This is a genomic window from Dellaglioa algida DSM 15638 (assembly GCF_001434695.1).
In the GTDB taxonomy this organism is placed as follows: domain Bacteria; phylum Bacillota; class Bacilli; order Lactobacillales; family Lactobacillaceae; genus Dellaglioa; species Dellaglioa algida.
On sequence record NZ_AZDI01000001.1, the window covers coordinates 230686 to 288356 of the forward strand.

Sequence of the window (57671 nt, forward strand, 5' to 3'; positions counted from 1 at the left end):
GGGTAAATAACCAGCATTTAATTCAAGATAATTAGATACGAAATCATAGTTATCCGACAACTTTGGAAAACCTTGATCGAAAAAAGCATTGTTTGCAAATTGGGCCACTTCATCCGTACCGTGATCATTTCGTTCGGTCATTAAAAATTGATAGAATGTTTGTCTCATAAATATTTACCTCATTTAATTTAAAGGGATAGAAACATTGAATTTAAAAACATTTGTTTTTAAATCAATTTTCGTAGCACTGGCTTGTATACCATTTTCAATATCTAACTTTTTTAAGTTAAGCACAATTGTCTGATTTTTACTATCAATTGTAATCCAACTTGGTAGATCATATGCTTTTTTTACATAATTCATGATGAATTTTTTGGGAACAGGTAACGCACCCACGGCGACTGACTTCGCTTTTAGTACGATATCACCACTAGAAGTTACAATTGGGTCAGAATATAATGTGAATGAAACATCTTGACCCAGTACTTTTGTTGTACCCATTAGGATAGCAGACTTATCTACCAAAAATCGATATTTAATTGACTGCCCTTTCTGGATTGATTTTAAATAATAATTGATTGTCCCGTTTAATTGATCTTTATTCATCTCAACGCTTAGATTTGTTCTCTTTGTCGCCTTTGAATTGGTTTGAGTTACTAGTGCTTTTTGGTCTTTAGATTGACTCATAGCGCCAATTGATAGGTAAAGTACCGTCCCAATCAATAAAGAAAGTAGTACGATGAATGCGATTTTCCATGCGTTAATATTTTTTTTCGTTTTAAGTTTAATCTGCTCTGATCTCTTAGCCATAAGTCTCCTTATTATTTAAATAAATGATTTTCTTGCATTGATTTATAGAGTAATTCGGTCATTTTTTCGTAACCTTTATTATTCGGATGAAAATGATCCGTTACAGAAATGTAATCATTTTTCTCGTCCTTTTCCTGTAGAACTTTTTCAAGGTTAAGTCCGGATAAACCAGACAAATCAGAACTATCAGCAGTTTTAGTTAGGGTACTTTTCTTACCGTAATATTGGCCTTCAGAGAGTTGTTTTGCAACATCCACAAAGTAGCTATTTCCATCAGTTTTAATCACTTTCTTGGTTGTATTATTCCAAGATTGAACAATCGTCGTCATACTACTCATACTAGGGAAATAAACGTAAAAAGGATTATAAACGCTAATAGTATAAATAGGAGCATCTGGATTATATTTTCGAATTTCCTTAAATAATTCTTCTAATTTTTTTAGATACGTCACTTCCTCATTATTAATCGCTTTAGTTAACTTTGACGCGTCATTTGATAGAATATTTTTTTGAATAACCTGTAGTAAATCGTTACCACCAACTGTTAAAGTGATTGCTGTCGCTTTTGACAGTGCTTTTTGCATTTCAGGTTGTTGTTTTAAGCGATCATAGATTTGATCACTTCGATCTCCTGACAAACCAAAGTTAGAGGTTGTCGTTTTCATATTTTGATTGTCATCAATTTTTGCACTTATTAATGGTACAAAGCCACCCTTATTGGTTGTATCACCCACGCCTTCGGTTAAGGAATCGCCAAGTGAAACTAATTTCATGGTTTGTTTTGTATGTGGCACCGTAATCACTCCTTTATTTGAAAAATGACCTGTTATTAACCACATACCACTGAATACAAGGCCACTTAAGACAGCGATACTTAATATGGTAATAATCAAACTTTTTAAAAATTTCAAAGAATCATTCCTTTTCTGGATTAAAAAAACTGGACAAAAACAGTTGTTTTTGGACCAGTTTAACTATCAATTTTTAGATTTTAAGCTTTTTCAGCATAGAACATAACTGCGAAAGCGCCTGGACCACCATGGGTTGCAATAATAGGCGCTGTTTGTCGAACTAAAATATCAATTGTAGGAACTGCAGTTTGTAATAAGTCACGAACTTCAAGGGCTTTTTTTTCATTTCCTGCGTGTGAAATACCAACTGATTTAACATTTGGCGTTGTTTTTAATTCTTCGACTAACTCTGAAACGAATTTATTTACCGTCTTCATACCACGGCCCTTATTTTTAATTTTTAATTCGCCGTCAATCATTTCAAGAATAATTTTCATATTTAATACGCTTGAAAGAACACCTGTTAATCTTGATATACGCCCGCCCTTGACCATATTGTCTAAAGTCATGACAGCCATATATAATTTCGAATTTTCACGTATTTCAGCTATTTTTGTTATGATATCGGCCATAGATGAACCAGCATTTGCTAGTTTAGCGGCAGCTAAAACTTGAAATGCCATGCCTCTGTCAGTAGACCGTGTATCAATAACCGTTACATCAGATTGACTCATTTGTGCGGCTTGTTCTGCAGTATGGACCGTGCCACTAATTTGATCAGTCATGTGAAGTGAAAGAATTTGACTACCGTCCTCACCAATTTTGTCGAACGTTTCTACAAAAGTTCCGATTGGAGGCTGACTTGTTTTAGGTAACGTTTTTGATGATTCCATTTTTGTTTCAAATTCATCATTTGTAATTGATTCACCCTCAACGTAAATAGTGTCATCTATCATGACACTTAATGGGATAATATTAATATTGTTTTCTTTTATTTCAGCATCTGTTAGTCCAACAGATGAGTCCGTTATTATTTTAATGTTTGTCATGTTTCTTCATCCACACTTTCTTAACAAAAGTTTTTAATCATGGTACAATAATGACACTATAAACTTTTCCATTTATAATGTCTAGTATATCAGAGATACTGGCTTATTTCACATAGAAATTGATGACTGAGGTGTTTTTTTGAAACAAAATTATAGTAGAAGATATCTTATCTTGAATGAGGTATTGAATGCCATAACTCATGGTATTGGACTTGGCTTAAGTATAGCCGGATTAATTATCCTTTTGATTAAAGGTGCTCATAACGGTAGTGCATTAGAGATAACGTCGTACGCAATATATGGCTCATCATTAGTGTTACTCTACCTAACATCTACATTATTTCACAGTTTGATTTTTACACGAGCAAGAACTGTTTTTCAAATATTTGATCATAGTAGTATCTATATATTGATTGCGGGTACGTATACCCCATATTGTCTACTGGCCGTTAAAGGTGCATTGGGATGGACATTGTTTGGTATTATTTGGGCCATGACCATTCTAGGAATTATCTACAAATCAATTTGGTTAGGCCATTTTAAAGCTATTTCGACAATTATTTATTTAATTATGGGATGGCTTTGTATTAGCGCAATGATTCCCCTTTACTCTAGCCTGGGAGCTACTGGATTCTGGTTACTTGTTTCAGGTGGAGTTGCATTTACGATTGGTGCGGGTATTTACAGTATCAATGGTATTAAGTATTTACACGTCGTTTGGCATTTATTCGTGATGCTGGGTACGGGGTTAATGTATTTTTCAATTTTATTGTACACTTAAGCGCGTAAAAAATGAAGTCACCCTCGTTAATCTGAGGATGACTTCATTTTTATTTTCTATTATAAATTCTAAACTCATGTTGATATTTATTTTTCTCATCGGTTTGACCATCAATTTTTTCAACTAATTGCCAATCATCATAGTTTATGGGAACCATCGTCACATCGCCATCAAAAATAGCGTGAATCTTCGTTTGATACAGGCGGTCGACATTTGAGTACATTTCTTCAAATAACGTTGCACCACCAATAACGAAGATATCATCGGAGAATGTTTCTAGTAAGGAATTTAACTCTGGTATTGAATGAACAATTTTTAAGTTGTCCGTTTCAACCAAATCTGATTTACTGGATACGACGACATTAACACGATTAGGTAAAAGACCGGGAAAACTTTCAAACGTATTCCTACCCATTACTACTACCTTATTAATTGTCATTTTTTTAAAAAATTTCATATCATTTGGTAAGTGCCATGGTAATTTACCTTTATACCCAATGTGTTGTTCATCATCTTCAGCCCAAATAAAATTAATCATCTTCTGATCTCCTTATCAACTTTTAAACCGCGACAGGTGCCTTAATTGGTGGTGCCGGATTATATCCCTCAATCTTTATATCAGACATATCATAATCAAAGATACTTTCCTTATCAGGGTTTAACCATAGTTTTGGCATTGGTTGAACTTCACGAGTGAGCTGTTCTTTCACTTGTTCCATGTGATTGCTGTAAATATGCGCGTCACCCAAGGTATGGATAAATTCGCCAACCTCGAGTCCAACTTCTTTGGCAATTAGATGCGTTAATAGAGCATAACTTGCAATATTAAATGGCACTCCTAGAAAAACATCGCCACTTCGTTGATATAGTTGGCAGCTTAATTTACCATCCGCCACGTAAAATTGAAATAAGGTATGACAAGGAGGCAGCGCCACGTTTGGTACGTCTTCTGGATTCCATGCCGATACAATCAATCTTCTAGAATCGGGCGTTTTTTTGATTGCTTCAATAACATCCGAAATTTGATCAATTGTGTCACCTTGTCTCGTTTTCCATTCGCGCCATTGGCTACCATAAACGTCTCCAAGCTCACCAAATTTTTTAGCAAATTCATCATCTTCAATAATTTTATCGCAAAAAACCTTTTTCTGAACGTCATATTCTTTCTTAAATTCGGGATCAGAAAGAGCACGACGACCAAAATCAGTCATATCTGGCCCCACATAGTCATTACTCTCGATATAATTTTTAAAAGCCCATTCGTCCCAAATATGATTCTTATGCTTTAATAAATATTGAATATTTGTATCGCCCTTTAAAAACCATAACAATTCACTTTTAATTAAACCAAATGGCACTTTTTTAGTTGTTAATAATGGGAATCCTTGGCTTAAATCAAATCTCATTTGGTACCCAAAGAGACTTTTAGTCCCTGTTTGAGTGCGATCAGTTTTGTCGTTTCCATTTGCTAAAATATCACGTTCGAGTTGTAAATACGTTTCTTCCATGCGAAGATTACCCCTTTTCTGCATATTTTCCTAAGTAGTCCCAACGATTCATTTTTTCTTCAATTTCAACATCTAATTTATCGATTAAAACTTGTAATTCACTTAGTGCAACGAAATCATTACCGTTTGTTTTTGCCATATCATTTTCAGCTTTTTCTTTAGTCGCTTCTAAGTCATCAATTAATTGTTCGATTGTTTCAAATTCTTTTTGCTCAGCATAAGTTAACTTTACTTTTGAATCGTCATCTGAAATAACGTCACTTTCAGCGGACTTATTTTTAGTTGTGACTATTGTATCATCTTCCATCGAATTGTTAGCAAGATATGCTGTAAACAATCCTGTATATCGATTAATCTTTGCGTTACCTTCAAAAATAAGAAGTTGATCCGCAACTTTATCTAGGAAGTATCGATCATGGGAAACAGTGATAACAGCCCCATTAAAGGATTCAAGGTAGTCTTCAAGTACCGTTAATGTTCCAATATCTAAATCATTAGTGGGTTCATCCAGCAATAGGACGTTAGGTTGTTGCATTAATAATTTCAAGAGATAAAGTCTTCTTTTTTCTCCACCGGACAGTTGTCTAATTAACGTTCCATGCATGAATCTAGGGAAAAGAAATTGTTCTAAAAGTTGAGTTGTACTAATTCTTTCACCATGTTTATTTTCAACATTTTCGCCAATTTCATTTAAATAGCTAATCATTCTCTTATCTCCGGGAATTGGTTCAGTTTGTTGCTGGTAATAACCTAACTTAACTGTTTCACCCATCAATAATTCACCAGAATTAAGGGGTAACTTACCAGCTATTGCATTTAATAAGCTTGATTTACCGGCACCATTTTTACCAGTAATCCCAATTCGATCACTCGCTTGAATTAATTCACTGAAATGATCAATAATTTTATGATTCTCTAAAACAAGGCTAGCATCTTTTAATTCGATAACCTTTTTGCCAAGTCGTTGTTGTCCTAATCCAATTGACACGTCTTGATCAATTTGAAGTGAATTCATATTTTCCTTTAAATCATTAAAACGATTAATTCTAGCCTGCTGCTTTGTCGATCTAGCTTTTGCACCAGTTCTCATCCAGGCGAGTTCTTTTTTGTATAACTGTTGTTCTTTATGTTCAGCGGTAACTTCTTGCGCTACTCTCTCTGCTTTTTGAGCCACAAAATCTTGATAGTTACCATCGTATGAGTATAATTTTCCGAATGATAACTCCAAAATTTGGTTAGCAATCTGATCTAAAAAGTAACGATCATGAGTAACCACAATCAGTGCGCCTTTATATGTTTTAAGGTAACTTTCTAACCATTCAATTGAGCTAAAATCTAAATGATTAGTCGGTTCATCTAAAATTAATAAGTCTGGGGCTTGAATCAATACTTGGGCTAACCCAACTCGCTTCTTCTGTCCACCAGATAAGGTTGCAACTTTTTGTGTTAAGTCGGTAATCTGCAGTTGAGTTAAAATTGTTTTAACGTCGTTATCGGCATTCCATGCATCTTCACGATTCATACGGTCTTCCGCATCCGAGTAACGCTGTTGTAATTTTTCGTCTTCAGGATGCTCACTATATGCCGTTAATGCTGCTTCATAGTGACGAATAGTTTCAAAAACGGGTGAAGCACCCTCAAAAGCGGCCTCCATAATCGTCATTTCATCATTTAATTCAGGAATTTGCTTTAGATAACTCATGCGGTAGTTATTTGGTTTGATTAAATCACCTGAATCAGCTGGATCAAGCTCAGTTAGTGCGTTCAATAATGTCGTCTTCCCTGAACCGTTAGTCCCAATTAAGCCAATTCTATCTTTTTCATTAACGATAAAATTTAAATCATCAAATAATGTTTTCTCGCCATACGTTTTCTTTAAATGTTCAACTCTTAATGTTTGCATATAATCACTCTCTTATCTGATTTGATTCTCTTTTATTTCATAGGCTAAATTTGAATTAATCTTCTAAATTAATCTAACTCCGACGCTAATCGTTCAGCTAATTTTAATAATTGAGTCGATTCGTTTGGTATTTTTTCCATTAATACTTGATGTTCTAATGTGGCTAAAATACGACCTAATTTTTCACCAGGTTGAATGCCAACTTCTTTTATCAGTTGCCCACCATTAACAAGCATTTCTTTTTTAGACTTAATTGGTAGTTGTTCATAGTCGCTTTCCAGGATTTCAATAGGTATATTACGGTTAAATATTGTTGCAATTTCGTTGGCAGTTAACAGTAACTCTAGACCTGTTTCATACATAAGTTCTCGGTCAATTGTTTTATCTAGAATACTATTTAGAGCCCTAATGGCCACCTGCACATTTGAAATTAGTTCATTTGAACTCTTCCAAGCAACTAAAAAATGGCTAATATCGGATTCCGATACTTTTAATACATGAATGACTAGCGACCAAGCGGCAGCTTCCGACGAAAGTTTAATTGAATCTAAATACGCCATATTAGTTAGTTCGGACATATAATTATCAAATTCAGGACAGTATCTTGCTAAATCAGCCGTCATAAAATGTTGTAATCCCGTTTTAGGATTTTTTCCTAATAATAATTTTACAAATTCAATATGAATACGTTCAATCGCAATTTTTTTCAAAAGTGACGCATGTTTTTTTAACGCAATTGTTGTTTTTTCTTCAATTGAAAAATCTAATTGACTTGCAAATCTAATTGCCCTCATCATTCTTAAAGCATCTTCATTAAAGCGCTCGTCTGCTTCTCCCACGGCCCTGATAATATGATTTTCTAAATCCTGTAATCCATCAAACAAATCAATAATTCGGCCTTCATGAGTCATTGCTAACGCATTTATTGTAAAATCACGGCGTTTTAAATCTTCTTCTAATGAACGGACGAATTCAACGTGATCCGGACGCCTAAAATCCTGATAGGTTGATTCTGTTCTAAATGTGGTGATTTCGTATCCTTCTCCATGATCTAAAACCATAACGGTACCATGCTGAATACCAGTATCTACGGTTTTATTGAATATTTCTTTGATCTCTTCCGGGTAAGCACTTGTTGCGATATCAACATCATGGATTGGTAAACCAAGAATTGTATCTCGAACGCTTCCGCCAACAAAATAGGCTTCAAATCCAGCTTCTTCAATGGATTTAATAACTGGTTCGGCTTTAAGAAATTCGTCTGCAAGGTTGGATACTATCATAATAGATTTTCCAATCCAACGAGTAATTCCTCATGTGTACCAATTTTTTCAACGGCAACGGCAACACCGGACATGAATGATATACGATCGAATGAATCTTGACGAATCGTTAACGCTTCACCATTTCCGCCAAATAAAACCTGTTCATGAGCAACGTAACCCGGTAGGCGAACACTGTGAATCCTCATACCCTCGAATTCTGCACCTCTTGCGCCTGGTAAAGTCTCTCTTTCATTCGGATTACCCTGAACTTTAGGTTGACGAACTTTAGCAATTAACTTCGCAGTATTCAAAGCTGTACCACTAGGTGCATCTAATTTTTTATCATGATGCATTTCTATTATTTCAACGTCGGGTAAGTACTTAGCGGCTTGTTGCGCGAATTGCATTAATAAAACTGCTGAAATACCAAAGTTAGGTGCAATTAATCCGCCTAACTTTTCGAGTTTAGACAATTTTTTTAGCTCAGTTAAATTATCTTCCGTTAAACCCGTAGTACCAACAACTGGCGACATATGTTTTGAAATAGCAAATTTAACATTTTCAAACGCGGCACCAGGTATTGTAAAATCAATCCAAACATCGGCTTTTATATTTATTTTTTCTAATTCATTAAATACAGGTACATTCTCTGACTTATATTCAGCAATTTCATTTATATTTTTTTCCGTAGCAGATGTACTGTAGACACCAACTAATTCAAATAATGGATTTTCTAAGATCATATTTGTTGTGGTAGTCCCCATTCGTCCTTTGAATCCAGCAACTAAAACTTTAATCATAGTAATCCTCCTCATCTTTAATTAATACATTCTAGTTTAACAGATTTATACTAGATTTAAAATGCCAGTGAACAGACATTTCTCAATAATATGGTATGATATTTATAGTGAATTTATTTTAGGAGGTGGCTCTAATTTTAAAAAATGAACGAATTAAAATAATGGATTTAATCATGATTGCGCTTGGATGTTGTTTCTACGCATTCGGACTCGCAACTGTTAATATAACGAATCATCTGGCCGAAGGTGGTATTACTGGTATTACCTTAATCTTACGTTTCTGGTTTCATATCGATCCAGCCTACTCAACGCTTGCTATTAACGTCCCATTAATTCTTATTGGCTATCGATTTCTAGGCAAACGATCATTAATTTATACTATTTATGGAACGTTAATGCTATCTTTATTCTTATGGATTTGGCAACGCGCACCGGTTCAAATTAATGTGAATAACGATTTATTTTTGGCAGGTATTTTAGCAGGTGCTTTTGGTGGAATTGGTTCTGGATTAGTGTATCGTTTCGGTGGTACAACGGGAGGCACAGATGTGGTCGCTCGAATTTTAGAGAAAACACGCGGTGTTCAAATGGGGAAAACAATTCTTGCCCTTGATGTTGCTGTCTTGGTGGTATCTCTAAGTTACCTTGATCTTAGACATATGATGTATACCCTACTGAGTTCATATGTTTTCTCAAGAATCGTTAACTTTACACTTGAAGGTAGTTATTCTGGACTTAGCATATTAATTATTAGTGACAAGTACCAAATTATAACTAACGAGATTTGGAGTAAATTGGAACGCGGTGTCAGCTATATTAATGGTGAGGGTTCTTATTCTCATCAGGACAAGAAAATGATTTATGTTGTCATAAATCGTAATGAACTTCATCAATTAAAAGAAATTCTTAAAAATCAGGACCCTAACGCTTTTGTTTCAATTAGTAATGTAAATGAGGTCTTGGGTCAGGGATTTAGTTTTGATCGGCAACAAAAAAATAAGATAAGCCAGATTTTTAATCAGTAACAGGGTTTGCGCACTGCGTTCTTTGCAGTGCGTATTCTTTTTAATCGTGTTATAGTTAAAGTAACTTATTATTTATTACTTAGGAGGTTTTAAAATGAGTTATCCTTACGAAGAAGCATTCAATTTATCTTTACTCACCCGTTCTCTATCGAATGCAACAATTATGGAATATAATCATGATCTTAGCGACTTTTTTAATTTTCTACGCCACTTTAATGATGCTTACCTTGAAAATAGTAATGTTGAAACTATTCTAGAATCAGACGTCAGACAATACCTATCAATGCTGCAGGTTCAAAGAGAAGTTAAGAATTCAACGTATACAAAAGTTTTATCTCATCTAAACGGTTATTTTAAATACTTATTCATTCATCAAATAAATACACATATCCCAACTTTAATGTTGAAAGGCAAAAAAAATGTCCAAAGTTCTGTCCCGACTTTTGATTGGTTATTGAACTTTGACTCTTATCTTTTAAATTCAGAAATTAGTTATTACTCGAGACTCGTATTACTAATGACTCGTCACTTCTATAAAATTTCAGAAATTTTACAACCTGGTTTTTACCGTACTTTCAAACTACGTTCTTTCTCAGAATCAGAACGCTTATTTCTGAATCAATTTGACGTGCATATTAAGACTCTGCAAGACTTACAGCGGTCGGACGATTCCTTTCTAAAATTACGTCAAAATATTGATTCCCCATTATTATCTTTACCCGGTTTACATAAATTTTTAAAAAAAGATTTACATTTTATTGCTCCCAACATTTCTCCAAGCTCTTTATATCAATCGGCTATATGCTTTTATATTCTCACACATAATATGACAACAGATACTGAATTCATGAGGACTTTAAGGCTTGATCCGAGTTCACTGTTATATTACCGCCATTTAATTATCGAGCAAAAACTAACCATTTAGATGCAAAAAAGGAACTAGAAAATTTCTAGTTCCTTTTTGAAAACTAAGTTTTGTCTATTTTGTTCAATAAACTGATAACCATTTCTTTTTGCCACATTCATACTTTTTTGATTGTCCATATTTAAAATTATTTTTAATTCTCTAATTTTATAGTCTCTCGTTGATAACTCCTCAAGATTTTTCAGCGCCGATGACCCGATCCCTTTCCCTACTGAATCCTTATCTAACCAATAACCCACCTCTGCGGTTTCCGATTTTATCTCATGTAAATCAATCATACCAACAAAATTTTGATTGATTACTATGCCAAATGTAAGTTTAGTTGAATCTTTCAGAGAATTTCGTAAAAAATTAGTCTCGTCTGCACTCGATTTCATTAATCTAACCCAAGGAAGCCAATGTTTTAATTCAGAACGATTACGGTCAACTAAATTAAATATTTCATCGCTATCTTCTAATTTTGGTGTGACTAACTGAATCTTTAACATTTAATCCCCTCCTCAGAGCACAACTATCCGTTAAAAGTAGCTTATCTCGCCTTAACTAGATAAGTCAGAAAAACGTCCATACCTAGTAGCATGAACGTTTTTTCTAATCGTTTATATCGTTTTGAATATCAATAATTTCTTGATCATCGGGCACTAATGCTAGATAATGTTTAATTGCATCTTGTAATTCTTCTTGTCGACCATTTTCTCTAAAAACAAATATAACAGATCTTAGAAAATCACTTTGATTAGTAAAGTATGGGTATGCCTCCAAATAATTTTCTTCAGCTTTCTCATAATTTTCAAGTCTTTCATATGATATCGCTAGATTCCAGAATATTTGAGGATCTACATCACCATCGCTTTTTATGTCTTCTAACAATTTTACGTCTTCGTCATCGCGTTCTTGCTTAACTAACAAGTTACTCAATTGAAGTAATATACCCGTATTATCAGGATTTATGTCGATTGCCTTATTTAAATACTTCTCGGCTTGCTTCTCGTCGTCCAATTTTAAAGCCACAACGGCTGCTTGTTCGTATAATGTATCATTTACCTCGTCAACGGACAAACCTTCTTGATAGACAAGTAAGGCATCATTCAATCTATTCTCATTTGACAATGCTTGACCAAGAATTGGATAAAGCGACGTGTAAGATGAATCTTCTTCTTTTAAATCATATAGAATGTCAATCGCTTTTTGTTGATCGTTCAATTGTAAATATGTTAATCCCATTTGTAATTTAGTATCGGAATCCATATTTTCTAAATGTATTTGTTCCAAGTACGCCATTGCTTTTTCAAATTGTCCACTATTTGCATAACTAACACCAAGTCTTTGAACCAAGTTAACCTGCGAAAGCTCAGTTTGTCCCGCCTTGATTAATTCAAGGTAAAATCCAATTGCTTGACTGAATTGTTTGGTATTGAAGTACAATTCACCTAGAGCAAATTGAATGACCTCTTCATCCGGAGCCAATCTAAATGCAGTCAATAGCTTATTTTCACTAACTTCAAACATACCCTGCGTTTGATAAAGATCAGCCGCAACCATCAGCGATTGTAGATAAGCATCTGAATCCTCATCAATTTCCGATAAATAATTGAGTGCCTCATCAGATTTACCCTCGCTGATCGCAATATCTGCCAAGAAAGTCCGTAATGTGTCTTCTTCCGGATATTTTTCAAGCAATCTTTCATAGGTACGTTTTGATTGTGCTAAAAAGCCCAAACTATATAATTCTTCTGCCAAACTAAATAACGTCGCATCGTTATCTTTTCTTAACGCCTTGGCAAACTCCTTCATTGCTTCGTCTATTTGACCTTCGTCCAAGTAATCTAACATAATTTCTGAATGTGTCATTAATTAACTTCCTTTCACTTCGTTGTCGAATCAATACGAATTAGTTTAATCTATCATGCACACAATAGCCAGTAATTACTTACATGACTATTGTCTATAAAATAAATTATAGAATGAAAAAGCTAGTACAAAATGAATTGTACTAGCTTTTTCTAAGTATTATTTAACTGAATCCTTTAAAGCTTTACCTGGTTTAAATGCAGGTACTTTACTTGCAGGGATTTGAATTTCTTCACCAGTTTGTGGGTTACGACCTTTACGAGCAGCGCGTTCGCGTACTTCAAAGTTACCGAAACCGATTAATTGAACTTTTTCGCCTGTAGCTAATGTGTTTTGGATTGAACCAAATACAGCGTCAACTGCAACTGTAGCATCTTTTTTCGTCAAACCTGTTTCTTTTGCAACATTTTCGATTAATTGTGCTTTGTTTGCCATAATGTTTCACCTCCCCTAAAATGTGTCCAAATATCCAAGGATATTCAGCTATTATTATTAAAATAAATAATAATAACAGAACCAGAGATTACTCTACTAATTCTTTATTTAAGATACCACACAAAACGTATTACATCAAGGTATTTAACCCTTTTTGAAGAAAAAAAGATATAATGATAGCGTTTTATCTATCCTAATTTATTTTCTTCTTCTTTCAATAACATGAATTGGAGTTCCTTCAAAATCAAATGACGTTCTAATCTGATTTTCTAAGAATCGTTCATATGAAAAATGCATAAGATCTGTATCGTTAACGAACACAACAAACGTAGGTGGTTGAATGGCTACCTGCGTTGAATAGTAGATTCTTAAACGTTTACCATTATCAGTTGGCGTTGGGTTATGCGCTACGGCATCCATAATCACATCATTTAATACTGATGACGTTATACGACGACTATGGTTCTCATTAACACGTTTGATTAATTCAGGTATCTTAGTCAAACGTTGTTGCGTAATTGCTGACACAAAGATAATAGGTGCATAACTTAGATAAGCAAATTCTTGACGGATATTAGCTTCAAAGTCAGATAATGAATGATTATCTTTTTCAAGCGTATCCCATTTATTAACGACAATAATAATACCACGGCCTGCTTCATGAGCGTAACCAGCAACACGTTTATCTTGTTCGCGAATACCTTCCTCAGCGTTTAACACGACCAAAACGACGTCTGATCGATCAATAGCACGCATGGCACGTAAAACGGAATATTTTTCAGTATTTTCGTAAACTTTTCCGCGTTTTCTAATACCGGCAGTATCGATCATTGAGAACATATCGCCTTCGTCTGTATCAAAAGCCGTATCAATCGCGTCTCGTGTTGTTCCTTCAATGGGTGAAACAATCACTCTATTTTCTCCCAAGATAGCATTTACTAATGAAGATTTACCAACATTAGGACGGCCAATTAAACTAAATTTAATTCGACTATCATCTTCATCTGGAACATTTTCGGGAAATTTCTTTGTGATTTCATCCAATAAATCACCGACACCAAGCCCATGACTCCCAGAAACTGGGAATGGTTCGCCGAATCCTAATGAATAAAAATCGAAAATATCTTGTCGGGATTCCGGATTATCTACTTTATTAACGGCTAAAATGACTGGTTTATCCGAACGATATAAAATTTTAGCAACTTTTTCATCGGCATCCGTTACGCCTTCTTTAACACTCACAAGAAAAACAATAACATCAGCTTCATCAATCGCAATTTGTGCTTGTTCAGTAATTTGCGTTAAGAATGGTTCATCACCAATATCAATACCACCGGTATCAATTAGACTAAACTTCTGCGCTAACCACTCACTATGTGCATAAATACGATCTCGTGTAACACCCGGGGTATCTTCAACAATTGAAATTCGTTCCCCGGCTATTCTATTAAAAACTGTGGACTTCCCAACATTAGGACGACCAACAATTGCTACAACAGGATTTGCCATAGACGGTACCTCACTTTCTGAATATCTCTTATAATAATAAAAACGACTGAACTACAGTTCAGTCGTTACTTAAAATAATATTTTAATTATTTGTTAGTATCTGCATCTTCTAATGCTTTACCTAAAATATCTCCAAGTGTGAAACCAGTACTTTCTTCTGGCATACCACTCATTGTTGATTTAGGTGCTTTAGCTTTTGGTGCAGCTTTTTTAACTGTTTTTTTCTTTTCAGGTTTTTCTTCTGTTGCTGGTTTTTCTTCAAGAGCTTTAATTGATAAAGCTAAACGATGTTCTGCTGGATGCACTTCAAGTACTTTAACTTGAACAGCTTGACCAGTTTTTAGAACTTCACCTGGCGTTGCAATATGTGTGTAAGAAATTTGTGAAATATGAACTAATCCTTCAATTCCAGGCATAACTTCAACAAATGCACCAAATGTTGTTAAACGTTTAACAGTACCATCTAAAACATCATCTACATGAATGTCATTTTCAACATTATCCCATGGTTGAGGTAATGTTTGTTTGATTGACAATGAGATACGGTTTTTATCTAAATCAATTGCCAATACTTTAACTTTAACTTCTTCGCCAACAGATAAAACGTCTTCTGCTTTTGAAATACGGTTGTATGAAATTTCTGAAATATGAACAAGTCCATCAATACCACCAAGGTCAACGAATGCACCAAAGTTAGTTAAACGAGCCACTGTTCCAGTTACAACTTCACCAACAGTTAAAGTTTTGAGTGTTTCAGCTTTTTGAGCATCTCTTTGAGCTTTAACGATTGCTTTATGTGACAAGATTAATCTATTTTCAGTTGGGTCAATTTCAATAATCTTGAAATCTAATGTTTGGTGATTGTATTTTGATAAATCTTCAACAAAACGATCATCAATCATTGAAGCAGGTACGAATCCACGTACACCGGCATCAGCAACCAATCCACCTTTAACAACTTGTGTGATTGTAGCTTCGATTGTAGCATCATCGTCAGCCAATTTTTGTAAGTCATTCCAAACTTCACGTTCAGCAATTCTTCTTTGTGATAGTAAGTAACTACCACCTTCTTTATCGCCACCGATACTTGAAATAACAACTAAATCCATAACGTCACCAATTTTGACAACGTCTTCTGTTTCTTCGCCAGCTTTAAGTGCTAGTTCTTTTGCTGGAACGACACCTTCAACTCCGGCACCTTCAATACCAACAATGACTTGTTTAGCATCATCAATAGCTAAAACTTCACCTTTTATAACAGAACCAACCTTAACTTCACTCACACTATTTAGTGCTTCTAGTAAATCATTATTTTCTTCAATATTACTCATGGACAATGTCCTCCTTAGCGAATAAACTCTATTTATTATTTTAGCTGAAATGAAGAGTAATTACTAGTACTAATACTCATTTTTCATATTTTATTTTATTATTTGTTAATTATTTCCATAATTTTCTGTACAACGCCTTCAATATTCATTGAAGTTGTATCTACAAGTATAGCATCTTTTGCCTGTACAAGTGGGGAAATTTCACGTGTAGAATCTTTTCTATCCCGTTCGGCAATTTCTAACTCTAAAATATCGAGCGCCGTATCAATACCTTTAATTTGGTTTTCTTTGAAGCGACGAAGTGCACGTTCTTTAACACTAGCGACTAAAAAAATCTTAATCTCAGCATTTGGCAGTACCGTCGTACCAATATCACGGCCGTCCATAACAATTGAACCCGCATCAGCAATTTCTTGTTGACGTTTTACTAATTCCTGACGGACGCCTTCTTGAGCAGCAACCGTTGAGACATTATTAGTTACTTCTGGTTGACGAATAGCCTGCGTGATATCTTGATCATTTATAAAAACTAATTGTTCTGGAACGGCTGGTTTAAATGAAATTGTCGTCTTTTTTAATAAGTTAACTAACTCATTATCATCATCTAACGAGATATTTTTTGCCATCGCTTCAAAAGTGATTGCTCGATACATTGCGCCTGTATCACAATAAACATAGTTTAATTTTTTTGCAACCAACTTGGCAACAGTACTCTTACCTGCCGATGCCGGCCCGTCTATCGCAATTTGGATATGTTCTTTCATCTGTTGATTCCTCCATAAAAATAGGATTGATTAGATATCAATCCCATATGTATTATTTAACTCTTATTTGTTGTCCTGCACTAATTGCCGAACTAGCAGTTAATCCCGGATTCAATTCCAAAAGTTGATCTATACTCAAGCCGTTATTTACCGCAATACGATAAATACCTTGTCCCGCTTCAACGGTTACACTCGAATTTGATGATGAACTAGATGCACTTTCAGAACTTGACGAAGCACTAGATGCAGATTCAGAACTTACTTTTGATTTCGATTCTGATTCCGCCTTAGCCTTCGACTCTGAATCCGATTTTGCTTTAGCTTTCGATTCAGAACTTGCTTTTACTTTAGATTCTGATTCCGCTTTAACTTTTGATTCAGAACTTGCCGTATCATCCGTCTTAGCTACAGTCTTTTTACTTGAAGAGCTTTCGCTTGTTGCGACATCTTCTGGCTGATATACCTTGTTACTTTCAACAATATAAAAACCAATTGTTCCAACAATAATGGCTACAAAAACAACTAATAATCCTGTGGTCAATAACGAACTATTCTTACTCTTACGTCTGTTTGCTGATCGAGAATAATTCCCATTGTCATCCCTATCATCTTCAAACGATTTTTCCCACGGCTTTTTCTCTGAATTATCTTTTTTATCACTCAATTTTTCAATCCTCCTAAAAACAATTACCATTATTTTACCATAACAATCCAAATTATTCTCAGGATTTTTGAAATAATTTTGTCATAATTGTTTCTGACGATTGAATTAATCGTTTTTCATCGGTTACGTTTCTCCTTTTTTCCAGGCCAATTACCTCAAGTGTCTTTTCAGTAAAAACGACTGAACAACAGCTTTTATCGTGTTGTACTACTTTTGATTCACCAAAATGTCTTAAAATTTCTTGTTTTCGGCACTGATTGGAATCAATAAATGCCATCATGCTTTGTAACCCAATCTCTTTTTCGATTTTTCTTTGTCTGAATAGCGCTTGTACCTGATCAACTGTGTCATGCTTCTCATAATAATAATCTAGCAGCTTACCTTTTTCTTCACCGAGTCCAACTAATTCTGCATGTTTTTTAAAATATAGCTTAATAAAATCAGCATCCGGAATCGTTAAATCGATTAATCTCCTCTGTAAGAACAAATCGTTTACTTGAGAGAATACTATTGCAATACTTTGTTGCCCATCCCGACCAGCTCGACCAAATTCCTGCACGTAGCTTTCAAAATTAGCGGGCATATGGTAATGAATGACATAGCGAATATCCTTCTTATTGATTCCCATGCCGAAAGCACTCGTCGCACAGATAACATCAATTTGATTCATCATAAATTGTTGTTGCACTATGTACCTTGCCGTATCAGTTAAATCAGCATGATACGGTTCAGACTTCAGTTTCGTATGCTGGTTTATTAACTCCGAGATTTCATTTGCTTTTTTCTTACTCGAGAAATAAATAATCCCAACGCCATCCAACTTGTTTAACAATCCTAATAATTGTTCATTTTTTTCAAATTCATCATTTACTTTTATCGTGCTCAAAAAAATATTTTCCCGATTAACTGATCTAATAATTTTATTAAAAGAACGATTTGGCATTATTAATTGTGCGACAATATCATCTTGAATTCTTGGTGTTGCCGTTGCCGTTAAAGCCAAGATAAGTGGTTCACCAAGTTCAGCAATGACATTATTTAAGTTTAAATAATCGGGTCTAAAATCGGGTCCCCAAGTTGAAATACAATGTGCCTCATCAACAACAAACAAGGATACGTTAATGCTTTTTAATGCATTGGTAACCTCAACCTGACTCAACATTTCGGGAGATAGGTAGATAAATTTGTAAGCATTAATATTTTTTAATACATATTTTTTTTCAGAATAACTTAATAATGATGTTAAGCCAATCGCTACGCCATTTCCACGAAAATTAAATTGGCTAACTTGATCTTGAATTAATGATAATAACGGTGAAACAATAAGCGTTGTTCCATTCATAAGATAACCGGCCAATTGGTAACATAGCGATTTCCCAGTCCCTGTAGGTAGTACTGAAAGCGTATCATGTCCTGACAAAACGGTTTTAATTGTCTCTTCTTGCCCCGACATAAATGACTCAAACCCAAAATATTCCGACAATTTTTCTTTTAAATTTATTGTTGTCATCCGTTTTTACTCCTATAAATTTGATACAGGCGATAATCAAAAAAATCAATTTCCGGTATTTTTTCTTGTATTTCCTGAAAAGAATATTGATCAATATTTCCGCCAATTATCTTCGTTAAAATACCAACTAACTCGCTAGTCAAAAATAGTTGGTAAGGAAATTTGTCATCAAACATTGCTAGTTCAAGTAAATGTTCGTTTATTGTACTTTTCTTTAATTGTCTTTTTCTAGCAATATTGTTAACGGACAAACCTGCATTTATAAACTTCATCGTATCTTGCGCGCTTTCGGAAATGATTCCTTTGTTTCGAATTAACTGAACCAATTCTTTAAACACACTTTGTTCTTGTTGTTCTATCCAACTCGCAAAATAATTCATTGTATCACGATATATTAAGTCGGTCTCTATTTCTGAAAGGGTCAACTCAATTGCTAACTGTTTATTAGTTAATCCATTAAGTTGGTGTCCAATCAATTTATTCATAAAAATTAATTCTGCGTTTGTATCCAGTTCTTTGATAAAGAGTTCTAATTCTGAATGGACTTGGCTTACTAATTTCTCCTTAACATTATTAGAAAGCCATCTCTTAATATTAAATTTAGTTAACTCAGATGTCATTATGGGATAGTAATGTCGATTAGTAAAACTGAGCTCAGATATAACTTGAATAGCTAAAGTAAGCGTCTCTGACCACTCATTCAATCTATATTGGTTCATTAACTTAGGATATTTAACTTGATATAGGCTTTTTTTTAATTTCTTTTTCCGTTCTAATCCTAAACTGGTCAGCTTAACTCCTACCTCATTCTCATCAAGTAATTTATTTTTTTGTAATTTAACAATATTTTCCCGAAATAGCATATTCGAAAATTGAGGATCCATTCCAAAGTAGTCTAGTAAATTGTAACGCATACCCCAGTATATATTTGAAACTGTATTTCGTCCTATGATAATACTATACACAACGTTAGGACGGCGAGGATCCTCTTGAAACATTTGCAAAATATAATCTTCAATCATAAATTATCATCCTTTTAAAACAAAATAGGGAAGAATCCTTTAAGAATTCTCCCCTATTATACTATATTTTTTTATACTTTTTATTATTCAGTTGAACCCAACTATACATTCTGCGGTACAGGACACTAAATACCCCAACAACTAAAATGCCCTTTATAATATTAAAAGGAATGACGCCGATAACAACATACTTCGATACTGACATACCGATATCCATACCAATAACATTTAAGTACACCGGTAAGATGACAAAATAATTCGCAATAGACAACAACACGGTCAGCACTAGCGTACTTGTTAAAATGGCCAATATACTCTTCCAAATTGTGGGTTTAATACCACTACCACCTTTAAGAATATAATAAGCTGGAAATGAAACTGCCATTGATGCTAAGAAATTAGTTCCAACACCTATCAAACTGGCAATATCCGTCCCGGTCGAAACAAGATACAATAAAGACCGGACTATAGCTACCATTACGCCACCCAATGGACCCAAGATGAAGAATCCAATTAAAATAGGCAAATCGCTAAAATCTATTTTTAAATACGGGATCAGCGGTATTACCGGGAAAGATAAAAACATTAATACGTACGAGATAGCGGCTAAAAACGCCGTAATCACAACTCTGAAAATTGGTGAACGATTCATACTAGAAAACCTCCTGGAAGGCCATCTTCAATGAAGAACCCTTTAAATAAATAAAAAATGAACGCCATTAATCAATGAAGATTAACAGAGTTCATTTGAAATTACTTACTCAAATAAGCCCTATCTTCTTTATCCAGACTTTAACTGTCGATACTGGAATTTCACCAGTCCAGCCACATATGTAATGTAGGTCGCGGACTATCACCGCCGGTCGGGAATTTCACCCTGCCCCTGAAGACGAACCAAATATTTTATTACGTTATAGAATATAACATATGATAAAAAGAGTTACAATTATTTACGCTCGGCGGTACTTTTTAGCGCGTGAACCTCTTCTTCAGAAAGTTCACGATATTGACTTGACGTTAACCCGTATAAGTCCAAGAACCCATAAGTTTCACGTTTTAATTTTTCGACTGGATGACCAATTTCGGCCATCATGTTCTTTACTTGATGATTTCGGCCTTCATGAATCGTCAATGAGACAATCGCTTTTTGCTTATTTTTATCCGCTGAAATAATTTTAGAATGAGCAGGTGCCGTTTTCTTACCGTCGATAACAATTCCTTGACGTAAAGCTTTTAGGTCATCGTTAGATGGAATTCCATTTACTTTTGCAACATAAGTCTTATCAATTTTATATTTTGGATGAGTCATCTTGTTGGCTAATTCACCGTCGTTTGTCATTAAAAGTAGTCCCGATGTATCATAATCCAATCGACCTACTGGATAGATTCTTTCCCTTACGCCAGGAAAGTAATCCGTTACAACCTTACGATCTTTATTATCCTTAACGGAAGAGATAACGCCTCTTGGTTTGTAGAATAAATAATAGACTAATGGTTCCTCATTCAAGCGAATACCATCAACTTCAATTTTATCCTCACTCGTCACTTTAATGCCTAACTCATTTGCGACCTTGCCATTTACCTTAACGTGGCCTTCTGAAATCATTTTCTCAGATTGTCTTCGAGAGGCAACTCCCGCTTGCGCCATAACTTTTTGTAATCTTTCTGCTTCTGCCATATTATTCCTCGTCTTCTTGTAATTTTTCATTAAAATTAGTTAAAAAAAGCTGCCCAGGATCTAAGTTAAAATCCTGATTTTCATCAATTACTGGAAGTTCTTTAAGTCCATTTAGTCCAAAGTAATTTAAAAATTGAATTGTCGTTTTATACAAAATTGGTCTTCCTGGGGCATTAAGACGTCCGCTTTCGCCAACTAGATTTAACGCAATCAATTTTTGCAATGAGCCTGAACTTTGAACACCCCTAATTGTATCAATTTCAAGCCGCGTTGTGGGTTGCTTATAAGCAATAATTGCTAATGTCTCTAAGGCCGCCGTGGACAGTTTTCTTGAATTAGGGTTTTCAAAATAATTTTTAATTAAACTGGCTAGTTCTTTTTTTGTTACTAGTTGCCAAAAATCGTCATACTGGATTAACTGTAAACTAGAGTTTGAATCATTTACATACTTAGTAGCTAATTTATCAAGTTGTTCTTTAACTGCTGATTTCATTAAGCCAGTTAATCTAGATAATTCTGATAGAGATATGCCCTGATCCCCACTCACAAATAAAAGTCCTTCAATATTTGCTAAATGACTCACTCTCGTACCTCCTAATATTGCCTTACACTTCCACTTTTATGATTTGAATCATTTCGTAACTATTAGTTTGCTTCAATTTAATTTGATCCAATTTTGACAGCTCTAATATTGCTAAAAAAGTGAGCACAATTTCGCTAACTACCATCGGGTGCTCAAAAAGATCATCAAAGGTTAACCGTCCATTCGAACACACTAAGATTTGTTCGATTTCTGTTATTTTATCAGCAAGTGAAAATGATTGTACATTGATTTTCTTTTGAACGGGTTGTCGCTCAACTTGTTTTACCAAAACCCTCTTAAAAGCGTTTTGCAGAACATCTAGGTTCAAACCGGGAATAACAAGTGGCTGTTCATCAACAACTTCTTTTGGTGTACAACTTTGTTCCTTCGAAAAATAATCCGAACGGTTACTCGCCATAGATTCCAATTTATTAGACGCATTTTTAAAATGTTGATATTCAATTAATTGCTCAACTAAATCAGTCCTTGGATCAATTTCGTCCTCCACTACCTCAGAATCAATCACAGGTAGAAGCATTCTACTTTTAATTTCCATTAAAGTTGATGCCATTACTAAATATTGACCGATTGCATCTAAAGGCATTTGCCCAGTTCTATTAATAATTGACAGATATTGATCAGTTATTGACGAAATCTGAATATCATAAATATCCATTTCGGCATCCTTAATTAAGTGCAACAACAAATCAAGTGGGCCTTCAAATGATGCCAATTTTAACGTCACATGGTTAATCGATTCACCCTTTTGACTCATTTTTTTGCATTTCCCATTTTTCAATTAATTTTGTTGTATCAATCGTTCCCATAATTTTTCTATCGGGGTACAACGCCAAGACCGCGTCTAAAATTAAAAAACTAACCTTCTTATGTCTTTCATCCGGACTCAATGAGATTGCTCGAACTACTACAATATTCCCATCATCTTCTATACCAACTACACCAGTAAAGTCACCATCTTCATTTTTCCAAAGATACAAATCTCGGTTATCTATATCTAGGTAACCCTTAATTGCTGAATTAATTCTGGTAACATCTTTCAGGTCAGGTATGAATGATAATAGGCCCATCGCAATCTTCTCATAATCGTTCTTATACTTAATAAGCATTATTGATCTCCTTTATGCATGACATCTTCACGAAATACCTTATCATACGAAACATTTCTAAACAAATAAATTTAACGTTACATGAATCGCAACGTCTCTTATTCTTTTGATTTTCTTTGACAATTCATGCATACTCCGTGAAAAGTAAGTCTATGATCTGTTACTAAGAAATGAAATTGTTGAGAGACTAGTCTCTCAACGTCTTCTAACAAATCTTCATGAATCTCTTCAATTGAACCACACTGAGTGCATAAAAGATGGTGATGAAAATGCTGTTTATCATTTATGGTTAAATCATATCTAGCCATGCCATCCTCAAAGACTATCTTATCAATGATGTTTAACTCAACCAGTACATCTAACGTTCTATACACTGTTGCTAACCCTATTTCAGATGATTCTTTTTTCACAAGGGCAAAAATTTCTTCCGGGCTTAAATGTTCATTAACGCGTTTGTAAATAACGGCTATAATAGCTTGACGTTGAGGTGTCAATTTAAAGTTAGACTGGTGAATTTTATTTTCAATGAAGTTTATTTGTTGTACTTTATCCACCAGAATCCCTCACTATCTATTGATTTTCTATATCGTCAATTGATTCATCCGCATTGTTTTCAAGTTCCTCAGGCATTTTTATTAAAATAAGTTTGCCGTCTTCTTGTTTAACATAACGTCCTTTTAATAAATGACCAACTGCTCTTTTAAATTGTCCCTTGCTAATGCCAAAATATTCTTTAATATCTTCTGGATCACTTTTATCAGTGAATGGTAAACTTTGATCGTCATTATGCGTCAACGCTGCAACCAACATAGCCGCATCGTCGCCAATTGCTTCATAGGCGCGTGGTTTAATAGACAAGTTAATTGTGCCATCCGTTCTAATTCCAATCACACGACCTTCTAAGACTTGTCCTAGTCGGGGTTCGTTAAATCGTTCTGAAGGATGAATAAAACCTAAGTAATCATCATCCGTAATGACAAACGTACCAATCATTTTCAAACGAATAACCGTAAATTTCATATTCTTATTTTTTAAAGAATCATCAGGCTTTTTAGCAATCTCGCGGAACATTTCTTCATCCGCAACATCACCCCAAATACGATCTTTAGCATCTATTTTAAGACCGACCATTAATCGATCACCGGCTTTTGGCCAAAGTGATTTCATTTCTGGTAAGTCATCTAGCGAAACTGCTACATCTTTATCTGGCAAGCCGATATCAACAAAGACACCTAAATCTCTCCTAACCTTAACCACATCTCCAAAAGCGTATTGATCTATACCTGCTCTAGGGATAGTTGTTGAAAGACTTAAGTCGTGGTCCTCATTTTCATAAACAAAGCCTTTAACCATTGAACCATTTGTCAATTGACCATTTGTATCATCTTTTAGCAAATGCATTGTTGTGCCATCTTTTTGTACTAAAAACTCTGTGTCGTTCTCATCGGTTACCATTGCGGTAACAATTTGTCCCATAATTGAACTCATTTATTTCTCCATTTCAAAAAATCTTATTTATTTTATGCCAATTTATTTATATTCATAAAATCACTATATGACTTCATTTTACCTGATATTAGGCTTAATAGCCAATTGAATAAAAATATTGAGTAATAAAAAAAGCGGCTAGACTTATGAAGTCTAACCACTTTTTCAGTGTGAAATTGATACAAGATTCGGTTTATCATGGCAACTAATGTCACCGAAAAACTCAAAAACTTGAATCTTGATACAATTAATCTACTAATTGAACTTTCAAACTGTTTGTTGTACCTTTTTCACCAACTGGAAGACCAGCAGTAATTAAGATAAGGTCGCCTTTTTTAGCAAAACCTAATTCTTTAGCTTTTTCAGTTGCTAAGCTAAACAATGCATCTGTTGATGCTGGTTTTTCAGCGATAATTGGGTGAACACCCCAGTTAACTGATAAACCATGACGAGTTTGTTCGTCAAAAGTAATTGCTAAGATATCTGAATCAGGACGGTATTTAGAAATCATACGTGCAGTTTGACCCGATTTTGTAGCAGCGATGATTGTTTTGATACCTAAGCTATCAGCTGTTTCAGCAACTGCACGGCCGATAGTTTCTGTAACGTCACTCTTATCGAATTCATTTAAAACAAATGAACCATGAGCGCGTAAAGCATTTTCAGCTTTTTCATCAATACGAGCCATTGTTGCAACTGATTCTACAGGGTAGTCACCGTTAGCACTTTCACCTGAAAGCATTGTTGCATCTGTTCCATCAAATACGGCATTAGCAACATCAGAAGCTTCAGCACGTGTAGGACGTGGATTTTCTTGCATTGAATCAAGCATTTGAGTAGCAGTAATAACTGGTTTGCCCAAAGCATTACATTTTTTGATTAAATCTTTTTGAACTAAAGGTACATTTTCAGCAGGAATTTCAACACCCATATCACCACGGGCAATCATTAATCCTTCAGAAACTTCCATGATAGCATCAATGTTATCAATACCTTCTTGTGATTCAATTTTAGGGAAGATTTGAACATGTTCCATCCCTTTTTCTTCAAGTAAAGCACGGATATCTAAAACATCAGCTGGTTTACGTACAAAACTAGCAGCAATGAAATCAATATTTTGATCTAAACCAAAACGGATATCATCTGAATCTTTTTCAGTAATACCAGGTAAGTTAATTGATACACCAGGAGCGTTAACACCTTTACGTGAACCTAAACGACCAGCATTCATAACAGTTGTTACTAATTCTTTAGCAGCTGTATCGATTTCGTCAATTCTCATATCGATAAGACCATCATCAAATAATACGTGGCCTCCAACATGAACATCTTCGATTAAACCTGGGTAAGTAACAGCAATCTTTTCATGTGTTCCTTCAAGAGAGTCATCCATTGAAATACGAACGATATCGTTGATTTCAAAGTTGATTTTACCTTCTTTTTGAACAGTAGTACGGATTTCTGCACCCTTAGTATCAAGCATGATACCAACCATTTTACCAGTAATTTTTTCTGCTTCATGAACTAAAGTCATACGACCTAAATGTTCTTCATGGTCACCATGAGAAAAGTTGAAACGGAAAACATTAGCACCGGCTTCGATTAATTTAACAATTGTATCAAGATCTGAACTGGCTGGACCAAGTGTACTTACGATTTTAGTTTTTTTCATTATATTATGATCTCCTCTTAGTTTACTTATTATTTATAAATAACGATATTATAATTATCTAGGTGTTGATAGTCGTGCGTTTAAGTCTAAAAGACTTAAATCAGTATGATGTTTATGTTCTTCAAGCGTTGCAACGATATCTTCAGCAACTAATTCGTTGTTTTGAATACCGATGGCTAATCCGCCCTTACCTTCCATGAGAAGTTGAACAGCATAATCACCAAAGCGACTTGCTAAGACACGATCTTTGGCAGTTGGTACACCACCACGTTGTGTATGACCCAAGATAGTCACACGTGTTTCAAAATTACCGTATGTGTCCAATTCGGCAGCAAAATCGCTAGCGCCCATAACACCTTCGGCTAATACGATAATTCCTGAATCCTTGCCATGTTCACGGTTATTGTTGAGTTTATCCGCAATTTCTTGCATGTTATACCCCTTTTCAGGAATAACAATAATATCAGCGCCACCGGCAATACCAGACCACAAAGCGATATCTCCAGCGTTTCTACCCATAACTTCAACGATAAATGTACGTTGATGTGAACGAGCAGTGTCGCGAATACGATCAATTGCATCAAGAGCTGTATTAACAGCTGTATCAAATCCAACTGTAAAATCTGTATCAGGAATATCATTATCGATTGTTCCTGGAATACCAACAGCATTAAATCCACGTTTTGTGAGTGCAAGAGCACCATGATATGAACCATCCCCACCGATAACAACTAAAGCATCAATACCGAACTTCTTAAGTTGTTCGATACCCTTTAATTGCCCTTCAGCAGTTGCAAATTCAGGATAACGAGCTGAGTACAACATTGTTCCACCACGTTGAATAACATCATCAACGTCAGCATATTCAATTTTATGAATATCCCCGGCAACTAAGCCTGCAAAACCATAGTTAATACCATATGCTTCTAATCCTTCACCAATTACACGACGTGCAACAGCACGAACTGAAGCGTTCATACCTGGCGCATCTCCACCACTTGTTAAAATACCAATGCGTTTCATTTCTTCACCTCAATAAGTAATTTAAGTACATATTTCACTCACTATGTTAACACTTTTCAGAAAAGTTGTCTTGTTAAATGTGAAAATATTTTCAGTATTTTCATGAACTGATTATTTAATGACGACATTTTCAGAACCCAACGTTTTTGTAAGCGCTGTATGTGTTTCTTCATCATCCCTCAACCAATAAGTTCTATCCAAACTGATTTTTCGATTGTCTTTTTCGTAGTATAAAATGACAGGTGTCTGACCCAATCGTTTTTTCATTATTTGCATTAATTCTTCTATTTTTTCATTAGTCGATTCTTTAGAAATTTTTAGAAACCATTTTTTTTGTGTCAATTTAGCAAAATAGTCATCTGCTAAATCAATGTTTTTCACAATAATTTGCAAACCTCTGTTTGTCTCAACATCCCCTGACACGACGACAACTTTATTTTTTTCAAGTAATGATTCTTTTTGTCGAAATAAATCAGGAAATATTGTTAAATCTATTTCACTTGTTTCATCTGAACCATTCAAAAAGGCCATTTGTTGGCCTTTTTTCGTACGAATAACTTTAATCTTAGTTAAGTTAACTAAAATAGTAACGCGCGTTTTTTCGTTTATTTCTGAAATTTTTTGTATCATAGTTTGACCCACTTGTTTACGATATTTTTCAATTGGATGCCCAGATAAATATGCCCCCAGATATTGGGATTCTTTCTCTAACCGAAACATCAGTGGAAAATTTGATTGTCTCGCTATTTTAGGCGTTAATAGTTCAAATAGATTCGTATTATTTCCACTTAAATCAATACTACTAATCAATTCTGGCAAAGCGCCAACCAGCTCTGCACGATTGTAGTCAAATTGGTCAAAGCAACCAGCATAAATGAGCGCTGCAATATTTTCTTCATTCAAATATTTCTTATCTATCCGGTGTAGAAAAGCCTGAAAATCTATGAAAAGTGCTTCTTGACGTAAATAAATAATATGCTCAATAAAATCTTTTCTAAGTCCCTTTATACTACCTAATCCGAACAAAACAATATTGTTCTGTAAACTGAACCCTGCCTCACTAAGATTAATATCAGGTAATTTAATAGTTACCTGATATTGTTTGGCTTCGACAAGATATTCTTTTATTTTTTGCGGATTGTTACCCACAGAATTCAGAATTGCTTCGAAAAAGGCCGCCGGGTAATTGGCCTTGATATAAGCTAATTGAAATGCAATTTTACTATAAGCGACTGCATGTGATCGATTAAATCCGTAGTTAGCAAATCGCTCAATATATTGATAAACAACTTCAGCAACGGATTCTTGTATACCATTTTTACGTGCTCCTTGAACAAATTGGGTACGCATTTCATCGATGGTTTTCTTCTTTTTCTTACTCATCGCACGACGTAATAAATCAGCTTCGCCCAACGTAAAATTACCCATTTTTGATGCAACTTGCATGACTTGTTCCTGATAAACTAAAACGCCATAAGTTGGTTCAAGAATTTGCTTCAAACTATCATCTGGAAATGTTATTTGTTCAAGTCCATGTTTACGCGCAATAAATGTATCAATATTCTCCATTGGACCCGGACGATATAATGCATTCACGGCAGCAACATCTTCGAAAGACGTCGGTTGTAACTTTTTCAAAACGTTCTTTATGCCGCTTGATTCAAATTGAAAAACACCCGAAGTATCGCCCATTCTAAAAAGAGCTAACGTTTTTTCGTCTTCTAGATTGATAAGCGCGGGATCAAAGTTGACCTGATAATTTTTCTTAACCTGCTTAACAGCTTGATCTAAAATGTTCAAATTACGTAATCCTAAGATATCAATTTTTAATAACCCAACATTTTCAACTAAATCTTTGGAGTACTGCGTCAATAAAATATCGTCACTCCCATTTTGTAAGGGTGCAACTTCCCGCAAATCAATTTGGCTGAGTACAACCCCGGCCGCATGAGTCGAATAATGTCTGGGTATTCCTTCAATATGCTGAGCAATTGTAAAAATACCTTTATTTTTTGTACTATCATTGACTAGATTACGTAATTTTTGAGATTGTGCTAACGCATCCGACAATGTTATTTTCAAGACATTTGGTATCGCATCACTCCAGCTTTTCATTTCAAATGGCGATATACCGAAAACACGACCAACATCCCTTAAAGCTTGTTTAGCTGCCATCGTTCCAAACGTAATAATTTGAGCCATATGGTAATGGCCGTATTTTTGATGCAAGTATTCAAGAATCATTCCCCGTTTGTCATCAGGTATATCCAGATCAATATCTGGCATTTGCACTCGTTTTGAATTTAAAAAACGTTCAAATAACAAGTCGTATTGGATTGGGTCAACATCTGTAATTGTTAAAGCATAAGCAGTGAGGGCACCAGCAGAGGACCCTCGTCCAGGACCGGTAATAATTTGCTTTGAATGTGCATAGTTCATGATATCCCAAACAATTAAAAAATAGTCTTCGAATCCCATCTCTTGAATAACGCCTAGTTCAAGATCTAATCTTTGTTTATACTCATCGGGAACCCCATTCGGAAATCGTGCGTTTAAACCCGAATTACTAAGTTTTTTTAAATAGCTATGAGCCGTCTCATTGTCTGGTAAAGGATATTCTGGTAGTTTGGGTTGTGAAAATGTCAACTTTAGAGATGTCGCATCCGCCACGTTTTGCGTTTCCTGAACGGCTTCTACCATGGATATTGCCTGATAATTATCCATTATCTCATTTGGATTTATTAGCGAGTATGCCCCTTGTACCTGTTCACCCAGTTGATCAGCCGGAATTGTCTCCCCGTTACTAATTGCCTTTAATACGTCAACATCGGATTGGTTTTCGGGATTGAGGTAACTAACTTCATCTAAGGCTATCACTCGCATATTGTAGCTATCAGCCAGAGCCTTAATTGATTGTGCAGTGATTGTATCCATTCGATGTGATAATCCAATTCGGACATTTTTTGAACCCATTAAGCTTTGATATTTAGCTAATAAGTCTTTCACATCAGAAATTTGACTTTGTTCAATTAAATAACTAAATTCGCTTTTCTCGTTAGGTGACAAAATAAATAATCCATCTAAATAATCAGCAAGGTAATCAAAATTTAAATATCCTTCACTTAGGGTCATTTTTAAAGTTGATAATCGCATTAAATTCTGATAACCTTGCTTATTTTTAGCAATAAAAGTCAGTTCGTACTCCTGATCCGTTTCAATTAAACCAGCAATATCTAATGTCAGTCCGATAATTGGTTTAATCCCAACTTTCTGACAGGCATTATAAAAATCAATTGCACCATACAATACATTGTTATCTGTTAGAGCGATTGTTTCGTAGCCTTGCTCTTGTGCTTTTTGAACCAAATCATTAATTTTAGTGGTGCTTTGTAATAAGCTAAATGAACTTTTAACTTTTAACGGCACAAACATAATGACCCTCCTTTTTATGTATCTATTACTGCTATTATACAAAACTTTCTAACAATACCCAACAGACACTAAAAAGCTTTTGCAAAAATAAATATTTGTGTTAAAATTACTTTTGAATGTGAGGTGCTGTTATATGATGAAACAATTAACAATTCTCTTTTGGGGCTTCATTTTTGGTGAAGTAATTGGCTATATCGTAAGCTCATTAACTGGTACGCTCTTTGCTCCAGTTTTACAAATCGGTATTATCTTCGCAGTTGCTGGCTCAATTGTCGTGAACTGTCTCTACGCCATAATCAAAGATCCTAAATCTGATAAATAAAAAAAGATAAACTAATTAGTTTATCTTTTTTTATTTATCTTAAAATGACTATTTTGTTTCTTCAGATACTAATTTTACAATTTCCAACACAACATCTGTTGCCTTTTCCATCGTTTCTACTGAGACAAACTCAAATCGTGCGTGCATATTTTCTGCTCCAGCAAACAAGTTTGGTGTTGGTAATCCCATAAATGAAATTTTCGAACCGTCTGTTCCTCCACGAACCGGATAGATATCAGGTTTAATTGATAAGTTTTCCATGGCTTGTTTAGCAACATTCACAACGGTCATATCTTTTTCGATTACTTCGCGCATATTATAATACTGATCTGCCATATCAATTGTGACACGATCTGTATCGAATTCAGCATTCATCTTATCAGCAACACCCATCATAAATTTCTTACGATCTTCAAATTTTTGATGGTCATGATCACGAATAATGTAAACCATTTTTGCTTCATCTACTGTGCCATCCACTGAAATCAAATGATAGAAACCTTCGCGACCTTCAGTCTTTTCAGGAACCTCATCTTGTGGTAAAAGTGAATCAAATTGACTTGCTAATTTATTTGCATTAATTAAAACTCCTTTGGCAGTTGCGGGATGAACTTCTTTACCCTGAATTGAAATAACCGCTTGCGCAGCATTGAATGTTTCGTATTCCAACTCACCTAATGGCCCACCATCTACTGTATAAGCAAGGTCAGCACCGAAATCTTTAACATCAAATTTATCTGCTCCTACACCAATTTCTTCATCAGGTCCGATTCCAACCTTAACATCTCCATGCTTAATCTCTGGATGCGCAACTAAGTAAGCTACGGCCGTGAAAATTTCAGCAACACCAGATTTATCATCCGATCCTAGTAAAGTTGACCCATCTGTTGTTATAAGTGTATTACCTTTATAATTTTTTAAATTAGGAAATTCTTTAACAGTTAATTTAAATTTACCTTCATCATCAAGATTAATATCAGATTCACCATCATAATTTTCAACAAATTGAGGATTAACACCCTCTGCCGTAAAGGCTGCTGTATCCATATGCGAAATAAATCCAACCGCTTTTACTTTTACATCATTTTCTAAATTACTGGGCAACGTTGCTAAAACGTACCCACTTTTTTCAGAAATGCGTGCATTAGTTAATCCAATCTCTAAAAGTTCCTTCTTTAATTCTTTTGCAAATTCAACTTGAGTTTGCGTTGAAGGCGTCAATCCTGAATTTTCATCAGAGCGAGTTTCTGTTTTAACGTACTTAATAAAACGTGGAATTAATTCTTCATATTTTGTCATGATGGCATATCTCCTAATATTATTATTTAATAATTCTAATGATACTCTAATTTTTCAATTAAATAAACTGAAATGGATCTGTATTGATAGTTGATTCAATCGTTTCAATTTGCCAATCATTATCAATAGTCCATTCGTCAAATAATCGTTTCAGTTGAGGCTTACAAATACTTTCAATATGATGTCCAGGATCCACAGCAGACAGACCTTCAGCTAGCATGTCGTGAGCTGTATGATAGTAAACATCCCCAGTCACATAGACATCTGCCTGATTCTTAATTGCCTCGGGATAAAATTTCCCACCATCGCCACCCAAAATGGCAACTCGCTTAACTGATTGCGTTAAATCAGTTGAGATAACCCGTAGTCCACTGAGATTAAATTGTTGTTTACAGTACTCTGAAAACTCAGCAACGGTCATTTCATTCTTTAGATTCCCTACACGACCCATTCCGTAATCCATACTCGTCGTATGCACTAGAGGTATTGTCTTTTGCAAGCCTAATTGATCTGCCAACCAATCATTCATCCCACAAACAACATTATCTAAATTAGTATGTGCGGCATAGACGGTAATATCATGACTCAATAAATCAGCATACATTTTATTTTGCGGATTCGTCGTATCTAGGTTCTTAGCTGGCCTGAACATCAATGGGTGATGCGCAAAAATAAAATCAACATTTTTATCGATTGCTTCTTGAACAACTTCTGGACGGACATCAAGTGTCGTCATCACCTTAGAGACTTTATTATTTATATTTCCTAACTGGAGACCAACCGGATCGCCCATTTCAGCCATATTTTTGGGCGCAAATAGTTCAAACCGTTGAATTAAGTCACTAATTCTTGTCATTTTAACATCTCCTCAATTTCTTTGATATCAATTTCTAGGACCTTTTTTTTATCAATTGGCACCTCATTAGCAGCCGCAAAATGTTTTAAAACTTCACGTTTTTTGGCCATTTGGTGTTGCCATTTAGATTTAAATACCTCATTTTGTTCAATTCTTAGATTAGGTCCGTATTTTAAGTCTAACGAAGAGTATCCAACTTTATTACTAACCTTTTCGGCCACAATAATCTCATAGACGTGGTGATCATCTTCAACGATGTCCTCATCAATAATTTGATAAGAATGATTCATTAACCATTCTCGAATTAATTCTTGACCAACATTAGGTTGAATGATCAATCGACGAACGCCCGCCAACTTCTCTAAATCGGCATTAAAAATGTCTCTTATTAATGGGCCACCCATTCCTGCAATCGTAATCGTATCAATGTTATCGTCCATTTTAATTGCCTTCAATCCATTAGCTAACCGCGGCATAATCATATGATCTAACCGTTCTGTATTAATTTCTGTCACCGCATTTTCATAGGGCCCTTTTGCTACCTCGCCGGCAACCGCATATGAAATAATTTTGTTAATGGCTAAATAGGCTGGAAGATAAGCATGATCTGATCCAATATCAGCTAACCGTGCATCTTTTAGGACAAATTTTGCAACTTTTATTAATCGATCTGACAAATGACGTGCATCCATGTGTTTGTTCCTCTTCTTTCGCGTGTTATCTTCCTTCATTATAACTAAAAAAAAGCGATTATAAAACAGGTTTCGTTTTATAATCGCTTTTAAATTTTTATTCTAAGAAATCTTTTAATTGTTTTGAACGAGATGGATGACGTAATTTGCGTAATGCCTTAGCTTCAATTTGACGAATACGTTCACGCGTCACACCAAAGACTTTACCAACCTCTTCAAGTGTTCTTGTACGACCATCGTCAAGACCGAATCTTAGACGCAAGACATTTTCTTCACGATCAGTTAGGGTATCAAGAACATTTTCAAGTTGTTCCTTCAAGAGTTCATAAGCAGCATGATCAGCTGGACTTGTTGCATCTTGATCTTCAATAAAATCACCTAAGTGAGAATCATCTTCTTCACCAATTGGTGTCTCCAATGAAACAGGTTCTTGAGCAATTTTCAAAATTTCACGAACTTTTTCAGCTGGCATTGCTGGCATGTCCATTTCGGCACCAATCTCTTCAGGAATTGGTTCACGAACAAGTTCTTGTAATAATTGGCGTTGAATTCTGATTAATTTATTGATTGTTTCAACCATATGAACGGGAATTCTAATCGTACGAGCTTGATCAGCAATTGCACGTGTAATTGCTTGTCTAATCCACCATGTTGCATACGTTGAAAACTTAAATCCTTTACGATAATCAAATTTTTCAACGGCTTTCATTAGGCCCATGTTACCTTCTTGAATTAAATCAAGGAACTGCATCCCACGACCAACATAACGTTTAGCAATCGATACAACCAAACGCAAGTTAGCTTCTGCCAATTTTTGTTTAGCTTCTTCGTCGCCTTCTTCAATTTTCAAAGCCAAAGCAACTTCTTCTTCGGCTTTTAAAAGATTAACACGACCAATTTCTTTCAAATACATTCTAACCGGATCATTAATTTTAATTCCGGTTGGTGCAGAAGTATCTTTTAAAGCTTTTTTCGTTACTTTTTCAGCAGCTTTTAAACTGTGTTCACTTGGGTTTCCCTCTTCATCAACGACAGCAATACCAGAATCTTCAATTTTTTGAAGCAATTTATCCATACGATCAGCATCTAAATGAAAAGGCGTTGCTAATTCATTTGTTAAATCATCATACTTAATTTCTTTTTTCACTTTGTATTCTTTGATTAACTTCGTTTGTGCCTTTTTGAATCCTTTTTCATCAAATTCTGTTTCTTCGACTTTTTCTACTTTTTTTACCATTAATAATTCCTCCCTTAGATGGATGTTCGTGGTACTTGTTGTTTTTGATACAACGCTATTAACTTAAATGATAGTTCATTTGTTAGTTCGGTATTGCCCAAACGAGTTGCCTCCGCAAGATCAGAACGAACTTGATTAATTGACCGTTCAATTGGCGAATCATTCATGATAACTGATACGCAATCATTCAGTTCATCTTCTGATGAATTATCCGAAACAGTCATTAATTCAATCTGCATTACGAATCGTTTTAAAGCTTCCTCGGGTAGATAATCTAGGAAACTAGCAATTTCATATTGATCGTGCAGGTCCAGATAACCTTCAGCCAGCGTATATATCAACTGATAATTATCATGAACAAAACTGAAGTCATCGACTGCTCTGATTTTTAACCATGCCGTATGATCGTGCAATACACGATACAATAACAACCTTTCGGCCCTCTCAACGCGATCAATTTTCTCATCTCGCATGATTTCTTGATGTTGTTCAATAGGTGGCTCGTCCGTCCGAACTCTTACCGGATTAACCCTCTGTTGCGGTTCTCTTGGTTGATTAGCTACTAAATCTACTAGTTGTTGTCTTAAAATTGTTTTATCAATTTTAAATTCATCAGCCAATTGATTAACATAAATATCTTGTTCAAAGGGTGTTTTTATTGTAGCTAAAACTCGTAAGACTTGATCAATATAATCAATTTGCTCACTTTCATTTTTTAAATTTCGATCTCGTTTTAAAAAGTTCATTTTAAATGAGATCGTCGTTTCCCGAGCGGAGTGAGCCAACTCAAGAAACGCTTCTTTACCATTTTTTGTAACAAACTCATCAGGATCCATGCCATTAGGAATGACCAGCACGCCAACCTTCATCTTCGTTTGGTTGGTCAATAAATCTAAAGCACGATTGGTTGCATTTTGTCCAGGGTCATCCCCATCGTAACAAATATTTAACTGCGAAGTTGAACGTTCTAACAAATAAATCTGTTCATTTGTTAGACTGGTTCCCATTGATGCAACACCATTTTTAACGCCAGAACGATAGGCGGCTATAACATCCATAAACCCTTCGAACAAAATAACATTACCCTCTGTTCGAATTTCTTTTTTAGCTAAATCGTAATTGAATAAAATATCACGTTTGTTAAAAATAGGTGTTTCTGGACTATTTAGATACTTTGGTAGGTCTTTATTTTTCTCGAGTAAACGACCTGAAAATGCAACAACCTGTCCGTTTTGATTTCTAATCGGAAACATCACACGATTAATAAAACGTTCACGTAGGTTACCCGCTTGATTCTCAATGAATAGACCAGACTGTCTTAATATCTGATAATCTAGTTTCTTTTCATTAAAGAAATCCTGCAATACTGATTTTTCAGGTGCAAACCCAATTTGGAAAGTTGTAATATCTTCATCAGTCATCCCTCGATTGTGCAGATAATCCAGAGCTTTTTGTCCCATCTCTGTATTCATTAGGATATGCTGATACAACTTAGTAGCATCATCGTGAAGCTGCTTTAATTGACGATTTTCAGTCGATTCTTGGGTCTTAGCCAACTGAGATTGAGCATACTTACTGTCAATCTCTATACCAGCAAATTCTGCAACTTTATTCACTGACTCTGGAAAACTAAGCCCATCCAATTCAATTAAGAATTTAAAAACATTACCGCCTCGTCCACAACTAAAACAATGGAAGATTTGCTTCTCTTCACTAACAGAAAATGAAGGCGTCTTTTCTTCATGAAACGGACACAAACCCATAAAATTACTACCGGATTTTTTCAACCCAACGTATTGACTAATGACATCCGTAATATTCACACTTGTTCTTACATGTTCAATTACATTCTCCGGTATTCTCATTCTAGCCATTCACCTCCAAACCTAACGATACGAAGTTATACATCTTTTTGAGTACCCATAATAATAACATTGATTTGACATGAATACAATAATTAGCTCCAACTATTAGACACATTTGTCAAATATGCGTATTCAGATTCTACTACCAACCAAAAAGTAGAAAATTACCTTCTCAGATAATTTTCCACTCCCATATTATTTAATATTTAATTTCTCTAAATCGCCTAATTTAGAACTCATTTTGGCAATTAAACTTAATTGGTTTAAACGATTCTGCTTAATTTTAGCATCCTCTACCATAACCATTGTCTGATCAAAGTAATTTTCAATTAATGGACGAATATCACTCAATACATGATATAACTCTTCCGGTGTCAAATCACCGATTCGACGTTGAATTGTCTTAACTCGTTCAAACAATTCTTTTTCAGCAACGTTATCCAATAACGTTGCCTCCACTGACAAATCAGTTTCGTCATTTTTGTCAGCCAACTTTAAGACACGAGTAACGGCTTCAATTGTTTCTCTAAAATCACTATCTTTTTTATGCGCTTCAAGCGTTACCGCTGCTTCCGCCATTGTTAACAAATCTGCATCTGTACTGCCAATAACACTTTCAATGACATCATAACTTACCTTTTGATTTGAGAACCATTGTTTCATACGATCATTAATAAAGCTTAAAACTTCTAAATCATTCTCACCTACGGACATCTTTGTAAATAATGCCGGGTGAAGTGTCGCTAATGCTTTAATATCGTTTAACACTTCAAGTGGTGAAAAACGCCATTGACGTGATTCAACAATTCTAACCACACCGAATGCTTGACGACGAAGTGCGTATGGATCATTTGATCCGGTTGGAATTAATCCTACTGAGAAGAAACTCGAAATGCTATCTAATTTATCAGCAATTGCAAGAACTGCACCAATTTTTGATTTAGGTAATTCACCGTCTGCACTAATAGGCATATAGTGTTCAGAAACGGCTTGCGCAACAGCTGGATCTTCACCCATCAATAAAGCATATTTTTCGCCCATTATTCCTTGGAGTTCTGAAAATTCACCAACCATTCCGGTTACTAAATCAAACTTATAAATTTCACTGGCTCTTTGTAAAAGTGCTAACTCACGGTCGTTTAAGCCCTCACGTTTACCAATGATTTGAGCCATTAACTGGACACGTTCCATTTTTTCATATGTTGACCCAATTTTATCATGGAAGGTTACATTTTTTAATCGTTCAACGTAGCCATCAATGGTTTGCTTTTGATCTTCCTGATAGAAAAATGCGGCATCTTCTAAACGTGCCGTAAGAACTTTTTCATTTCCGGCCTCTACGTTAGCAATGTTGGCTTCTGTACCATTACGGACTGAAACAAACATAGGTAAGATAGCGTCATTTTGGTCACGCACATAAAAGAATCTTTGATGATCCTTCATTGAAGTCATTAAGACAACATCGGGAATATCTAAATATTTTTCATCAAAATGGCCAGAAAATACAGTTGGATATTCAACCAAGTTATTAACTTCTTCCAAAAGATCTTCGTCAACAATAATATGCCAACTTTGATTATTTTCAAGGGCATTAATCTGTGTTCTGATTGTTTCTTTACGTTTTTTTGAGTCAACTATGACATACTGCGTTGCTAATTTTTCAACATATTCGGTTGCCGTTTCAAGATCAATCGCTTTGCCTAAAAAACGATGTCCTTGCGTTTGACGGCCAGACTCAATATTTAGAATGCTAAATGAAATTACCTCATTATCAAGTAACGCAACTAACCAACGAATTGGGCGAACATATTTAAAATCATAATTTGCCCAATGCATCATTGTAGGGAAAGTCATGGCTTCAATAACAGCTTTAATTTGAACCAAAATATCTTTGGCCGCTTTTCCAGCAATAAATTTATTAACGTAAACGTATTCAACACCTTTTAATTCTTTAAAGGTGATTTCATCTGTTGTCACTCCTTGACCCCGAACAAATCCTTTAGCAGCATTTGACCAGTTTCCCTCGTCATCTAATGCAATTTTTTTTGCGGGTCCTTTAGCTTCTTCTTGAATATCTTCTTGTTTATCAGCCAAATCAGTTACTTCAACTGCAAGCCTTCTGGGCGTTGAGAAAGCTTTAACTTCCCCAAACGACAACCGTTGCTCTGTCAGAAAATCACTAACACGTTTAACTAATTGATTTTGACTCGGTGTCACAACATGAGCGGGTATTTCTTCTAACCCAATTTCTAATAAAAAGGAATGTGTCATCTTATTTGTCCTCCTTTAATAACTTTTCACGAAGTTTTTCATCTTTAAGTAAAGGGTAACCTAATTTTTTACGCTCTTGAACAAAGACTTTAGCAATTGATTTTGCCATATTTCTAATTCTTGCTAAGTAACCGGCACGTTCAGTCACTGAAACAGCACCACGAGCATCCAATAAATTGAACGTATGGCTACACTTCAAAACATAATCATATGCGGGATGTACTAACCCATTAACAATTTGTTTCTTAGCTTCAGTTTCATAAACATCAAATAAATTAAATAACATTTCTTGATTACTTTCTTCAAATGAGTATTTAGAATTTTCGTATTCGGGTTCTTTGAAAATATCACCATACATAACACCATCAGCCCATTCAAGATCGTAAACACTCTCAACGTCTTGTATATATGAAGAGAGACGTTCTAAACCGTAAGTAACTTCACTGGTAACCGGATGAACTTCCAAACCACCAACCTGTTGGAAGTAAGTAAACTGAGTAACTTCCATTCCATCAAGCCAAACTTCCCAACCAACACCGGCACAACCCATTGACGGATTTTCCCAATTATCTTCAACAAATCGGATATCATGTTCAGCAGGATCGATACCTAATGCGCGTAAACTATCCAAATACAAATCTTGAATGTTTGCGGGAGATGGTTTCATAACCACTTGGAATTGGTGATGTTGATAAAGACGGTTAGGATTTTCACCATAACGACCATCTGCAGGACGTCTCGAAGGTTCCACATAAGCAGCATTCCATGGTTCGGGTCCAATTGCCCGTAAGAACGTGTAGGGACTCATAGTTCCGGCCCCTTTTTCCGTATCGTAAGCTTCCATCAGCATACAGCCTTGATCAGCCCAAAACTTTTGTAATGTCATGATAATATCTTGAACAGCTAACTTTTTTGACATGATAGTCCTCCTTATTTTTAAGCACAAAAAAACCTATGCAGTCTTGTAGACCACATAGGGACGATTTTAATATCGCGGTTCCACCCTACTTCCGGTTAATTAACCGGCAGCTTCATTAACAAAGGACTCCGAAAACGCCAATAAAAATAATCAATTACTTAGCTCGCACTATTCTAAGTTCGCTTCAATAATTATGTTTACCTTTTTTCATCATAATCCTGCTATTTATTTCTTTATAATCATAGTTTAGAAACAGTTATTTGTCAATTATATTTCGGTTTTTTTCTTTAATGACACCGGCCACGAACTCATTCCATCAATAAATTTTTTACTTTTTAAATTTAGACCAACACTATTATCATAAATAACATCAATAATCTGACGTAATTCTTTTTTAGTACGTTCAGCCACTTTAATAGAATTCAATTTATCAAGATTCACCACGGAAAACTGTCTTAAATAAAAAATTGCTTTTTGAGTGGCATGAAGTCGATTATTATCAAGATACCAATGTTTGGAGCAAAGTAATCCCCCATACGCTTCAGAATAATCAAATTCTCCCTGGGTCTCTCCGCCAACGGCACACCCCTGTAATTGGGGTTGCACACCAAAGACTGACAATAGCTGAATTTCAATAATATTGGTAATAATTTCTGCATCAAATTCTTCGTCAATTAATCGGATGGCCGTTGCCACTTTTTGATACCAAACCGGAATAGGTTCGTTATCTTTAAATGCAGCATCAATCAAACTAAAAATATAAGTCGTATACGCGTTACTAACGATATCTTGTGAAATCATTTTTAATTGTTCAAACTCCTTGGCTGCATTAATGAATGAAAGTCCGTTATCGTTCAGGTTACCACTATAGGTACCAATCGTAAAAGGTAGCAATGCAGAAGATAATTTAAAGCCACGTTTTCGTGCACCTTTAATAAAAAACATTTTTTTACCATAACGATTCGTTAAAAATTTAACCAGTAAATCGCGCTCTTTATATTCTTTGCGATAAAGTAAAATACCTTCAAACTCTTCATTATTCTGAATGATGCTACACCTCCTTGTCTATACAAATAAAAATCGGAACAAAAATTATCTTTGTTCCGATCATTTATCTATTTTTTAATAATCATCTTCACGGTAACCGAATGCTTTTAAATCTGTTTGTTTATCGCGCCAATTTTTTTGAACTTTAACCCAAAGTTCTAAATAAACGCGATCTCCCATCATTGTTTCGATATCTTTTCTAGCCTTCACACCGATATCTTTTAGCATCTTACCGCCTTTACCAATGATAATTCCCTTTTGAGTTGGGCGTTCAACAATAATTGTTGCAGAAATATGCAATTTTTCTTCGTCTTCTTTTTTGATATCCTCGACTAAGACCGCAACTGAATGAGGAACTTCTTCACGTGTTAACTGCAAAACTTTTTCACGAATTAATTCGCCCATAACAAATCGTTCCGGATGATCCGTAATTTGATCTTCAGGGTAGAATTGTGGTCCTTCAGGTAATTCACTAACCAATGAATCTACAAGTTCGTCAACATTATTTCCTTTAAGTGCAGAAATTGGAAAAACTTCTTTGTAATCTAAAGATTCACGGTATGATTCTACAATGGCCAATATTTCATCAGGATGGATTTGGTCTATTTTATTGATAACTAAGTAAATTGGTTTCTTAGTATCTTTTAAACGATCAATAATAAAGTTATCTCCGGGTCCTCGTTTCTCCATTGCGTTGACCATGAATAAAATAGCATCCACTTCTCCAAGCGTTGAAAGCGCAGATTTAACCATGAAATCGCCTAGACGACTCTTAGGTTTATGGACACCGGGCGTATCAATAAAGACAATTTGTGCATCATCAGTCGTATAAATACCTTGAATTTTATTTCTAGTAGTTTGTGCTTTATCACTCATAATAGCAATTTTTTGGCCCATAACATTATTTAAAAATGTTGATTTACCAACATTAGGACGTCCTAAAATAGCCACAAATCCTGAATGAAATTTTTTATTTTGCATTAATTAATTCTCCTCTTATTGTGTATCTTCTGTTTCAATTGATTACTCAAAAAATAACTCTAACAGTTGTGGAATAAAAATTAGACATCCCACAATCATAGCGAAAAGTGCTGATAACAAAACCGCCGCGGCAGACATATCTTTAACCTTTTTCGCAATCTCGTTGTATTTATTACCAGTCGTTAAATCAACTAGGTTTTCAATAACTGTGTTCCAAACCTCATTGATAATAACCATACTAATACTTAAAGCCAGCCATAACCATTCCGTTTCAGAAATTTGAAAGATAGCTGCGCAAATGGATACAAATACCATCATTGCCACATGTTTTTTCATATTTCTTTCTTCTTTAAAAACCGTAACAAGTCCATCTAAAGAATGACCTAATGACGATAAAAATGTTCGATTTTTTTTAATTTGGCGCTTATCGTTTAAGGCCATAAGCATCAAGTATCTCAGTTTGTAAGCCAAACATTTCTTTTTCATCTTCAGGTTCCATATGATCATAACCGTTTAGATGTAAAAAGCCATGTACAGTTAAAAAACCAAGTTCCCGTTCGTAAGAATGACCATAATCAACTGCTTGCTCAGCAACCTTTTCCGTTGAAATCATGATATCACCAATATTTTTAGCAATTTCTGGCATTTCCATATCCTCATCGGTAGGGAAAATAATCGGCATATCATCGCCGTCCTCTTCAATTGCAAAACTGATAACATCTGTTGGTCGATCAACATTACGATATTCCCGATTAATTTTATGAATTTCTTCGTTATTCATTAAAGTTACTGACATTTCCGTATCATCTGGTAACTCAATTTTCTTACCCGCGAAATCAAGAATTTCTTTAATTAATTTAATATTTTTTTCTGGTTCTGCTTCAGTATGGTCAAAAATTTCTAAATCCATAATAGCCCTCTTTAAATTCATTTTATATGTCCTAAAGTTACTTAACTCAAATAATAGCATATTTTTAAGACTAACTAAAGTCAATTAGGCGTTTCTTTATCCTTTTGCCTAATTAACAAAAAAAGGAATCACAATTCAAATTGAATTGTGATTCCTTTTTGCTAATTTAATAATGATTTAACTGTCTCACTAATAACCTTACCATCAGCGCGTCCCTTAAGTTTAGGAATAACCGCACCCATGACTTTCCCAAAATCTGCTTTTGAAGTTGCCCCAACTTGTGAAATAACTTCTTTCACAATATCAGTAACTTCTTCGGCCGATAATTGTTCAGGTAAATAATTTTCGACAATTTTAATTTCCATATCAAGACTTTCTAAAAGATCGTCTCGACCAGCACTTTTGAATTCCGCATAAGATTCTTTACGTTGTTTTAACTCGCGAGCCAATAAAACAGTTTCATCATCGGTTGATAATTCATGACCTGCTTTAATTTCTTCGTTCGTAACAGCTGCTTTAAGCATTCTTACGGTACTTAAAGTTTGTTTATCTTTTGCTTTCATCGCTTGTTTTAAATCGTTATTAAGTGTTTCTAATAGACTCAACGTTGATTCCTCCCTAGACTAGAAGCGTTTCTTAGTTGTTTTACGCTTTCTTGCTGCTTCGGATTTCTTCTTACGTTTCACACTTGGCTTTTCATAGAATTCGCGTTTACGGTATTCTTGTAATGTACCTGTTTTAGAAACGGAACGTTTAAAGCGACGAAGAGCATCATCGAGAGATTCGTTTTTACGTACGACTGTCTTTGACATAGATATCCCTCCCTCCGAGCTTGAATGTAACCGTCTTTTTATGCATTAAGTTGCATCGTCAAACTGTCCTTGTTCATTATAACCAAAGTCTCAATCGACGTCAATAAATCTTTTATAAAATATTTAAGATAACCTCATAATTCATGTTTTATCTTCTTTTTTGACATTTATCTAATTAATTCATACCAAGTTCAGCTAATAAATTAGGGTTAAATACGTTCTCTTTAAACATTGTTATTTCCTTTTTATATGGTGATTGTTGCGTTTTTTTGTCTAAACCTACGTAAGGCGTTTCTAATATTTTAGGAACGGTGGCAAATCTTTCATCATGAACAATACTGTTCAACGCCTCAAATCCAATTTCACCGAAACCGATATTAGCGTGTCTATCCTTATGACTACCCTGAATATTTTTTGAATCATTAATATGAAAAACTTTTAATCGATCAATTCCGATAACATCATCAAAATGTTTAATAACTGATTCAAAATCGGTTTTAATATCATAGCCCGCATCGCTAGTATGACAAGTATCAAAAGTAACAGATAACTTATCATTTAACTTCACGCCATTAATCATTTGTGCAATTTCTTCAAATGATCTCCCGACCTCAGTCCCTTTACCCGCCATCGTTTCAATGGCAATTTGAATCGTTTGGTCGGGCGTCAACACTTCATTTAATCCCTCAATAATATGATTAATTGCGGCATCTGCACCTGCACCAACATGTGCCCCTGGATGAAGTGTCATCTGAGTAGCTCCTAATGCTTCGGCACGATCTATTTCAGCTTTCAAAAAATCAATTGCAAAAGAAAAGTTTTCTGGTTTAACGGTATTACCTAAATTTATTATATATGGTGCATGGACAACGATATCACTTAATCCGTGTTCCGCCATAAATGCCTGCCCTTTTGGAATGTTCATCTCAGAAACATCTTTACGTCTTGTGTTTTGAGGAGCCCCTGTGTAGATCATAAATGTACTTGCGCCGTTACTTGCAGCTTCCTCAGCAGAACCGAGTAACATTTCTTTCCCCTTCATCCCAACGTGTGATCCTATCAACATGATTCACTACCCCTTTTCCGTTTTTTTAATTATTAATATTATACCATTTATTATAAAAAAAGATTTAGAAAACCCGTTTTACGGCAAGTTTTCTAAATCTTTTCTTCTAATTAAATTAAATCAACGAAATGAGCTCTAAATTTATAATGTAGATGTGATCCCACTAAGAGGAACATCAATGTAATTGACCAAAACAACAACAGTTGAGTTGGATGGTCAAAGAACCAGCCTTCACTCAAAAAACTCTCTCTAAATCCTGCAACTAAATAGTTAAACGGATTAATTTGTAAAATCCTTACAAAAACTTTTGGAAAACTACCTGAGTTCAAATTGAATAAAATCCCAGACATGTAAAACAACATTCTCATGATTGATTGGAGCGCGATATAATAATCACGAGCCAAAATTGAGATTGTCGAATTAAAAATACCGAAAGAGAATAAAAATACAATCATACAAAAGAAGTAATAAATATACTGTAACCAGTATATTGTCGGTGTCACGCCGGACAATAATAAGACGATGATACTGAAACCAAACATGACCCAGTATGCAGTCATCTGGCTAATCATCCGAATAGTCGGTAAAACGCTGACTGGAAACTTCATTTTAGCAACCAATCCAACCTTCTCATAAACGCTACGAGACATGCCAAGTACACTTGCATTTATGAATAACCATGGTGCTATCCCGACCATCATCCAGGCAAAGTAATTAACACCATCGATTTGTTGACCCGCATGCAATGCCACTCCGAAAACAAGATAGTAAATTCCGATTTGAATCATTGGGTTCAAGAACTCCCAAGCAATTCCTAGGTAATGACTCTGGTAAGTTGCTCGATCTTCATACTTTGAAACTCTAAATATGATTGGTAAATTTTCAAATTGCTCTCTTATAATTGAAATAACTTTTTTCAATACGTTGACGCTCCTTATTTACTTAAAATAATAATCCAGAACACGCTTCGTTGCGTATCCATCATTAGCTGTATTCCATAATAAATTAAATGTGTCTAATTGTCTATCACTATTTTGAACTTTTTGATAGGCATTAACCAGTTCACTCATAGTTTGCACAATTGGTCCTGGTGCCCACTCATGAAAGTCAGATTGAATACCAATACTATCTTTATAGGATTGATAATCGAAACAATAAAATAATATTTGTTCCGCGTTAGGCAGTAGACTAAAATCAAAAACAACAGACGAGTAATCAGTGATCAAACAATTCGTAATAGTCAATAATTCACCGGTAGAGTAATCATCTATCCAAACGATATCTTTGGACAAAATTGATTTTAGTTCAATTTCTTTATCCCGCAAATGTGGATGTAATTTAATAATTAACTTTGTTTCATCATCTAAAAGTTTTTGAATACCGGAAAAATCCCCGGGCATTTCTAATGTGACATCTCCACTTATATTTTCCCGATAGGTGGGAGCATACAAGATAACTTTTTTATTCTTTAAATTGGGGTAACTGGCAAAAATATTATTTTTCATTTTATTTTGCCAATCAATATTTTGAAATTTATCTGAGGCAGGATAGCCAATTTCTAAAATCCTATCAGTATCAATATGATAACTTTGTTCAAATATGGCACCCATTTTGGTTGACCCAACGATAAAATTATCAAACTGGTCATAAACTGCCTGAAATCTTTTTTTATCTGAATCCGAACGGTTGTTTGTTTTAGGTTCATCCCAACCAAATGATTTAATTGCCCCATTTGCATGCCACAATTGAACTATTTTCGTTGATTTTTTTGTATACATAGTCGCTAAGAAAGCAAAGTAATTATCAACAAAAAGTAGACTGCTTTTAGAAATTAAAGGAATTAGATTTAACACAAAAGAGATGTTTTCAACAAACATTTTTGTTTCGATACCTATTTTTTGAATTTCTATGGCTTCTAATTCCATTGAAGGACGATAAAAAACAATTAAGTGTTGCTTACGCGCTAAACATCTTTCATTCAATCGTTGAATAAAATCAATGTTGCCTCCAAAACTCATTAAATAAGAAACGTTATCACTCTTTTTAGAGAAACTTATTATCGACATTATTTTGATAAGAAATAAGAAGAGATTTTTTTTAATTTGCATAACTCAATAATCCTTTAATTTATAATTTATAATGCCTGTTCATAAAAACGGCCCCAAATTTGGACGTTTTCTGAGATACTAACGAATGCAACTGGGTCTGACTCTTCCATTGCATCATGCAATTCGTTTTGCTCATACCTTGATATTACAGTAATTAAAAGTGTTTTATCATCGTGATGGTATGCCCCTTCAACGTCGTTCACAATTGTGATACCACGGCGCATATGATTTTGGATCGAATCAATAACACTTTTTGGACGGCTTGTTACAATCATAACTTGCATTTTTTGTTGTCTCGTATAAACCATATCCATAACTCTAGCATTTACAAATAACCCTAAGGCAGAATAAAAAGCGTATGGCCATCCATAAATAAATCCGGCAGCCAAAACAATGAAGGCATTGAAAATAATATTAATCGTTCCAATGCTTTTACCCGTTTTCTTTTTAATCGTTAACCCGATGATATCTAATCCACCAGTTGAGATACCATTTCTAAGTGCCAGACCCGTTCCAAACCCGTTAACTGCCCCTCCAAAAATTGCACAGATAATGGGATCGGTCGTTAAGGTCACTGGCGTAATTGCTTTAATCATAATACTTGAAAAAACAACCGCTAAGAAAGTAAAAACGGTAAAACGATGACCAATTTTATTCCAAGCTAAAACGAACATTGGTGTATTTAACAGAAATAGCAATAAGGCAGTCGAAATTTGGAAAGGTGCGTACCGACTAAGTAAAGTTGACACCAATTGTGCTAGTCCGGTAATACCAGATGCATATATTTTACCTGGCGTCCAAAAAAAGTTCATCGCAACGGAAACTAATATCGCATAAATAAATGCCGTTGAAGCTTTGGCCGCATATGAATGCTTTTTAAAAATTTGTTGCAGATCGTCCATGATCAAAAAACCTCACATTTCATTTTGACAATTTATGAATATTATACCATTCATTGCATTTATATGCCGTTAGACATTAATTTATCAATTAAAACTTAATATATACAAAAAAACTCTCCGAAATTAGTATTCGAAAAGTCTCTTTTTACCCTATTCAGATTTCCATACGGATTCTTTAAATTGCTGACGACCACCATTTTCTTCTATGGCAAATCGTCTTGGGTTCTTTTTATAAAACTCTTGATGATAGTCTTCCGCTGCATAAAATGGGCCAGCATCTTCAATACTTGTTACAATTGGTTCTTTAAAACGATGACTGTCAATTAACGCTTGTTTTGATACTTCCGCAACTTTTTTTTGGTCATCGCCCAAAGTATAAATGACAGGTCGATAAGATTCACCCCTGTCTTGAAACTGGCCCATTGCATCAGTTGGGTCAGTCTGACGCCAATAAATATCTACTAACTGAGAATAATTAATTTGGTTAGGGTCAAACGTAATCTCTACAGCTTCTGTATGTCCTGTCGTTTCTGAAACGACATCTTCGTATGTCGGATTTTTTGTGTGTCCACCAGTATATCCAGACACAACGTTTAAAATTCCAGGTTGTTCTTCGAATGGTTCCACCATGCACCAGAAACAGCCACCAGAAAATATTGCTTTTTCACTCATAGTTATCGTCTCCTTTTTTATTGTGCTAAGCATAGCTTAACTCACCAAAAATTGATATTTTTTTGCTTAAAAAAAGACTAATGAACTTAATCATTAGTCTTTGCATTCTTATTTCATATCTTGTTCATTAATTTTCAACGATAATTCATCCAATTGTTTAGTTGCAACTGAACTAGGCGCATTGGTTAATGGTTCTGATGCTTTTGAGTTTTTGGGGAACGCAATAACTTCACGAATGTTATCTTTTTTAGCCAACAACATTGCAAATCTATCTAACCCAATGGCTAAACCGCCATGAGGTGGGAAGCCGTAATCAAGTGCATCTAAGAAGAATCCAAATTGTTCTTCTGCACTTTCTTTAGTAAATCCTAATGCTTTAAACATTTTTTCTTGAATATCGCGTTTATGAATACGGATCGAGCCGCCACCCAATTCATAACCATTTAAAATGATATCATAACTTTGCGCATGTGCTTCATGCGGATTTTCATCAAGTAAATGAACATCTTCTGCATTCGGCATAGTGAACGGATGATGCGCAGCAATATACTTATCAAAATCCTCACTGTATTCAAATAATGGCCAATCAACAACCCAAAGAAATGCAAATCGACTTTCATCAATCATGTCCATTTCTTTAGCAATATCGTTACGTAAGTAGCCTAACGAGGCACGGACGACACTGGCCTTATCAGCAACAAATAAAATTAAATCGCCAACATTTGCGCCGGCTGCTTCTTTAATCACATCAACGTGATCATTCAAGAATTTAGCAATTGGACCACTGAAGCCTTCCTCAGTCACCTTGACCCAAGCTAATCCTTTAGCACCAAATCGTTCAATATAAGCTGTCTTAGCATCAATTGCTTTACGCGAATACTTATCGGCACCGCCAGGAATGGCAATTGCATTAACAAGTCCACCATTTTCCAAAGTATTAGTAAATACTTTAAAATCAATATCCTTAACGGCTTCCGCCATATCTTTTAATTCCATGTCAAATCTGATATCTGGTTTTTCAGAACCATATCTTGCCATTGATTCGTTCCATGTCATACGTTGTAAAGGTAATTCAAGATCAATATCCAGGGTATCTTTCATGACACGTTTCAATAAACCTTCAGTTAAATCTTGAATTTCTTCAGCAGACATAAATGAAGTCTCTAAATCAATTTGAGTAAATTCTGGTTGACGATCACCACGCAAATCTTCATCTCTAAAACAACGAGCAATTTGATAGTAACGATCAAAACCGGCATTCATTAACAATTGTTTAAACAATTGAGGTGACTGTGGTAATGCATAGAAGTGTCCAGGATAAACACGTGAAGGTACTAAATAATCACGTGCCCCTTCAGGCGTTGATTTAGTTAGGTATGGTGTTTCGATATCAACAAACTTTTGATCATCCAAATAGCTATGAACTGATTGTGTAATACGGCTACGAATCATCAATGATTTTTGCATCTCAGGACGACGTAAATCTAAATAACGATATTTTAATCGCGTATCATCTGCAACGTTAATATCATCTTGTATTTCAAATGGTGGTGTTTTAGCCTTGTTTAAAATAATTGTATTATGAACTTCAACTTCAACTTTACCCGTTTTCATTCTTGGGTTAATTGCTTTAGCATCACGTGCAGTGACTTGTCCTTCAATTTCAATGACAAATTCGTTACGTAATTCTTCTGCAACTTTCAAAGCTTCAGAATCAAATTCTTGGCTAAATACTAATTGGACGATACCTTCACGATCACGTAGGTCAATAAAAATTAAATTTCCTAAATCACGTCGTTTTTGAACCCATCCTTTTAAGGTCACTGTTTGACCAATAAAAGTTTCATCAACTAAACCACTATATGTTGTTCTTTTCATTCTCCATCAGCCTCTACTTCCAATTTTAATGCGTTTTGATATACTTTTGAAAAATCTGTATAAACATCGCTTAATTTCACTGTAACTTCTTGACTTGTTTTCATATTTTTAAAGTTTAAAGTTTGCGTTTCTAATTCACTCTCGCCCAATGTCATTACAAAATGAGCGTTCATACGGTTAGCCGATTTAAATTGACCTTTGGGCTTACGATTCAAGTAATCCCTCTCAACTGAAAATCCAGCTTTACGCATTGACTGTACAAGTTTTAATGATTCAATATTTGTTTCTTCACCAATACCCACAACATAAACGTCTAAGTCTTGTTCAACGGGCAATTTAGCATCTTCGGCTTCAAGCACTAGTAATAATCTCTCAATACCCAAACCAAACCCAATCCCAGGTGTTTCAGGTCCACCCAATTGTTCGACAAGTCCATTGTAACGTCCGCCGGCACAGATAGTCGTAAATTTACCGCCAAATGCTTTCGAGTCAGACATTATTTCAAAGATAGTATGGTTATAATAATCAAGTCCACGGACCATAGTAGAATCAACTTCATACGAGATTTCCAACGCATCAAGTAACTCTTTGACTTGATCAAAATGTTTTTGAGAATCCTCACTAAGATAATCGAGGATCGATGGTGCATTTTTTACGATTTCTTGATCACCTTTATCTTTGCTATCTAATACGCGCAACGGATTTTTTTCCAAACGTGCCTTAGAATCATCGCTTAATTGATCCTTAAAAGGAATTAAATAAGCAACTAGCGCATCTCGATAGTTATCGCGACTATCGTTATCACCCAAAGTATTAATCGCTAATTTCAGATTAGTCAATCCAAATTTTGATAAAAAATCAATTGCCATTGCCATAACTTCAACATCAAGCGTTGGGTTATCAACACCAAATGCTTCGACACCAATTTGATGGAATTGACGTAATCGTCCAGATTGAGGTCGTTCATATCGGAACATTGGTCCAATATAATACGTTTTAAATGGCTTTTGAATTTCTGGTCCATAAAGTTTATTTTCAACATACGCTCTGACAACTCCGGCCGTTCCTTCAGGACGTAACGTTATATGACGATCGCCTTTGTCCTTAAAATCGTACATTTCCTTCGTTACAATATCTGAAGTATCCCCTGAAGTTCTTGAGAAAACCTCAAAGTGTTCAAAAAGTGGCGTTCTAATTTCCTCGTACTGATAACTTGAGAATATTTTTCTTGCCGTTTCTTCAACATATTGCCATTTCTTTGAATCAGTTGGAATAATATCAGCAGTGCCTTTTGGACGTTGAAATTTCATTATAAATCCTCCTATTTTTGGGCATCATATAGACAAAAAAGCACCCTCATCTAAATACGACAAGGGTGCTTTTGCACGGTACCACCTTAATTTTTTACTAATAGCTTAACGCAACTTAAACGACATGTGTTTTAAACACACGCACCTCAAAAGTGTCTTTCAGTTTATCAAAATGGTGAATATTTCAGCAAATCATTCACTCTCTGTTCATTTTATTCAACTTAATTTCTTTTTCATCGGCTTTAATATTTTATTACCTTTAAATTTACCCGAATGCACCCTTAAAGTCAAGTGTGGCTTAACTTTCAATATTGCCCAAAATTGATTCTTACTATTAGTCAAATATTTGGTATAATACAACTTAGATTCAATTTCTGATAGTTAAAGGAGCACGTCGATGGCAACAGGGAGAAAACAAGGCGCCAGCGTAAACTGGCCAAGAGTCATTTTATTGATTATCATCTTTTCCACCCTATGCTTAGGTGCGGTGAAAACGATGAGTTACTTAGGGGAAACTGTTGTTGAATCAGACAATATCAACGTACGTACAGGACCTAGCACGTCATTTAAAGTAACCGATACTTTAAAAAAAGGAGAACGTATCTCCATTATTCGAGAAAAAAATAATTGGTCATATGTTTTACTTCCCGATGACAAAAAAGGCTGGGTTGCAAATTGGCTTCTTTCTAAAAAAAATGCCACAGTCACAAAACTGTCTGAGGCAACAATTGTTTTAGATCCCGGACACGGTGGTAATGATTCAGGAGCCCTCTCAATTAAAAAGAAACAAGAAAAAATTTATACACTTCAAATGGCAACAAGAGTAGCTAATCTCCTCAAAGCACGTGGTGCTAACGTTCTTTTAACGCGAGACTCCGATTCATATGTTGGTTTAACACCACGCGCAAAACTTGCTGAATCGAATAATGCAGACGCATTTATTAGTTTTCATTTTGATTCATCACCCAATGACAATGAGGCAACAGGATTAACCAGTTACTATTATAAGAAATCGACAGATTTCGCGCTCGCTTCAGCATTAAACGTTGAACTGAACAATACCGGTCTCAATAATCGTGGAACCGAATTTGGAGATTTCCTCGTTTTGAGAGAAAATACGCAACCATCAGTTTTACTGGAACTTGGCTACATTAATACTAAATATGACTTTAAGTTAATTCAAAATGATAATTTCCAAGAAAAAACGGCTGAATCGATTGTTAATGGCTTAGATAACTATTTCAAAAATAAATAAGACGATGACTAAAATGTCATCGTCTTATTTTTCGATTAAATCGATTAATTTCAAAACGCGTTTTTCTGGAACTTCGACAGTTGTAATCATTTGGTCAAAATCAAAAAGATAACCTTTCATTCCTGCATTATGTCCTGCAGCAATGTCTAACTCACGATCACCTATCATTGCGGCCGTTTGTAAATCAACCCCATTTTTTTCTACGAGATAATTAAGCGACGCTGGATTTGGTTTTCTTGGAAATTTTTGATTAGCAGTTACAAAATCTGAAAATAAATTTAAGACATGCTTTTCGTTCATCATGTCAATCGCGCTTTGATCTCTATGTGTTAATAGGAAGTTATGTCCACCATTGTTAGTTACCCATTCGCAAACTTCCTCGGCACCCGGAAATAATTTTACATTAACCTGTTCTTTTATCTCTAAATTAGTATAATTTTCTTTTAATTTATCTACATTCAAACTTGGGTTCATATTAGAATATAGTTGAATTGCCTGTCTAACAGATTTTTCTCGCATAATCTGATAAATTTCCTCACTGGCAACACTAACATTTTGTAATTGAAGTGCTTTTTGAAATGCATTAACCATCCCTGGGTAAGTATCAAAAAGTGTCCCATCAAAGTCCCAAAAATAATTATTTACCATTATCTAACCCTCTTCTTTCTATCGATTAAAACCTAAAAAGGTATACTAGAGACCTGACTCTAATACACCTTCTTATTTTTGTTCAGAATCAAAAATGATTGTTACAGGACCATCATTTAAAAGCTCAATCGCCATATCTGCTCCAAATTGTCCAGTTTTTACAACGGATACAACATTAGCTAACTTTTGATTGAATTCTTCATAATGTTTTTCAGCTAATTCAGGTTCTTCTGCCAGCGAAAAACCAGGTCTATTTCCTTTTTTCGTTGATGCATACAACGTAAATTGCGAAATGGACAGAATCTCTCCCGCAATTTCTTGAATACTTAAATTCATTTTCCCATCACTATCTTCAAATAATCGAGAGTTTGAAATTTTTTTAACCATATAATCTATTTCATTGGATGTATCACCGAATTTAAATCCCACTAATAAGAGATAACCCGCATTAATACGATTAAATACTTGACTATCTATTGTGACGCTAGCATGTTTCACGCGTTGAACAACAACCTTCATTTTTAAACCCTCCATTAAAAAAATTAATGAATCTTTCTTTTGACCGCGTACACATCTTCAACACTCTTTAGCGTTTCCATCGTTCTTTCTAACTGAATGATATCTTTCACACCGACTGAAACATCCATTGTTGCAATTTTGTTATTGTCAACACGGCCATTCACTGAGCTTAATTGCTTAGTTGTATTATTCAATGATTGTAAAATGTCATTTAAAAGTCCCGAACGATTGTAGCCTTGAATTTCTAAATCAGATTGATAGTTAGCCTTATTATCTGTAACTTTTTCCCATTTAACACTAATAATCCGTTCGCCAGACTCTTCAGCCTTAATGACGTTTGGACATTCAACACGATGAATTGAAACGCCACGTCCTTTAGTAATATAACCAATAATATTGTCTCCCGGAATTGGATTACAACAATGACTGAGTCGAACAAGTAAATTATCAACGCCATCGATTACAATGCCACCATCATGGCTACTCTTACGATTCTTATCAGGCGTTTCAGCTTTTTTAAGTGGCTTATGATCTTCCAAAATTGCTTTTTGTTCATTTACTTGTCGGACTTCTTCTTCTTTAGAACGAATGTCCTCAGTTAGCGTATTAGCTGTTCCCAACGTTGCAATTTCACCAAAACCAATTGCAGCATACAAATCATCTGCTTCAGCTAATTGTTTCTTATCTAAGAGTCGTTTCATATTTTCTTTAGTGATAACTTCTTTTGGATCAAAACCTAAATCAATAAGTTGAATGGTTAGTAACTCTTCACCCTTTGTGATGTTAGCAACACGATCTTGTAATTTAAAGAAACGTTTAATTTTATTACGCGCTTTATTTGTGTGTACCAAGTTTACCCAATCCCGACTAGGCCCCATTGAACTCTTACTCGTTAGAATATCAACAATGTCCCCATTCTTAACTTGGTAATCTAATGGGACAATCTTACCATTTACTTTTGCCCCTGTCGTATGATGACCGATTTCAGTATGAATACTGTAAGCCATATCAAGCGGTCCCGCACCTTTAGGTAGTTCAAAAACATCACCTTTTGGCGTGAAAACATAGACCCGATCGCCAAAGATATCGCCCTTAACACTTTCCATAAAATCAGAAGCGTCATCGGTTTCATCTTGCAATTCAATAATTTCTTTAAACCAGTTTAATTTTGTTCCAGCGTCATCTTGTTGAACTTTTTCTTTTACGCCTTCTTTATAAGCCCAATGTGCAGCGACTCCAAATTCAGCAATTTCATGCATCTCTTTAGTTCTGATCTGAACTTCAAAGGGACGACCTTCTGGGCCAACAACAGTCGTATGAAGTGACTGATATAAGTTAGCTTTGGGTATTGCAATATAATCTTTAAATCTGCCAGGCATTGGTTTCCATCTTGAATGAATGGCCCCTAGTACTGCGTAACAATCTTTAATTGATCCAACAATCACCCTGACCGCTAAAAGATCATAAATTTGAGAAAATTGTTTATGTTGATCTTTCATTTTTTTATAAACGGAATATAAATGTTTTGGACGGCCATAAATTTCACTCGAAACTTTCAAATCACTGATAGATATCTTAATTTCCTCAATCGCACCGGAAATATATTCTTCACGTTCCTCACGTTTTGAATTCATCAAATGGACAATTCGATAATACTGTTGTGGATTCAAATAACGCAGCGAACTATCTTCTAGCTCCCATTTAATCGTGCTAATACCCAAACGATCTGCCAAAGGTGCATAAATCTCTAACGTTTCATTCGCAATTCGACGTTGTTTATCCGGACGTAAATGTTTTAACGTTCGCATATTATGCAATCGATCCGCCAATTTAACAATAATTACTCGTAAATCTTTAGACATGGCTAAAAGTAACTTACGATGATTTTCAGCCAACTGTTCTTGGTGAGATTTATATTGAATCTGCCCAAGTTTAGTAACACCGTCAACGATTACTTCTACGTCTTTTCCAAAAAGTTCACCTAAATCACCTAAAGTAACCTGTGTGTCTTCAACAACATCGTGTAAAAATCCGGCACTAACTGTTTCAGGGTCCATTTTTAATTCAGCTAAGATACCAGCAACTTGTATCGGATGCATAATATAGGGTTCACCCGACTTGCGATATTGGTCTTTATGAACATACGTAGCAAAATCACACGCTTTTTGTACAAACTTAACGTGTTCTTCATTCATGTAGCTTTCAACGATTTCCAAGACGTCTCTAGCGCTCCACATTTCTTCTTTTGTCATATCTAAACACCTCTTTTTATATAAAATAAAAGTACGCGATGACATAATCCAGTCGGCGTACTTACGTATTCATAATTAATTTTTTGAAATTCCCCATGTTAATAACGACAAGCAGAGATAAATGAGTGCAAAAAGAATCATGACACTTTGAAACAAGTGAAATAAGACGCCAATTGCAAAAATTATCGGGAAGAAAAAAACAAAAATTAAGCCGTGATTACTTTTACCTACAACGACACCAACAGCAATGGCATAAATCACATTTACTACAAATAACGAAACACCAATCTTCACAACGTCATTTGCATTAGCCAAGGTTAACAACATTGGTAAAACAATTCCAATGGCAACACTTACTGCCAAATACCATGCAGAAGTTATATTTAATACTTTTTTCAAAAATTTTTCCTCATTTCATTTTCTCATGCTTCATTTTAACTTAATTCACTAAAAAATGAAAGACTCGCCAATAGGTATAATGGAGCTGTTTCCGCACGTAATATTCTAGGTCCTAGCCCAACTTTCTGATAACCAGCTGAAGATAACTTATTAATTTCAGCTTCGGAAATACCACCCTCTGAACCAAACACTGCAATCAAATTTTGATTAGGCTTAATTAAATCAAATGATTTTTTTAATTGACTAACCTCACCTTGCTTAGCTGATTCTTCATAGGCAACAATTTGAATATCATAAGATTGTTGAAATAATTCATCAATCTTATTAACATAGGCAATTGTTGGAATTACAGTTCGATGCGATTGTTCCGCTGCGCCCTTAGCAATTTTTTGTAACCGTTCAATCTTTTTAGCTTGTTTTTTCCGATCCCATTTAGCAATAGAAAAATCACTATTAAAAAAGATAAATCCGCTGGCACCCATTTCAGTTCCTTTTTGTACAATCC

At 35.0% G+C, this 57671-nt stretch carries 57 protein-coding genes, 1 pseudogene, 1 riboswitch and 1 other annotated feature (2 of these 60 only partly in view); of the genes and pseudogenes, 5 read left to right on the forward strand and 53 right to left on the reverse strand.

Annotated elements, in window-relative coordinates:
- From FC66_RS01205 to FC66_RS01220, 4 genes are all read right to left on the reverse strand, one after another.
- Nucleotides 1-174 carry the 5' portion of a YozE family protein gene (locus tag FC66_RS01205; RefSeq protein WP_191978429.1) on the reverse strand. 54 nt of this gene lie to the left of the window's left edge, so the window shows 174 of its 228 coding nt (coding positions 1-174); the start codon lies at nucleotides 172-174; its stop codon lies off the left edge, out of view.
- Between the two features lie 9 nt (nucleotides 175-183).
- Nucleotides 184-810 (reverse strand): YpmS family protein, encoded by a 627-nt coding sequence (locus FC66_RS01210; protein WP_057973547.1) that lies wholly within the window; start codon nucleotides 808-810, stop codon nucleotides 184-186.
- Nucleotides 811-821: 11 nt separating this feature from the next.
- Nucleotides 822-1721, reverse strand: a complete 900-nt coding sequence (locus tag FC66_RS01215) for an SGNH/GDSL hydrolase family protein (protein ID WP_057973548.1) — start codon at nucleotides 1719-1721, stop codon at nucleotides 822-824.
- A gap of 80 nt (nucleotides 1722-1801) precedes the next feature.
- Complete coding sequence (locus tag FC66_RS01220) at nucleotides 1802-2650, reverse strand: DegV family protein (protein WP_057973549.1); 849 nt, start codon at nucleotides 2648-2650, stop codon at nucleotides 1802-1804.
- 139 nt (nucleotides 2651-2789) lie between these two features.
- On the opposite strand from FC66_RS01220, the gene trhA reads away from it, so the two are divergent.
- Nucleotides 2790-3431, forward strand: coding sequence for a PAQR family membrane homeostasis protein TrhA (trhA, locus tag FC66_RS01225; protein WP_057973550.1), 642 nt, complete (start codon nucleotides 2790-2792; stop codon nucleotides 3429-3431).
- 49 nt (nucleotides 3432-3480) lie between these two features.
- On the opposite strand, the gene FC66_RS01230 is transcribed toward trhA, so the two are convergent.
- The 5 genes from FC66_RS01230 to dapB all read right to left on the reverse strand — a co-directional run bounded on the left by FC66_RS01230 (nucleotide 3481) and on the right by dapB (nucleotide 8907).
- Nucleotides 3481-3969 (reverse strand): dihydrofolate reductase, encoded by a 489-nt coding sequence (locus tag FC66_RS01230; protein WP_057973551.1) that lies wholly within the window; start codon nucleotides 3967-3969, stop codon nucleotides 3481-3483.
- Nucleotides 3970-3991: 22 nt separating this feature from the next.
- A complete protein-coding gene (locus FC66_RS01235; RefSeq protein ID WP_057973552.1) occupies nucleotides 3992-4939 on the reverse strand; it encodes a thymidylate synthase in 948 nt (315 codons plus the stop codon).
- A 7-nt stretch (nucleotides 4940-4946) separates the two neighbouring features.
- Nucleotides 4947-6842, reverse strand: a complete 1896-nt coding sequence (locus tag FC66_RS01240; RefSeq protein WP_057973553.1) for an ABC-F family ATP-binding cassette domain-containing protein — start codon at nucleotides 6840-6842, stop codon at nucleotides 4947-4949.
- A 68-nt stretch (nucleotides 6843-6910) separates the two neighbouring features.
- The gene (locus FC66_RS01245; protein ID WP_057973554.1) at nucleotides 6911-8125 is read right to left on the reverse strand and encodes a CCA tRNA nucleotidyltransferase; all 1215 of its coding nucleotides are present in this window, start codon (nucleotides 8123-8125) and stop codon (nucleotides 6911-6913) included.
- Entirely contained in the window at nucleotides 8122-8907 is a 786-nt protein-coding gene (dapB, locus tag FC66_RS01250; RefSeq protein ID WP_057973555.1) for a 4-hydroxy-tetrahydrodipicolinate reductase, read from the reverse strand. Before dapB ends, FC66_RS01245 begins: the two co-directional genes overlap by 4 nt.
- Nucleotides 8908-9068: 161 nt before the next feature.
- Here dapB and FC66_RS01255 point away from each other — a divergent pair, with 161 nt between their 5' ends.
- The gene (locus FC66_RS01255; RefSeq protein ID WP_057973556.1) at nucleotides 9069-9932 is read left to right on the forward strand and encodes a YitT family protein; all 864 of its coding nucleotides are present in this window, start codon (nucleotides 9069-9071) and stop codon (nucleotides 9930-9932) included.
- A gap of 94 nt (nucleotides 9933-10026) precedes the next feature.
- Complete coding sequence (locus FC66_RS01260; protein ID WP_057973557.1) at nucleotides 10027-10857, forward strand: site-specific integrase; 831 nt, start codon at nucleotides 10027-10029, stop codon at nucleotides 10855-10857.
- 14 nt (nucleotides 10858-10871) lie between these two features.
- Here the strand turns inward: FC66_RS01260 and FC66_RS01265 are convergent, their stop codons facing one another.
- The 19 genes and pseudogenes from FC66_RS01265 to dnaE form a co-directional block, all read right to left on the reverse strand.
- Nucleotides 10872-11345 (reverse strand): GNAT family N-acetyltransferase, encoded by a 474-nt coding sequence (locus tag FC66_RS01265; RefSeq protein WP_057973558.1) that lies wholly within the window; start codon nucleotides 11343-11345, stop codon nucleotides 10872-10874.
- A gap of 103 nt (nucleotides 11346-11448) precedes the next feature.
- Nucleotides 11449-12708 (reverse strand): tetratricopeptide repeat protein, encoded by a 1260-nt coding sequence (locus FC66_RS01270; protein WP_057973559.1) that lies wholly within the window; start codon nucleotides 12706-12708, stop codon nucleotides 11449-11451.
- 159 nt (nucleotides 12709-12867) lie between these two features.
- Nucleotides 12868-13143 (reverse strand): HU family DNA-binding protein, encoded by a 276-nt coding sequence (locus FC66_RS01275; protein WP_057973560.1) that lies wholly within the window; start codon nucleotides 13141-13143, stop codon nucleotides 12868-12870.
- Between the two features lie 198 nt (nucleotides 13144-13341).
- Nucleotides 13342-14652 (reverse strand): ribosome biogenesis GTPase Der, encoded by a 1311-nt coding sequence (gene der, locus FC66_RS01280; protein ID WP_057973561.1) that lies wholly within the window; start codon nucleotides 14650-14652, stop codon nucleotides 13342-13344.
- 86 nt (nucleotides 14653-14738) lie between these two features.
- The gene (rpsA, locus tag FC66_RS01285) at nucleotides 14739-15983 is read right to left on the reverse strand and encodes a 30S ribosomal protein S1 (RefSeq protein WP_057973562.1); all 1245 of its coding nucleotides are present in this window, start codon (nucleotides 15981-15983) and stop codon (nucleotides 14739-14741) included.
- A gap of 98 nt (nucleotides 15984-16081) precedes the next feature.
- On the reverse strand, nucleotides 16082-16747 hold the full coding sequence (gene cmk / locus FC66_RS01290) for a (d)CMP kinase (protein WP_057973563.1): 666 nt from the start codon (nucleotides 16745-16747) through the stop codon (nucleotides 16082-16084).
- Between the two features lie 52 nt (nucleotides 16748-16799).
- A complete protein-coding gene (locus FC66_RS01295; RefSeq protein WP_057973564.1) occupies nucleotides 16800-17411 on the reverse strand; it encodes a LysM peptidoglycan-binding domain-containing protein in 612 nt (203 codons plus the stop codon).
- Nucleotides 17412-17469: 58 nt separating this feature from the next.
- A complete protein-coding gene (locus tag FC66_RS01300; protein ID WP_057973565.1) occupies nucleotides 17470-18921 on the reverse strand; it encodes a RecQ family ATP-dependent DNA helicase in 1452 nt (483 codons plus the stop codon).
- Nucleotides 18918-19943, reverse strand: coding sequence for a helix-turn-helix domain-containing protein (locus FC66_RS01305; protein ID WP_057973566.1), 1026 nt, complete (start codon nucleotides 19941-19943; stop codon nucleotides 18918-18920). Before FC66_RS01305 ends, FC66_RS01300 begins: the two co-directional genes overlap by 4 nt.
- A 61-nt stretch (nucleotides 19944-20004) precedes the next feature.
- Nucleotides 20005-20595: an ECF transporter S component gene (locus FC66_RS01310; RefSeq protein ID WP_057973567.1), complete on the reverse strand. Its 591-nt coding sequence runs from the start codon at nucleotides 20593-20595 to the stop codon at nucleotides 20005-20007.
- A 118-nt stretch (nucleotides 20596-20713) separates the two neighbouring features.
- Nucleotides 20714-20838: riboswitch (FMN riboswitch) on the reverse strand.
- A 51-nt stretch (nucleotides 20839-20889) separates the two neighbouring features.
- The gene (locus FC66_RS01315) at nucleotides 20890-21621 is read right to left on the reverse strand and encodes a pseudouridine synthase (protein WP_162253170.1); all 732 of its coding nucleotides are present in this window, start codon (nucleotides 21619-21621) and stop codon (nucleotides 20890-20892) included.
- Nucleotide 21622: 1 nt separating this feature from the next.
- A complete protein-coding gene (scpB, locus tag FC66_RS01320; protein WP_157051977.1) occupies nucleotides 21623-22204 on the reverse strand; it encodes an SMC-Scp complex subunit ScpB in 582 nt (193 codons plus the stop codon).
- A gap of 22 nt (nucleotides 22205-22226) precedes the next feature.
- Nucleotides 22227-22979 carry a segregation and condensation protein A gene (locus FC66_RS01325; protein ID WP_057973569.1) on the reverse strand — a complete coding sequence of 251 codons (753 nt, stop codon included), beginning with the start codon at nucleotides 22977-22979 and terminating at the stop codon, nucleotides 22227-22229.
- Nucleotides 22963-23331: a hypothetical protein gene (locus FC66_RS01330; RefSeq protein ID WP_057973570.1), complete on the reverse strand. Its 369-nt coding sequence runs from the start codon at nucleotides 23329-23331 to the stop codon at nucleotides 22963-22965. The genes FC66_RS01325 and FC66_RS01330 overlap by 17 nt, the downstream gene beginning before the upstream one ends.
- Nucleotides 23332-23429: 98 nt before the next feature.
- The gene (locus tag FC66_RS01335) at nucleotides 23430-23891 is read right to left on the reverse strand and encodes a Fur family transcriptional regulator (protein WP_181647343.1); all 462 of its coding nucleotides are present in this window, start codon (nucleotides 23889-23891) and stop codon (nucleotides 23430-23432) included.
- A gap of 10 nt (nucleotides 23892-23901) precedes the next feature.
- A complete protein-coding gene (locus tag FC66_RS01340) occupies nucleotides 23902-24819 on the reverse strand; it encodes a CvfB family protein (protein WP_057973572.1) in 918 nt (305 codons plus the stop codon).
- Nucleotides 24820-25072: 253 nt separating this feature from the next.
- Nucleotides 25073-26491: pseudogene (gene pyk, locus FC66_RS01345) on the reverse strand (pyruvate kinase); the annotation flags it as partial.
- 54 nt (nucleotides 26492-26545) lie between these two features.
- A complete protein-coding gene (gene pfkA, locus FC66_RS01350; protein WP_057973574.1) occupies nucleotides 26546-27514 on the reverse strand; it encodes a 6-phosphofructokinase in 969 nt (322 codons plus the stop codon).
- A 111-nt stretch (nucleotides 27515-27625) separates the two neighbouring features.
- Nucleotides 27626-30946 carry a DNA polymerase III subunit alpha gene (gene dnaE, locus FC66_RS01355; RefSeq protein ID WP_057973575.1) on the reverse strand — a complete coding sequence of 1107 codons (3321 nt, stop codon included), beginning with the start codon at nucleotides 30944-30946 and terminating at the stop codon, nucleotides 27626-27628.
- Nucleotides 30947-31079: 133 nt separating this feature from the next.
- Here dnaE and FC66_RS01360 point away from each other — a divergent pair, with 133 nt between their 5' ends.
- Complete coding sequence (locus tag FC66_RS01360; protein WP_057973576.1) at nucleotides 31080-31268, forward strand: YjzD family protein; 189 nt, start codon at nucleotides 31080-31082, stop codon at nucleotides 31266-31268.
- A 48-nt stretch (nucleotides 31269-31316) separates the two neighbouring features.
- Here FC66_RS01360 and pepT read toward each other — a convergent pair whose 3' ends face one another.
- The 20 genes from pepT to hisS form a co-directional block, all read right to left on the reverse strand.
- Nucleotides 31317-32567, reverse strand: coding sequence for a peptidase T (pepT, locus tag FC66_RS01365; RefSeq protein WP_057973577.1), 1251 nt, complete (start codon nucleotides 32565-32567; stop codon nucleotides 31317-31319).
- 58 nt (nucleotides 32568-32625) lie between these two features.
- On the reverse strand, nucleotides 32626-33423 hold the full coding sequence (locus FC66_RS01370; protein WP_057973578.1) for a Nif3-like dinuclear metal center hexameric protein: 798 nt from the start codon (nucleotides 33421-33423) through the stop codon (nucleotides 32626-32628).
- Nucleotides 33420-34115, reverse strand: coding sequence for a tRNA (adenine(22)-N(1))-methyltransferase (locus tag FC66_RS01375; RefSeq protein WP_057973579.1), 696 nt, complete (start codon nucleotides 34113-34115; stop codon nucleotides 33420-33422). Before FC66_RS01375 ends, FC66_RS01370 begins: the two co-directional genes overlap by 4 nt.
- Before the next feature lie 97 nt (nucleotides 34116-34212).
- On the reverse strand, nucleotides 34213-35352 hold the full coding sequence (gene rpoD, locus FC66_RS01380) for an RNA polymerase sigma factor RpoD (RefSeq protein ID WP_057973580.1): 1140 nt from the start codon (nucleotides 35350-35352) through the stop codon (nucleotides 34213-34215).
- A gap of 14 nt (nucleotides 35353-35366) precedes the next feature.
- Complete coding sequence (dnaG, locus tag FC66_RS01385) at nucleotides 35367-37226, reverse strand: DNA primase (RefSeq protein ID WP_057973581.1); 1860 nt, start codon at nucleotides 37224-37226, stop codon at nucleotides 35367-35369.
- 186 nt (nucleotides 37227-37412) lie between these two features.
- Entirely contained in the window at nucleotides 37413-39488 is a 2076-nt protein-coding gene (gene glyS / locus FC66_RS01390; RefSeq protein ID WP_057973582.1) for a glycine--tRNA ligase subunit beta, read from the reverse strand.
- 1 nt (nucleotide 39489) lies between these two features.
- The gene (glyQ, locus tag FC66_RS01395) at nucleotides 39490-40407 is read right to left on the reverse strand and encodes a glycine--tRNA ligase subunit alpha (protein ID WP_057973583.1); all 918 of its coding nucleotides are present in this window, start codon (nucleotides 40405-40407) and stop codon (nucleotides 39490-39492) included.
- A gap of 267 nt (nucleotides 40408-40674) precedes the next feature.
- The gene (recO, locus tag FC66_RS01400) at nucleotides 40675-41457 is read right to left on the reverse strand and encodes a DNA repair protein RecO (RefSeq protein WP_057973584.1); all 783 of its coding nucleotides are present in this window, start codon (nucleotides 41455-41457) and stop codon (nucleotides 40675-40677) included.
- A gap of 72 nt (nucleotides 41458-41529) precedes the next feature.
- The gene (gene era, locus FC66_RS01405) at nucleotides 41530-42435 is read right to left on the reverse strand and encodes a GTPase Era (protein WP_057973585.1); all 906 of its coding nucleotides are present in this window, start codon (nucleotides 42433-42435) and stop codon (nucleotides 41530-41532) included.
- Nucleotides 42436-42477: 42 nt separating this feature from the next.
- Nucleotides 42478-42882 (reverse strand): diacylglycerol kinase family protein, encoded by a 405-nt coding sequence (locus tag FC66_RS01410; RefSeq protein WP_181647333.1) that lies wholly within the window; start codon nucleotides 42880-42882, stop codon nucleotides 42478-42480.
- Nucleotides 42860-43345: an rRNA maturation RNase YbeY gene (gene ybeY, locus FC66_RS01415; protein WP_057973586.1), complete on the reverse strand. Its 486-nt coding sequence runs from the start codon at nucleotides 43343-43345 to the stop codon at nucleotides 42860-42862. The genes FC66_RS01410 and ybeY overlap by 23 nt, the downstream gene beginning before the upstream one ends.
- Nucleotides 43346-43506: 161 nt before the next feature.
- Entirely contained in the window at nucleotides 43507-43950 is a 444-nt protein-coding gene (locus tag FC66_RS01420) for a GatB/YqeY domain-containing protein (protein ID WP_057973587.1), read from the reverse strand.
- 18 nt (nucleotides 43951-43968) lie between these two features.
- The gene (rpsU, locus tag FC66_RS01425; RefSeq protein WP_057973588.1) at nucleotides 43969-44157 is read right to left on the reverse strand and encodes a 30S ribosomal protein S21; all 189 of its coding nucleotides are present in this window, start codon (nucleotides 44155-44157) and stop codon (nucleotides 43969-43971) included.
- Nucleotides 44158-44332: 175 nt separating this feature from the next.
- Nucleotides 44333-45223, reverse strand: a complete 891-nt coding sequence (locus FC66_RS01430) for a deoxyribonuclease IV (protein WP_057973589.1) — start codon at nucleotides 45221-45223, stop codon at nucleotides 44333-44335.
- Between the two features lie 110 nt (nucleotides 45224-45333).
- Complete coding sequence (locus FC66_RS01435) at nucleotides 45334-46143, reverse strand: ABC transporter permease (protein ID WP_057973590.1); 810 nt, start codon at nucleotides 46141-46143, stop codon at nucleotides 45334-45336.
- A gap of 18 nt (nucleotides 46144-46161) precedes the next feature.
- Nucleotides 46162-47331 carry a CDP-glycerol glycerophosphotransferase family protein gene (locus FC66_RS01440; protein WP_057973591.1) on the reverse strand — a complete coding sequence of 390 codons (1170 nt, stop codon included), beginning with the start codon at nucleotides 47329-47331 and terminating at the stop codon, nucleotides 46162-46164.
- Between the two features lie 26 nt (nucleotides 47332-47357).
- Nucleotides 47358-48233 (reverse strand): YitT family protein, encoded by an 876-nt coding sequence (locus FC66_RS01445; RefSeq protein ID WP_057973592.1) that lies wholly within the window; start codon nucleotides 48231-48233, stop codon nucleotides 47358-47360.
- Between the two features lie 150 nt (nucleotides 48234-48383).
- Entirely contained in the window at nucleotides 48384-48905 is a 522-nt protein-coding gene (gene msrA, locus FC66_RS01450) for a peptide-methionine (S)-S-oxide reductase MsrA (protein WP_057973593.1), read from the reverse strand.
- Between the two features lie 108 nt (nucleotides 48906-49013).
- A complete protein-coding gene (gene aspS, locus FC66_RS01455) occupies nucleotides 49014-50783 on the reverse strand; it encodes an aspartate--tRNA ligase (protein ID WP_057973594.1) in 1770 nt (589 codons plus the stop codon).
- Complete coding sequence (gene hisS / locus FC66_RS01460; protein WP_057973595.1) at nucleotides 50780-52093, reverse strand: histidine--tRNA ligase; 1314 nt, start codon at nucleotides 52091-52093, stop codon at nucleotides 50780-50782. Before hisS ends, aspS begins: the two co-directional genes overlap by 4 nt.
- 58 nt (nucleotides 52094-52151) lie before the next feature.
- Nucleotides 52152-52339, reverse strand: a binding site (T-box leader).
- A 151-nt stretch (nucleotides 52340-52490) separates the two neighbouring features.
- On the opposite strand from hisS, the gene FC66_RS01465 reads away from it, so the two are divergent.
- On the forward strand, nucleotides 52491-53348 hold the full coding sequence (locus FC66_RS01465) for an N-acetylmuramoyl-L-alanine amidase family protein (protein WP_057973596.1): 858 nt from the start codon (nucleotides 52491-52493) through the stop codon (nucleotides 53346-53348).
- 24 nt (nucleotides 53349-53372) lie between these two features.
- Here the strand turns inward: FC66_RS01465 and FC66_RS01470 are convergent, their stop codons facing one another.
- The 5 genes from FC66_RS01470 to FC66_RS01490 all read right to left on the reverse strand — a co-directional run.
- On the reverse strand, nucleotides 53373-53996 hold the full coding sequence (locus tag FC66_RS01470; RefSeq protein WP_057973597.1) for an HAD-IA family hydrolase: 624 nt from the start codon (nucleotides 53994-53996) through the stop codon (nucleotides 53373-53375).
- A gap of 72 nt (nucleotides 53997-54068) precedes the next feature.
- Nucleotides 54069-54515: a D-aminoacyl-tRNA deacylase gene (dtd, locus tag FC66_RS01475; RefSeq protein ID WP_057973598.1), complete on the reverse strand. Its 447-nt coding sequence runs from the start codon at nucleotides 54513-54515 to the stop codon at nucleotides 54069-54071.
- 23 nt (nucleotides 54516-54538) lie between these two features.
- The gene (locus FC66_RS01480) at nucleotides 54539-56767 is read right to left on the reverse strand and encodes a RelA/SpoT family protein (protein ID WP_057973599.1); all 2229 of its coding nucleotides are present in this window, start codon (nucleotides 56765-56767) and stop codon (nucleotides 54539-54541) included.
- 75 nt (nucleotides 56768-56842) lie between these two features.
- Nucleotides 56843-57166 carry a hypothetical protein gene (locus FC66_RS01485; protein WP_057973600.1) on the reverse strand — a complete coding sequence of 108 codons (324 nt, stop codon included), beginning with the start codon at nucleotides 57164-57166 and terminating at the stop codon, nucleotides 56843-56845.
- A 35-nt stretch (nucleotides 57167-57201) separates the two neighbouring features.
- Nucleotides 57202-57671: the 3' portion of a 16S rRNA (uracil(1498)-N(3))-methyltransferase gene (locus tag FC66_RS01490; protein WP_057973601.1), read on the reverse strand. Its footprint extends 259 nt past the window's final position; 470 of the gene's 729 nt are visible here — the last part of the coding sequence; the start codon falls outside the window, past its right edge; it ends in the stop codon at nucleotides 57202-57204.

Excerpts from the sequence above, each read along its gene's own strand:
- FC66_RS01375 (WP_057973579.1), bottom strand. The coding sequence starts at position 34,115 with ATGGATGCACGTCATTTGTCAGATCGATTAATAAAAGTTGCAAAATTT.
- FC66_RS01310 (WP_057973567.1), bottom strand. The coding sequence starts at position 20,595 with ATGAATCGTTCACCAATTTTCAGAGTTGTGATTACGGCGTTTTTAGCC.
- era (WP_057973585.1), bottom strand. The coding sequence starts at position 42,435 with ATGCAAAATAAAAAATTTCATTCAGGATTTGTGGCTATTTTAGGACGT.
- glyQ (WP_057973583.1), bottom strand. The coding sequence starts at position 40,407 with ATGTCAAAAAAGTTAGCTGTTCAAGATATTATCATGACATTACAAAAG.
- FC66_RS01440 (WP_057973591.1), bottom strand. The coding sequence starts at position 47,331 with ATGCAAATTAAAAAAAATCTCTTCTTATTTCTTATCAAAATAATGTCG.
- FC66_RS01300 (WP_057973565.1), bottom strand. The coding sequence starts at position 18,921 with ATGACAACAATAAATTTAAAAGAAAAATTGTCGGAATATTTTGGGTTT.
- FC66_RS01340 (WP_057973572.1), bottom strand. The coding sequence starts at position 24,819 with ATGAGTTCAATTATGGGACAAATTGTTACCGCAATGGTAACCGATGAG.
- hisS (WP_057973595.1), bottom strand. The coding sequence starts at position 52,093 with ATGAAATTTCAACGTCCAAAAGGCACTGCTGATATTATTCCAACTGAT.
- FC66_RS01465 (WP_057973596.1), top strand. The coding sequence starts at position 52,491 with ATGGCAACAGGGAGAAAACAAGGCGCCAGCGTAAACTGGCCAAGAGTC.
- FC66_RS01260 (WP_057973557.1), top strand. The coding sequence starts at position 10,027 with ATGAGTTATCCTTACGAAGAAGCATTCAATTTATCTTTACTCACCCGT.
- FC66_RS01470 (WP_057973597.1), bottom strand. The coding sequence starts at position 53,996 with ATGGTAAATAATTATTTTTGGGACTTTGATGGGACACTTTTTGATACT.
- msrA (WP_057973593.1), bottom strand. The coding sequence starts at position 48,905 with ATGAGTGAAAAAGCAATATTTTCTGGTGGCTGTTTCTGGTGCATGGTG.
- FC66_RS01330 (WP_057973570.1), bottom strand. The coding sequence starts at position 23,331 with ATGCTTATTAAGTATAAGAACGATTATGAGAAGATTGCGATGGGCCTA.
- dapB (WP_057973555.1), bottom strand. The coding sequence starts at position 8,907 with ATGATTAAAGTTTTAGTTGCTGGATTCAAAGGACGAATGGGGACTACC.
- FC66_RS01210 (WP_057973547.1), bottom strand. The coding sequence starts at position 810 with ATGGCTAAGAGATCAGAGCAGATTAAACTTAAAACGAAAAAAAATATT.
- rpsU (WP_057973588.1), bottom strand. The coding sequence starts at position 44,157 with ATGTCAAAGACAGTCGTACGTAAAAACGAATCTCTCGATGATGCTCTT.
- glyS (WP_057973582.1), bottom strand. The coding sequence starts at position 39,488 with ATGACACATTCCTTTTTATTAGAAATTGGGTTAGAAGAAATACCCGCT.
- FC66_RS01265 (WP_057973558.1), bottom strand. The coding sequence starts at position 11,345 with ATGTTAAAGATTCAGTTAGTCACACCAAAATTAGAAGATAGCGATGAA.
- FC66_RS01480 (WP_057973599.1), bottom strand. The coding sequence starts at position 56,767 with ATGACAAAAGAAGAAATGTGGAGCGCTAGAGACGTCTTGGAAATCGTT.
- cmk (WP_057973563.1), bottom strand. The coding sequence starts at position 16,747 with ATGAAAGAACATATCCAAATTGCGATAGACGGGCCGGCATCGGCAGGT.
- FC66_RS01220 (WP_057973549.1), bottom strand. The coding sequence starts at position 2,650 with ATGACAAACATTAAAATAATAACGGACTCATCTGTTGGACTAACAGAT.
- aspS (WP_057973594.1), bottom strand. The coding sequence starts at position 50,783 with ATGAAAAGAACAACATATAGTGGTTTAGTTGATGAAACTTTTATTGGT.
- FC66_RS01255 (WP_057973556.1), top strand. The coding sequence starts at position 9,069 with ATGGATTTAATCATGATTGCGCTTGGATGTTGTTTCTACGCATTCGGA.
- FC66_RS01315 (WP_162253170.1), bottom strand. The coding sequence starts at position 21,621 with ATGGCAGAAGCAGAAAGATTACAAAAAGTTATGGCGCAAGCGGGAGTT.
- dnaE (WP_057973575.1), bottom strand. The coding sequence starts at position 30,946 with ATGTTTGTGCCGTTAAAAGTTAAAAGTTCATTTAGCTTATTACAAAGC.
- FC66_RS01245 (WP_057973554.1), bottom strand. The coding sequence starts at position 8,125 with ATGATAGTATCCAACCTTGCAGACGAATTTCTTAAAGCCGAACCAGTT.
- FC66_RS01270 (WP_057973559.1), bottom strand. The coding sequence starts at position 12,708 with ATGACACATTCAGAAATTATGTTAGATTACTTGGACGAAGGTCAAATA.
- rpsA (WP_057973562.1), bottom strand. The coding sequence starts at position 15,983 with ATGAGTAATATTGAAGAAAATAATGATTTACTAGAAGCACTAAATAGT.
- pepT (WP_057973577.1), bottom strand. The coding sequence starts at position 32,567 with ATGACAAAATATGAAGAATTAATTCCACGTTTTATTAAGTACGTTAAA.
- FC66_RS01240 (WP_057973553.1), bottom strand. The coding sequence starts at position 6,842 with ATGCAAACATTAAGAGTTGAACATTTAAAGAAAACGTATGGCGAGAAA.
- FC66_RS01370 (WP_057973578.1), bottom strand. The coding sequence starts at position 33,423 with ATGACAAGAATTAGTGACTTAATTCAACGGTTTGAACTATTTGCGCCC.
- FC66_RS01275 (WP_057973560.1), bottom strand. The coding sequence starts at position 13,143 with ATGGCAAACAAAGCACAATTAATCGAAAATGTTGCAAAAGAAACAGGT.
- FC66_RS01430 (WP_057973589.1), bottom strand. The coding sequence starts at position 45,223 with ATGTTGATAGGATCACACGTTGGGATGAAGGGGAAAGAAATGTTACTC.
- FC66_RS01410 (WP_181647333.1), bottom strand. The coding sequence starts at position 42,882 with ATGCTTATGGCCTTAAACGATAAGCGCCAAATTAAAAAAAATCGAACA.
- rpoD (WP_057973580.1), bottom strand. The coding sequence starts at position 35,352 with ATGGTAAAAAAAGTAGAAAAAGTCGAAGAAACAGAATTTGATGAAAAA.
- dnaG (WP_057973581.1), bottom strand. The coding sequence starts at position 37,226 with ATGGCTAGAATGAGAATACCGGAGAATGTAATTGAACATGTAAGAACA.
- der (WP_057973561.1), bottom strand. The coding sequence starts at position 14,652 with ATGGCAAATCCTGTTGTAGCAATTGTTGGTCGTCCTAATGTTGGGAAG.
- FC66_RS01325 (WP_057973569.1), bottom strand. The coding sequence starts at position 22,979 with ATGAGTCAAAAGGGTGAATCGATTAACCATGTGACGTTAAAATTGGCA.
- dtd (WP_057973598.1), bottom strand. The coding sequence starts at position 54,515 with ATGAAGGTTGTTGTTCAACGCGTGAAACATGCTAGCGTCACAATAGAT.
- FC66_RS01235 (WP_057973552.1), bottom strand. The coding sequence starts at position 4,939 with ATGGAAGAAACGTATTTACAACTCGAACGTGATATTTTAGCAAATGGA.
- FC66_RS01360 (WP_057973576.1), top strand. The coding sequence starts at position 31,080 with ATGATGAAACAATTAACAATTCTCTTTTGGGGCTTCATTTTTGGTGAA.
- pfkA (WP_057973574.1), bottom strand. The coding sequence starts at position 27,514 with ATGAAACGCATTGGTATTTTAACAAGTGGTGGAGATGCGCCAGGTATG.
- ybeY (WP_057973586.1), bottom strand. The coding sequence starts at position 43,345 with ATGGATTTAGAAATTTTTGACCATACTGAAGCAGAACCAGAAAAAAAT.
- FC66_RS01305 (WP_057973566.1), bottom strand. The coding sequence starts at position 19,943 with ATGATTGAAGATTATATTTTGCAAATGTTTCAAGAGGATCCTCGCCGT.
- FC66_RS01445 (WP_057973592.1), bottom strand. The coding sequence starts at position 48,233 with ATGGACGATCTGCAACAAATTTTTAAAAAGCATTCATATGCGGCCAAA.
- FC66_RS01230 (WP_057973551.1), bottom strand. The coding sequence starts at position 3,969 with ATGATTAATTTTATTTGGGCTGAAGATGATGAACAACACATTGGGTAT.